Origin of the sequence: Flavobacterium sp. 22659, assembly GCF_052044235.1 — a bacterium.
Classification (GTDB): domain Bacteria; phylum Bacteroidota; class Bacteroidia; order Flavobacteriales; family Flavobacteriaceae; genus Flavobacterium; species Flavobacterium johnsoniae.
Map to the genome: position 1 here is coordinate 59459 of NZ_JBQEMU010000012.1, position 57671 is coordinate 117129.

The 57671-nt window shown below is 35.5% G+C and carries 42 protein-coding genes (2 of these 42 running past the window's edge); 36 read left to right on the forward strand and 6 right to left on the reverse strand.

The annotated features are described in order from the left end of the window. Window positions 1-1947, forward strand: partial view of a catalase gene (locus tag ACTJIW_RS13450; RefSeq protein WP_440716730.1) — the 3' portion only. The gene continues 195 nt to the left of window position 1, outside the view; 1947 of the gene's 2142 nt are visible here — the last part of the coding sequence; its start codon lies beyond the left edge, outside the window; it ends in the stop codon at window positions 1945-1947. Between the two features lie 17 nt (window positions 1948-1964). Beyond that, window positions 1965-2534: a YciE/YciF ferroxidase family protein gene (locus ACTJIW_RS13455; protein ID WP_440716731.1), complete on the forward strand. Its 570-nt coding sequence runs from the start codon at window positions 1965-1967 to the stop codon at window positions 2532-2534. A 286-nt stretch (window positions 2535-2820) separates the two neighbouring features. Here the strand turns inward: ACTJIW_RS13455 and ACTJIW_RS13460 are convergent, their stop codons facing one another. The 3 genes from ACTJIW_RS13460 to ACTJIW_RS13470 all read right to left on the reverse strand — a co-directional run bounded on the left by ACTJIW_RS13460 (window position 2821) and on the right by ACTJIW_RS13470 (window position 7468). Beyond that, entirely contained in the window at window positions 2821-4395 is a 1575-nt protein-coding gene (locus ACTJIW_RS13460) for an arylsulfatase (protein ID WP_440716732.1), read from the reverse strand. A 43-nt stretch (window positions 4396-4438) separates the two neighbouring features. Continuing rightward, window positions 4439-6811 (reverse strand): sulfatase-like hydrolase/transferase, encoded by a 2373-nt coding sequence (locus tag ACTJIW_RS13465; protein WP_440716733.1) that lies wholly within the window; start codon window positions 6809-6811, stop codon window positions 4439-4441. A 93-nt stretch (window positions 6812-6904) separates the two neighbouring features. After that, the gene (locus tag ACTJIW_RS13470) at window positions 6905-7468 is read right to left on the reverse strand and encodes a hypothetical protein (protein WP_440716734.1); all 564 of its coding nucleotides are present in this window, start codon (window positions 7466-7468) and stop codon (window positions 6905-6907) included. Between the two features lie 181 nt (window positions 7469-7649). On the opposite strand from ACTJIW_RS13470, the gene ACTJIW_RS13475 reads away from it, so the two are divergent. From ACTJIW_RS13475 to ACTJIW_RS13485, 3 genes are all read left to right on the forward strand, one after another. Beyond that, window positions 7650-8057, forward strand: a complete 408-nt coding sequence (locus ACTJIW_RS13475) for an XRE family transcriptional regulator (protein ID WP_440716735.1) — start codon at window positions 7650-7652, stop codon at window positions 8055-8057. A gap of 168 nt (window positions 8058-8225) precedes the next feature. Continuing rightward, window positions 8226-9353 carry an IS3 family transposase gene (locus ACTJIW_RS13480; protein WP_440716736.1) on the forward strand — a complete coding sequence of 376 codons (1128 nt, stop codon included), beginning with the start codon at window positions 8226-8228 and terminating at the stop codon, window positions 9351-9353. Window positions 9354-9363: 10 nt separating this feature from the next. Then, window positions 9364-10521, forward strand: coding sequence for an IS3 family transposase (locus ACTJIW_RS13485; protein ID WP_440716737.1), 1158 nt, complete (start codon window positions 9364-9366; stop codon window positions 10519-10521). An 81-nt stretch (window positions 10522-10602) separates the two neighbouring features. On the opposite strand, the gene ACTJIW_RS13490 is transcribed toward ACTJIW_RS13485, so the two are convergent. Further along, complete coding sequence (locus ACTJIW_RS13490) at window positions 10603-10995, reverse strand: hypothetical protein (RefSeq protein ID WP_440716738.1); 393 nt, start codon at window positions 10993-10995, stop codon at window positions 10603-10605. 54 nt (window positions 10996-11049) lie between these two features. Then, window positions 11050-12474, reverse strand: coding sequence for an amino acid permease (locus ACTJIW_RS13495; RefSeq protein WP_433810865.1), 1425 nt, complete (start codon window positions 12472-12474; stop codon window positions 11050-11052). A gap of 370 nt (window positions 12475-12844) precedes the next feature. On the opposite strand from ACTJIW_RS13495, the gene ACTJIW_RS13500 reads away from it, so the two are divergent. The 21 genes from ACTJIW_RS13500 (at window position 12845) to ACTJIW_RS13600 (ending at window position 42033) form a co-directional block, all read left to right on the forward strand. Then, a complete protein-coding gene (locus ACTJIW_RS13500; protein WP_121361374.1) occupies window positions 12845-13447 on the forward strand; it encodes a DUF4255 domain-containing protein in 603 nt (200 codons plus the stop codon). Beyond that, on the forward strand, window positions 13444-14280 hold the full coding sequence (locus ACTJIW_RS13505) for a hypothetical protein (RefSeq protein WP_440716739.1): 837 nt from the start codon (window positions 13444-13446) through the stop codon (window positions 14278-14280). Before ACTJIW_RS13500 ends, ACTJIW_RS13505 begins: the two co-directional genes overlap by 4 nt. Window positions 14281-14301: 21 nt before the next feature. Then, window positions 14302-16404, forward strand: coding sequence for a phage tail sheath C-terminal domain-containing protein (locus ACTJIW_RS13510; protein WP_440716740.1), 2103 nt, complete (start codon window positions 14302-14304; stop codon window positions 16402-16404). A 27-nt stretch (window positions 16405-16431) separates the two neighbouring features. Continuing rightward, a complete protein-coding gene (locus ACTJIW_RS13515; RefSeq protein WP_007806487.1) occupies window positions 16432-16860 on the forward strand; it encodes a phage tail protein in 429 nt (142 codons plus the stop codon). Window positions 16861-16862: 2 nt separating this feature from the next. Next, on the forward strand, window positions 16863-17309 hold the full coding sequence (locus tag ACTJIW_RS13520) for a phage tail protein (protein ID WP_012025138.1): 447 nt from the start codon (window positions 16863-16865) through the stop codon (window positions 17307-17309). Window positions 17310-17316: 7 nt separating this feature from the next. Next, window positions 17317-17481 (forward strand): DUF5908 family protein, encoded by a 165-nt coding sequence (locus tag ACTJIW_RS13525; RefSeq protein WP_440716741.1) that lies wholly within the window; start codon window positions 17317-17319, stop codon window positions 17479-17481. A gap of 1 nt (window position 17482) precedes the next feature. Next, complete coding sequence (locus tag ACTJIW_RS13530) at window positions 17483-18172, forward strand: CIS tube protein (protein ID WP_012025140.1); 690 nt, start codon at window positions 17483-17485, stop codon at window positions 18170-18172. Then, on the forward strand, window positions 18173-19918 hold the full coding sequence (gene vgrG / locus ACTJIW_RS13535) for a type VI secretion system tip protein VgrG (protein ID WP_440716742.1): 1746 nt from the start codon (window positions 18173-18175) through the stop codon (window positions 19916-19918). It abuts the gene before it with no gap. Between the two features lie 204 nt (window positions 19919-20122). After that, window positions 20123-20413 (forward strand): PAAR domain-containing protein, encoded by a 291-nt coding sequence (locus ACTJIW_RS13540; RefSeq protein WP_012025142.1) that lies wholly within the window; start codon window positions 20123-20125, stop codon window positions 20411-20413. 2 nt (window positions 20414-20415) lie between these two features. After that, a complete protein-coding gene (locus ACTJIW_RS13545; RefSeq protein ID WP_440716743.1) occupies window positions 20416-20826 on the forward strand; it encodes a GPW/gp25 family protein in 411 nt (136 codons plus the stop codon). 12 nt (window positions 20827-20838) lie between these two features. Next, window positions 20839-24213, forward strand: a complete 3375-nt coding sequence (locus ACTJIW_RS13550) for a baseplate J/gp47 family protein (RefSeq protein WP_440716744.1) — start codon at window positions 20839-20841, stop codon at window positions 24211-24213. Then, window positions 24201-26903, forward strand: a complete 2703-nt coding sequence (locus ACTJIW_RS13555) for a hypothetical protein (protein ID WP_440716745.1) — start codon at window positions 24201-24203, stop codon at window positions 26901-26903. Before ACTJIW_RS13550 ends, ACTJIW_RS13555 begins: the two co-directional genes overlap by 13 nt. Window positions 26904-26914: 11 nt before the next feature. Further along, entirely contained in the window at window positions 26915-30340 is a 3426-nt protein-coding gene (locus ACTJIW_RS13560) for a hypothetical protein (RefSeq protein ID WP_440716746.1), read from the forward strand. Continuing rightward, entirely contained in the window at window positions 30333-32081 is a 1749-nt protein-coding gene (locus ACTJIW_RS13565; protein WP_440716747.1) for a contractile injection system tape measure protein, read from the forward strand. The genes ACTJIW_RS13560 and ACTJIW_RS13565 overlap by 8 nt, the downstream gene beginning before the upstream one ends. Before the next feature lie 11 nt (window positions 32082-32092). Then, a complete protein-coding gene (locus tag ACTJIW_RS13570; protein WP_440716748.1) occupies window positions 32093-32671 on the forward strand; it encodes a hypothetical protein in 579 nt (192 codons plus the stop codon). Further along, on the forward strand, window positions 32668-33495 hold the full coding sequence (locus ACTJIW_RS13575) for a DUF6734 family protein (RefSeq protein WP_121361383.1): 828 nt from the start codon (window positions 32668-32670) through the stop codon (window positions 33493-33495). The genes ACTJIW_RS13570 and ACTJIW_RS13575 overlap by 4 nt, the downstream gene beginning before the upstream one ends. Before the next feature lie 20 nt (window positions 33496-33515). Then, window positions 33516-34376: a DUF6734 family protein gene (locus tag ACTJIW_RS13580; protein ID WP_440716749.1), complete on the forward strand. Its 861-nt coding sequence runs from the start codon at window positions 33516-33518 to the stop codon at window positions 34374-34376. 41 nt (window positions 34377-34417) lie between these two features. Next, a complete protein-coding gene (locus ACTJIW_RS13585; RefSeq protein WP_440716750.1) occupies window positions 34418-35635 on the forward strand; it encodes an eCIS core domain-containing protein in 1218 nt (405 codons plus the stop codon). A gap of 37 nt (window positions 35636-35672) precedes the next feature. Then, window positions 35673-39812, forward strand: a complete 4140-nt coding sequence (locus ACTJIW_RS13590) for an eCIS core domain-containing protein (protein WP_440716751.1) — start codon at window positions 35673-35675, stop codon at window positions 39810-39812. Window positions 39813-39905: 93 nt separating this feature from the next. Next, the gene (locus ACTJIW_RS13595) at window positions 39906-40724 is read left to right on the forward strand and encodes a peptidoglycan-binding protein (protein WP_440716752.1); all 819 of its coding nucleotides are present in this window, start codon (window positions 39906-39908) and stop codon (window positions 40722-40724) included. 4 nt (window positions 40725-40728) lie between these two features. Continuing rightward, window positions 40729-42033 (forward strand): ATP-binding protein, encoded by a 1305-nt coding sequence (locus tag ACTJIW_RS13600; protein ID WP_440716753.1) that lies wholly within the window; start codon window positions 40729-40731, stop codon window positions 42031-42033. Window positions 42034-42145: 112 nt separating this feature from the next. Here the strand turns inward: ACTJIW_RS13600 and ACTJIW_RS13605 are convergent, their stop codons facing one another. Next, a complete protein-coding gene (locus ACTJIW_RS13605; RefSeq protein ID WP_440716754.1) occupies window positions 42146-43258 on the reverse strand; it encodes a taurine catabolism dioxygenase TauD in 1113 nt (370 codons plus the stop codon). 272 nt (window positions 43259-43530) lie between these two features. On the opposite strand from ACTJIW_RS13605, the gene ACTJIW_RS13610 reads away from it, so the two are divergent. From ACTJIW_RS13610 to ACTJIW_RS13655, 10 genes are all read left to right on the forward strand, one after another. Beyond that, entirely contained in the window at window positions 43531-44163 is a 633-nt protein-coding gene (locus ACTJIW_RS13610; RefSeq protein WP_440716755.1) for a nitroreductase family protein, read from the forward strand. A 23-nt stretch (window positions 44164-44186) separates the two neighbouring features. Continuing rightward, window positions 44187-45704, forward strand: coding sequence for a pyridoxal phosphate-dependent decarboxylase family protein (locus ACTJIW_RS13615; protein WP_440716756.1), 1518 nt, complete (start codon window positions 44187-44189; stop codon window positions 45702-45704). Further along, entirely contained in the window at window positions 45685-48141 is a 2457-nt protein-coding gene (locus ACTJIW_RS13620) for a GNAT family N-acetyltransferase (protein ID WP_440716757.1), read from the forward strand. The genes ACTJIW_RS13615 and ACTJIW_RS13620 overlap by 20 nt, the downstream gene beginning before the upstream one ends. A gap of 1 nt (window position 48142) precedes the next feature. Beyond that, window positions 48143-49465 carry a lysine N(6)-hydroxylase/L-ornithine N(5)-oxygenase family protein gene (locus tag ACTJIW_RS13625; RefSeq protein ID WP_440716758.1) on the forward strand — a complete coding sequence of 441 codons (1323 nt, stop codon included), beginning with the start codon at window positions 48143-48145 and terminating at the stop codon, window positions 49463-49465. A gap of 11 nt (window positions 49466-49476) precedes the next feature. After that, a complete protein-coding gene (locus tag ACTJIW_RS13630; protein ID WP_440716759.1) occupies window positions 49477-51324 on the forward strand; it encodes an IucA/IucC family protein in 1848 nt (615 codons plus the stop codon). Continuing rightward, window positions 51321-52727 carry an MATE family efflux transporter gene (locus tag ACTJIW_RS13635; RefSeq protein ID WP_440716760.1) on the forward strand — a complete coding sequence of 469 codons (1407 nt, stop codon included), beginning with the start codon at window positions 51321-51323 and terminating at the stop codon, window positions 52725-52727. The genes ACTJIW_RS13630 and ACTJIW_RS13635 overlap by 4 nt, the downstream gene beginning before the upstream one ends. Before the next feature lie 229 nt (window positions 52728-52956). Further along, window positions 52957-53199, forward strand: a complete 243-nt coding sequence (locus ACTJIW_RS13640; RefSeq protein ID WP_012025162.1) for an acyl carrier protein — start codon at window positions 52957-52959, stop codon at window positions 53197-53199. A gap of 16 nt (window positions 53200-53215) precedes the next feature. Then, the gene (locus tag ACTJIW_RS13645) at window positions 53216-54631 is read left to right on the forward strand and encodes an AMP-binding protein (protein ID WP_440716761.1); all 1416 of its coding nucleotides are present in this window, start codon (window positions 53216-53218) and stop codon (window positions 54629-54631) included. 53 nt (window positions 54632-54684) lie between these two features. Further along, window positions 54685-55776, forward strand: a complete 1092-nt coding sequence (locus ACTJIW_RS13650) for a heparan-alpha-glucosaminide N-acetyltransferase domain-containing protein (RefSeq protein WP_440716762.1) — start codon at window positions 54685-54687, stop codon at window positions 55774-55776. Between the two features lie 107 nt (window positions 55777-55883). Next, window positions 55884-57671, forward strand: partial view of a TonB-dependent receptor domain-containing protein gene (locus ACTJIW_RS13655; protein ID WP_440716763.1) — the 5' portion only. 579 nt of this gene lie beyond the right edge of the window; only the first 1788 of its 2367 coding nucleotides appear in the window; its start codon is at window positions 55884-55886; its stop codon lies off the right edge, out of view.

Consider the following 57671-nt stretch of genomic DNA (forward strand, 5'->3'; position numbering starts at 1 on the left):
ATTCCTGAAAGAATCGTACACGCGAGGGGATCTGGTGCACATGGCTTCTTTGAAGTCACTAATCCAATACCGGAACTGACCAAAGCAGGTTTTCTTCAGGAAAAAGGACTTAAAACGCCTGTTTTTACAAGATTCTCTACAGTTGCAGGATCTCGTGGTTCTACAGATCTGGCACGTGATGTGCGCGGATTTTCGGTTAAATTTTACACGCAGGAAGGCATTTATGATCTTGTTGGAAATAATGTGCCTGTATTCTTTATTCAGGATGCATCAAAATTTCCAGACCTTATTCATGCGGTAAAACCAGAACCACACAACGAAATTCCGCAGGCCGCTTCTGCACATGATACTTTCTGGGATTTTATATCACTAATGCCAGAATCCATGCACATGATAATGTGGGCGATGTCTGACCGTGCTATTCCAAGAAGCTACCGTATGATGGAAGGTTTTGGAGTGCATACTTTTAGATTAATCAACGAAGCCGGCGAATCTGTGTTTGTAAAATTTCACTGGAAACCTAAATTAGGAACTCATGCAGTTGCCTGGGATGAAGCACAGAAAATTTCAGGAAAAAATCCCGACTTTCACAGACAGGATCTTTGGGAAGCAATCGAAGCAGGAAACTTTCCGGAATGGGACTTAGGTGTTCAGATCATTCCATCAGAAGACGAAAATAAATATGAATTTGATCTGCTGGATCCTACCAAACTGGTACCGGAAGAACTGGTGCCTGTAACAATTATAGGAAGAATGGTTTTGAACAAAAACCCCGACAACTTTTTTGCAGAAACAGAACAAATTGCTTTTCATCCCGGACATGTAGTGCCTGGAATCGATTTTACAAATGATCCTTTATTACAAGGACGTCTGTTTTCGTATACAGATACACAGCTTTCAAGATTAGGAAGTCCTAATTTTCATGAAATCCCTATTAACCGCAGCGTAGCGCCTGTACATAATAATCAACGTGACGGACATATGCGTCAGGAAATTAATACCGGACGTGTCAGTTATCATCCTAATTCTCTTGGAGGAGGCTGTCCGTATCAGGCAAAAATTGCAGAAGGAGGATTTGCCAGTTTTAATGAACGCATCGATGCGCATAAAATAAGAGAAAGAAGTGAAAGTTTTAATGATCACTTCGGACAGGCAAAATTATTCTTCAACAGTCAGACCCCCGCAGAAAAAAGCCATATTGTTAAAGCACTTCGTTTTGAACTCGGAAAAGTCGAAACCACAGCTATAAGACTGAGAATGCTTGGACTTTTATCACAAGTGGACCAAGAACTGGCCGAAAAAGTAGCCATTGGACTTGGGGCAACGGTTCCTCCTGTTTTAGAAAAACCGCTGAATCATGGTGTATCTCCTGAAAATGAAAACGGAAAACAGGAATCAACCACAGTGGAGCAGTCTGTAAAATCATCTGATGCATTAAGCATGCTGAAAAACCCAGTTAATTCGCCAACGATTGCATCAAGAAAAGTCGCTATTATTTGTGCCGACGGAGTTTCTGAAGCTGCAGTATCTAACATGAAAAAAGCATTGCTTCAGGAAGATGCAAAAGGCTGTATTGTGGCACCGCATCTAGGAGCTGTAATTTCGGATACTGATGGGGAAATCCATGCAGATTTCAGCTTTCTTACTGCATCATCTGTATTGTTTGATGCTGTTTATATACCAGATGGAGTTGGCTTGACTGTTCTGGCAGAAAGCGATGAAGTAAATGAATTTTTAAGTGATGCTTACAAACACTGCAAAGTAATTGGAGCCGATGGAAGAGCTGTTTCTATATTAAGTGCCGCAAATTTCGCATCTAAAATCACAAATGATGATGAGGGGCTTATTGTTACTAAAGAAGCTGCAAGTGAAAAATTTGCGAAAGATTTTATACAAGCAATGGGAAAACATAGATTTTGGGAACGCGAACCAAATCTGTACAATTAAAACTAAATTAAAGAACTATGAAAAATTCAGAAAAACCAAATAATACAAAACCTGCAGACAAAACTCCTAACGATGGAATTGTACAGCCTGCAGCCGATGCTGCCACAGAATTAAAAGCTTTATTTGTTGACAGCCTTAAAGATATCTATTGGGCAGAAAATGCTCTGGTTGGCGCGCTGCCAAAAATGCAGAACAATGCTACAGATGCAGCTCTTGCTTCTGCTATCAAAGAACATCATGCCGTAACACAAAATCAGGTAAAAAGACTTGAAAAAGTTTTTGAACTGCTTGGTGAAAAAGCAGAAGGAAAAAAATGCGAAGCAATGGCAGGATTACTTAAAGAAGGTGACAGTATTCTGGAAGAAACACAGCCAGGAGCAGTTCGTGATGCAGGAATTATTGCGGCTTCACAAAAAATCGAGCATTATGAAATTGCAACCTATGGAACGCTTGTAGCATTTGCAAAAACGCTGGGAGAAAACGATGCTGCAAAATTGCTCACTCAAACACTTGCTGAAGAAAAAGAAGCAGACTGTTTACTAAATGATGTCGCATTAAACACCGTAAATATTGTAGCTGCAGAATAACAGCTGTAGTATTAAATAAAAAAATCTGCACTTGCTGCAGATTTTTTTGTTTATCGTTAATATGGAGGTGCTGTAGTATTAAAAACGATTATTGATTAATCCACTTTTTACTAAATTATCGATAAACGGAATTGAAAAAAATACACCTTATCAAACTTGTTACAAGTTATAATTTGCAACATATTTATAACTAAAAGAGATAGCCATTAAAAATAAAAACAGAAAACTGCCCTGTATAAAAAAGGAGTTTTCTGTTTTCATACTTACTAAATAATTTTATAAATCATTACTCAGCACCCGGTTTTTTCAAACCAATATCTTTCATTGGATATTTTTGATAAGTAGCTAAGTGAGCTGCAATAAGTCCCATTACACCAGGAATTCCCCACTCAAAATAACGATGTCCCTGACTCAATTGTTCTTTTGGGTCAGCATAAATATTGTACACCCACGGACTCATCCCAATACTTTGAATAGTCGACTGGTCCAGGTTTCTTCTTGTCGCCGAAGTATTAAAAACATTCATGTGTACTTTGTATTCCTGCCAGCGGATAGCCATAAATTTGGTTTCTGAATACATAAAAACGGCATTTCGATTTGACACTCCTTTGTCTGACAAGAAAAACGATAACTGGTCTACTCCATCAATATAATTACTTGAAGGAATTTTATCTAAAACTCCTGCTGCCGAAAGAGAAGTATTAAACATATCGCAAATATCAAATAAACCATCGCTTATACGTCCCGGAGCAATCATGCCTTTCCAGTAAGCAATTCCCGGAACTCTAACTCCACCTTCCCAAGTTGTGCCTTTTCCTCCTCTAAATGGTGTATAACCGCCATCTGGCCAAACATCTTCATTTGGACCGTTGTCAGAAGTAAGAAATACTAAGGTATTGTCGTCAATTTTTAAGTCTTGCAAAAGTTTCATTAATCTTCCCACAATGTCATCAACTTCAACAATAGCGTCTTTATACGGAATTGCTGCAGGGCTTTTTCCTTTATAACCTTCAGATACATAGTTATCGTTATGTACTTTAGAAAAAGAATGAATTAAATAGAACGGCTTATTTTCTTTTACCGAACGTTTGATGAAATCTTCGCTGTATTTTGCAAAAACCTGATCGACTTTAGAAAGTTCTTCAATATTTGATATTGGCTGCACAACCTTGTTTTCTCCTCCCTTTACACCAGTTAAGATATTTTGGTCTACCATTTTTTTCACTGCAGCCAATCGATCTGGTTTATTAATTAAATCAGGATAAATCCATTCATTAACAAGCTGTGCATATTCTGACTGAACAGAACCAAATCCCAGCCATTCATCATAACCAACTTCGTTTGGCAGACTTCCTTTGCTTTCGCCCAAATGCCATTTACCCGAAATAGCCGATTTATAACCGTTTTGAGAAAGTATTTTAGCCGTTGTATTTTCTGAAGCCCACGGATTTACTTTCGGATTTTCACCTGTAAGTGTTGGTCTTGTCAGCCCTGATCTTGCCGGAATTCTTCCCGTCATAATTGCCGCACGGCTTGGTGTACAAGTTGGCTGTGCATAGGTTGAAGTAAGCTGTAAACCTTCATGAGCCAGTTTATCCATGTTTGGTGTTGGTGCGCCAATCGCGACGCCTCCGCCATAAACACCAATATCTCCGTAACCCATATCATCAATAAGAATAATCAAGATATTCGGTTTCTTCTTTAATTTGCTCAATTTATCCTTCATCTCTTTATCCTGATCTGGATGCGGAATTGCAGGCTCTAAATAGTCTTTTACTTTAACCGTTGGGTTAAAATAGTTTTGCTGTGCGCTCATTTCAGCAACTAAAGCTAAAGCTAATAAAACAATGTACTTTCTCATAATTCTTTGATTTATGCTAAAATTTTTAATTCACAATTCACAATTATTTCAAGTCAATCTCGACCTTATCAATAATTCCCGTAAACTTAAATGGTGCTTTATATGATTTTGCAACTGGCGATCCTGAATCTTCACCAATTCCGAAAGTATCAATTCCGAAACGCGCTGCGACAGTTTTATCAATTCGGCCTTCACCGACTAATTTATCATTGATATACAGTTTTCCGGTTCCGCCTTTTCCTGTTCCGCCGCCATCGTAAGCAAAATCAAATCGTACGGTGCTTTTTCCAACCGGAAGTGCTTCTTTAGAAGTAATGACGTAACGGGCATCATCAAAATAATTGTAATGATAAACCAGTTTTCCGTTCTGAACATACAAAGCAAATCCCGCAGAACTTCCGCCAGAAGCCACAATAATACCGCTGTCTGATTTAGATTTCAGCTCAATTTCGGCTGTAATGCTGTGCGATTTATTTTTGGTATTTGGAGAAGCTGTTTCTGCCAGTCTGGTTGCGCCTGCGTAGAACGCAAAGTGTTTGCGTTTAGGATCTGACGGCGTAGGTTTTGGCGAAATTAATCTTCCTGTACCTCTGTCATCCAGCGGATAAACATTGTATTTCTTAGCTTCTTCATCAAAAATTGCTTTCAATTCTTTCAGCTTTTCGGGATATTTTTTAGCCAAATCAACCGATTCGCTGTAATCTTCATCAATATTATAAAGTTCCCATTTGTCTTTATCCCAATTTCCGGGTGCAAAATCCTGTCTCCACGGAAAAGTATGCTGTGTTGCCGCTACCCATCCATTATCATATATAGCCCGGTTACTGAAAATTTCAAAATATTGTCTCGTTCTAACAGGTTTAGCGTTTTTATCTGCAAAAGTCGACAAGAACGAAACCCCGTCCATAGGTTTCTGTTCAACACCATCAACGCTTTTTGGCGATGGTAAATGAGAAGCATCTAAAATCGTAGGAAGCACATCTATCAAATGCACAAACTGACTGCGCATACCGCCTTTATCTTTAATTACTTTTGGCCAGCTTACTACCATTGGATTTCGGCTTCCGCCAAAGTGAGACGCTACTTGTTTTACCCATTGAAAAGGAGCATTTCCTGCCCAAGCCCAGCCCACAGGATAATGTGGCTCGGTATTAGGGCCTCCAATTTCGTCAAGATGTTTTAAGTTGTCTGCCAAAGGAGTTGAAATACCGCTTAATGCTTTTATTTCATTAACTGTTCCTTCCATTCCTCCTTCAGAACTTGCACCGTTATCTCCCACAATATAAAATATCAACGTATTATCGGCATCCGGAAGTTTGCTTATTGCCTCTAAAAGACGTCCTGTTTCATGATCAGCAAACGAAAGATATCCTGCATAGTTTTCCATCAAACGCGCAAACAGTTTTTTCTGATCTGCCGAAAGTTTATCCCATGGTGTAACCCAGTCTGGTCTTGGAGTTAGTTTAGTTCCGGGCGGAATAATTCCCATTTTCAGTTGACGTTCATAGGTTTCCTGTCTCACAACATCCCAGCCTTTATCAAACTGTCCTTTAAATTTATCTCTCCATTCTTTTGGTGCATGATGCGGTGCGTGCGCAGCTCCGGGAGCAAAATACAGCATAACCGGTTTTTGAGGCGCAACCGATTTACTGTATTCCAGCCAGTTAATGGCTCTATCTGTCATATCAGTCATGAAATGATAACCTTGTTCCGGAGATTTGTCTGGCTCTACCGCTTTTGTATTTTCAAAAAGAACCGGATAATACTGATGTGTTTCTCCAGCATTAAATCCATAAAAGTAATCAAACCCTAAACCCGTAGGCCAGCGGTCAAAAGGACCAGTAACAGAAGTTTCCCAATCTGGTGTATTGTGATTTTTTCCAAACCAGCTTGTACTGTATCCGTTTCCTTTTAAAATTCTTCCAGAAGTTGCCGTCGTTTTTGGAATCATACAATTGTAACTCGGATATCCTGTTGCCCATTCGGCTAAGAAACCAGAACCTGCATTATGATGATTTCTTCCTGTCAATAATGCCGCTCGCGAAGGCCCGCAGATTGCAGTAGTATGAAATCGATTGTATTTTAAACCGTTTGCTGCCAGTTTATCTAATTCTGGTGTAGGAACTGGCCCTCCAAATGTACTTACCTGCCCAAAACCAACATCGTCTAAAAGAATAATAATTACGTTTGGCGCTCCCTGCGGAGGCGTAACGAGTTTTGGCCATTCTTCTTTTGAATCTTTGTACGTTTCTCCAATTTTTCCACCAAATGGAGGTTCTGGAATTGGCAGTATGGTTCGGTCTAGTTCTCCAGAATCTGTTTTTTCTGTAACAGAATCTGTTTTTTGAGATTGATTGCAGCTGAAAAGAAATACAGCTAAAATTAACAGCAGTTTTGGACTAATAAAAGACTTCATATTTCTAGTTTTAGTGATACCCACTAATTTACAAACCTGCGTATTACAAAACTTTTTAATGATGTTGCAGATTATAACTTGCAACAAAGTTTTTTAAGTCCTAAATTCTAAATCAATCTCAACCGTTTTTTTGATTTTTTCAACTCCTCTTTCTCGTATTAATTCTGCTGCATCGAGCATTTTGATAAAATGAATATAAGGTGTCGCCATGTCTGATTCTGGATCTCCGGCAAAAGGAGACAATGAATGTTCCAGAATTTGACTTAGAAAAAATTCAAACTTTTCGAGTGTAATTTCATCAAATGCTTTTTTAAATACTATAAAAGGATTCTCGAATTCTTCTTTTGTGAGAGATGAAAGATGAAAAACCTTTTCGCTGCGCAGGGATTCTTTTAGTTTCCATTTTTTGCTTTTGCCTTGCAGACAATAACAAACTTTAGAAAAAAAGTTTAAAGCCGTATAAAAAACAAAAGCATCAGAAGGATTGTTCTCTTTATAGATATTTTTTTTATAACTCAAAATTACGGCTTCACTTAAATTTTGTTTGTAATAATCCAGATGTGCAAAATCAAAAAAAACATCAATTGCCTTAAAAGCATTTCCTGTTACATATCCTGCCCAAGAGCAGGCTTTTAATAGTATTTTATCCTTTTTCATAGTCAGAACATTTAAAATTTACCGGCAAAGTAATGTGCTTTTAAAAGGATAACTTATTCGAAATACAGATATAATATTCTTACAAAAAAATCTCTTTTTGAAATAATTTTTTATCTTTGAAACTCATGATTTTTAGCCAAATGGCTTTATCTTTGAATCTTCAGAAAAATCAATATTCGTTATGGAACAGAAAATACATCAGGGAAGAAACGTCAAACGTTTTAGAGAAATGCTTAACATCAAGCAGGAAGCTTTGGCTTATGATCTGGGTGAAGACTGGAACCAAAAGAAAATTTCGATGCTGGAGCAAAAAGATGTAATCGAAGAAAACCTCTTGAAACAAATCTCAGCTGTATTAAAAATTCCTGTTGAAGCTTTTCAGAATTTTGATGAAGAACAAGCGATTAATATTATTTCTAATACTTTTGGAGAACACGCTTTCGCTAATTCATTTAATTACGGAACAATTAATATTCATCCAATTGAAAAATTGATTCAACTTCATGATGAAAAAATTGCTTTGTATGAAAGAATGTTGAAAGAGAAAGAGGAAATGATGGTGAGATTGGAGAAATTGATTGGGAAGTAACTATTTTCAATAAATAATAATATAACAAAGTTACCACTTTAATTTCTCTACATAACCTAGATTTTTAATAAAAGATAATGACATGCTAAGTAGATCATTATCTTTTATTATTTTATATATCTACTTCAATATTTCTTAAATTCACTTATGCAACCTAAAATTTAGGAAATGGAGAAGAATAAAATCTACGATCGTGATTTCAAAGTAAATGCAGTCAAATTAGCACTTGAAAAAAATCGTTTTAAAGCAGCAAAAGAACTTGGTATTGCGACTACCAACATCTATAGATGGGAAGCTGAACTTCAAAAATATGAAGCGGAAAGTTTTTGTGGGGTAGGACAATTTAGAAACCCCGAACAAAAACGGCTTGCTATACTTAAAATCACACTCACAAAAAGGCTACAAAAAGTGGAACGTCAAGTTGAAATTTTTAAGAGTGCAAGGAAATATATTTTGCAAGGAAAACCAATGATTTTTTATTTTATTGAAAACAATTTAGATAAATATTCAGTTTGTGGTATGTGTGAAGTTTTAGGTATAAGAGAAACGGCATATTATCGATGGAGAGATAAAATACTTTCTCCAAGACAACTTCAAACAAATTTAATAGACAAAGAAATTATTTCTATATTTTATGAAAATAAAGAGAGATATGGTAATTATAGGATTTCCGCAGAATTGCAAAGCCGTGGTTTTAAATTAAAACCTTGTACAGTTAATGGCTATATGAAAAAACTAGGTCTTGTCAGTAAACTAAATAGTAGTCATAAAAGTAAATCTGCTTCGCCTTTTATTCAACATAACCCGTGCATTTTTCCTAATTTACTAAATAGACAATTCAAAACTGATAAACCCTCTAAGGTTTGGGTATCGGGTATTACAAGTATCGAAATAGAAAGTAGGCTTATTTTTCTAACAATTATTATGGATTTATTTGACAGAAAAATTATTGGATATTGTCTAAGTGATCGATTAACAATAGAAGAAACCATAATACCAGCCTGGGAAATGGCAGTTCTAAATCGTAAACCTAAGAAAGGATTAATATTTCATTCTGATAGATCACCTCAATACGCTAATAAGTTGTTTAGTCGTAAATTGCACTCATATAAACATATTAAACAAAGTATGAGCAGGAAAGAGAATCATTTAGATAATATTGTGCCCAAAAAATTTTTTATCGCCCTTAAATCTAAACTAGCTACTTTAAATCAACTTCCTGTAAAAAAAATGGAAGAAAAAATACCTGTATATCTTGAACAAACATCAAAAGTTTTTAAGCACAAATTAATATAAACTTACTGTTATGAAAAACTACGATCGTACGTTCAAATTGAATGCAGTCAAATTAAGCTATAAGAGAGGTAAGGGACAAATTGCGAGTATTGAAAGGGAGTTAGGAATAACTGCAAGTTGTTTGTATCGATGGCGACAAGACTATGAAAAATTTGGAGCAGGAAGTTTTTGCGGAACAGGCTACTTAAAATTAACTCCTGAACAAAGTACAATTGCAAACCTAGAAAAGAAAGTTAAAAACTCAGAACTTACACTTGAAATTTTAAAAAGAGGCAATAAACATGTTGCACAAGGAAAAATAATGACTAAAGAGTTTATTGAGAATAACAAACATAAATTTTCAATCTTAAAAATGTGTGATGCACTAGGAGTTTCTAGAACCACTTATTATAGAAGAAAAAAACAAGAACTTTCGAATACTGAAATTCGAATAAATATATTGAAAGATGAAATCATATCAATATTTTATGAATTTAAACAAATATGTGGTTGTACAAAAATTGCTAAAGAACTTGAAAAAAGAGGATTTAAAATTACAGACTCACATGTAGCATCTTACATGAGAGCTCTTGGGCTTCATAGAAAAGCTAAAAGAAAGTACAAAGCAACTACAGATTCAATTCATAATCACTATGTGTCTCCAAATGTTTTAAATAGAGAGTTTAAAGTTACTAACCCTTCCCAAGTTTGGGTTTCGGACATTACATATATACAAACTATGCGAGGCTTTCTATATCTCACTATAATTATGGATTTATTTGATAGAAAAATCATAGGCTGGAGTTTAAGTGATACTATGAGTACTAAAAAAACTACTCTGTCAGCGTGGGAAATGGCAGTCAGGAACAGGAAACTCAGTTCAGATTTAATATTTCATTCTGATAGGGGTACTCAATATGCTAATAAGCTTTTCACTAAAAAACTGGATTCTTATAAGTGTATACGTCGTAGCATGAATCGTAGACAAAATCACAATGACAATGCTGTTTCCGAAAGTTTTTTCAAATCTTTAAAAATGGAATTAATTAATGGAAATAAACTTCTGCCGAGAAAACAGATGAGAGAGGAATTAAAAGAATACATTGAAAATTGGTATAATAAAAAAAGAAGGCATTCATATTTAGACTATAAAACAATCGAAGAATTTGATAAATTACATTTTATATAATTATATACTGTATCATCTCGGAAATCGTTTATGAGCATGTATAAAATCTATATTATTTATGATACAACGGTTTTAACAAAACTACTTTTCAAACTCATTAATAATTCTATCTAATTCCTCTTTATTTTTTGTATCTCCGTTAATACTATCCATTTCTCTTTTTAATTTAAACCAAGCAGGATCAGTTGCTCTTTTGGTGTAATTCCAAATAAGTTCCATGTCGTTCATGTATTTGTACTTAATGTAGATATCTCCGCTTTTTATAATATACTTTTGTCCTGAACGATCTAAAACATATCTTATATTATTATAATAATTTTGAGAAACTTCATTAGGATTTGCAATTCTAAACAATTGATTGTGAAATAAGTTTGAAAAAAAAACAGGACGATGTAAAACTTCATTTGGAACTACTGGACGAAGTTTTACATATCTATTTTGCCAATAATAATTGACTGAAAATAAAAGAGTCAAAATTATTAAGGCTATATATATCTTTTTTTCATTTCTCATCTTAATTCAAATTATCTATTCCTTCTTTTTAAAAACCTTATAAAAAACAAAAAGAATCAACAGCCAAATAGGAATTAATTCTACAGATATCTTCATATTCGTCATCCACATGATGGATAAAATTCCCAATAAAAATATGAAACAGATATAGTTGCTTACCGGATAAAATATAGAAGCAAATTTTGTTTTTGTGTTTTCCTTGTCTTTCGCACGTCTAAACTGCAAGTGCGTATACGAAATCATAACCCAGTTAATAACCAAGCATGACACTACTAAAGACATTAAAATACTAAAAGCTTCTTCTGGAATTACTTTATTTATTAAAATACAAACAGCGGCAAAACAGGATGAAACTAAAATAGCATTAACCGGCACTGATTGTTTGTTCAGTTTCTTTAAAAACTTAGGCGCACTGCCCTGATCTGCCAAACCAAATAACATTCTGGAGTTGCTGTACACACTGCTGTTGTATACAGATAAAGCGGCAGTTAATACAATTAAGTTAAGGACATTTGCGATAAGGCTTGTAAAAAATATTTTATTTCCAAAAAGCTCAAATTCCATTCCGTTTAAGTTTTGAAAAACCATTACAAACGGACTGCTGTCTGTTGTAATTTGTCTCCACGGCGACAAAGCAAATAAAATGACCAATGCGCCAACATAAAATATAAGAATTCTATAAATAACCTGATTGGTTGCTTTAGGAATGTTTTTTTCTGGATTTTCTGCTTCGGCAGCAGTAATTCCAATAAGTTCTAAACCGCCAAAAGAAAACATAATCAAAGCCATCGCCGACAATAATCCCTGAAAATCTCCTGCTGCCGTTTTTTCAAAAACACCTTTTGGAAAAAAACCTCCATCGTTATACAAATTATGAATACTGGCGTGTTCTCCTCCTGTACCGCTTATTAATAAATATGTACCAAAAAGAATCATGGCAATAATGGCGGCAACTTTTATAATAGAGAACCAAAATTCTGTTTCTCCGTACACTTTTACAGAAGCAAAATTTAAAGCATTAATAACCAGAAAGAAAAACAAACTGGATGCCCAAAGCGGAATTTCGGGCCACCAAAACTGTACATAAACACCAATGGCTGTAAGTTCGGCCATACTAACGAGAATATACAAAATCCAATAATTCCAACCCGATGCAAAACCCGCAAAAGAACCGCAGTATTTATAGGCAAAATAACTGAAACTTCCAGATACAGGTTCTTCGACAACCATTTCGCCAAGCTGTCTCATAATAAAGAAAGCGATAATTCCGGCAATAGCATATCCTAAAATAACCGAAGGTCCTGCCAATACGGCCGCCGGACCAATGCCCAGGAAAAGACCTGTTCCTATAGATCCGCCTAAGGCAATTAACTGAATGTGTCGGTTAGTCAGCCCGCGTTTAAGCTGATTTTCTTCTACGGCATCATGATTTTTTTTCACAGATTAGATTTTAAGGTATTTAAATGTATTCAAAAAATGTATAAACAGCGAAGATAAGTTAAAAAAGGAATCGTACAAACTTCTTTCTGTCTCATCTGTCAGAATCAAATATAAATATTTTAAGCTTTAAAAAACCAAACTCCCGGCTTGCTGCACGCTGATTTTAAAAGGATGGAAAAACAAAACACAACTTACTAAAAACCAATATGTTAAATAAATCAAAAAAGGGGAATTTTCCCCTTTTCTGGTACCTCTGCATTTATCTAATTTAGTCAAATCTTAAAAGCACAGTCAGAAGCCCCATTCTAATTACAATCTGCGCCATGAATCATTACTATTTCATTTAATACTTATACAATTTTATCAAAAGATGATTTTTGAAGTAATACAAATAATTGCAGAACAGGTAAATAACTATCTCGAAGAAATTGGGTTAGAGAAAACTGTTGTACCAGAAAATATCGCTTTTTTAGAATCGCAAAGTAATGATATAGACGATCCTTTAAAAGATGGCGTAGCACTTACATTAATCAATATTCACGAAGAAGCTGCTTTAAAAAACTTTCCAAATCATACGGTTGAAAATACAAAAACAATATACAGAAACAGCATCATCAATTTAAACCTGTATTTGCTGTTTAGCGCTAACAGAGATAAGTATATCAATTCTCTTAATGATATTTCAAAAATCATAGAATTTTTTCAGGGGAAAAAACTTTTTACACAAGCCAATACCATTTATAACCGAAATAGCAGCGCAATGAGCAATGTAGACAATTTTAGATTTACGGTTGAGCTCTACACTCCCACTTTTGAGGAACTAAATTATATCTGGGGAACATTGGGCGGCAAACAGCTTCCATCGGCTTTATATAAAGTAAGTCTGATACAAATTGAACGCAATATTGTACAGGCTGAAGGACAGCTTATTGGCGAATTTACTGGTATAACTAAAAAGAAAGATCAACAATGAGTTTTGCTGCCACATACGGATTGTTGTTTGAAGTAACGTTTCTTCATAATTATTTTCTCAATAACGGAGAAGAAACTTTTGCCAGTATGACAAATGCTGATAAACAAAAAATGCTCCAGCAGTTTACTACAGATGCATTTCTGGTACTAACACCCACTTTAGAAACCAATATTGTACTCAAAAACTATAAAATGACATTCAAAAAAACCAAAACAGGTTTTAGAATATATACTAAAGTAAAAGATGAATTTGAACCATTTATAAAAATCCCTGCAAATCTGAACCTTACGTTTTTAATTAAAATTAATGATTATCAATTTGAAAATTATACTAATCTTGATTTTGCTCTTACTCAGGCATATCATTTCAGTAATGTAAAACCATTAACTGAACCCGTTTCGTTTGAATATATTCCAAAAATAAGTGACAACAAACTTATTTCAAATGCATATTTAGTATCTGAAGAAACTACTGCTCATTTAGTTTCAGCACTGGAACCGTCAGAACAGCAAAATGTATTTGGCATTATTTCACTAACCGCAAAGGGCGACAACAGCTCCAGAAACATTGTAAATAATTTGGGCAAAATGCTAAGCCCGAATTTTAAAATTCATTTTGATAATCGGAAAACGCTTTGGAAATACATTAACCGTAAAGCAGGAACCGAAATTAAAACCAACGCCGCAAAACCATTAACACGTTCCGGTTTTGTAGAAATTGACCCGCTTACCGATTTTACGCCTGCACAGCCGGCAGAAAGCCAGTATCCAAATCCATCTGTAAAATCAATAACAAAAATCAATAGTGATTACTATTCGGAAATATTTATTTAATAATTAAAAAACAAATCAATTATGGCAACAACTTACAAAACGCCTGGAGTATATGTTGAGGAAATCGTAAAGTTTCCCCCTTCTGTTGCTCAGGTAGAGACAGCGATTCCCTGTTTTATCGGCTATACAGAAAAAGCCACGAACAAGATTAATGGAGATTTGAAATTAACACCAACAAGAATAACATCTCTTTTAGAATACGAACGCTTTTTTGGCTTTGCAAAACCAGAAACAACAATTAGTGTTACCATTAATGATGTTTCAGGCGATAATGGCGACACAAGATCTATTGTTGTCGATCAGCCCACTGCAAAACAGCCTTTTTTAATGTATTATTCTTTGCAGCTGTTCTTTGCAAATGGCGGCGGTCCCTGCTACATTATTTCGGTTGGGCGTTATGGAAATGATTTAGATGATACAGACACTCCGGTTGCAGCAATCAACAACAGCGCTGCATTAAACGACGGATTAGCAGAATTAGAAAAGGTAGACGAACCAACGCTGATTGTATTTCCAGACGCAACACAAGTAAGCGGCATAACAATAACTGATTTCTACGGATTATACAACAGTGCCTTAATGCAGTGCCAGAATCTTCAGGACAGATTTACTTTAATTGATACTTTAAGTTACGATGAATCAAGCCCGACAGATCCTAATATAGATGATTTGAGAAATAAAATCAGTTCTGAAAAAGACACTATTAAATACGGAGCTGTTTATTATCCTCATCTGGAAACCATTCTGGATTATGCTTTTGACAGCAGTAAAATTATTTTAAAACATTACTCTTACACAGCAAAAGCTTATGATCAAATTGCAGCAGGATTAGTTCCTATCGAAAATGCAACTACAGGAATTGACGCGACTGTAGCAAAATTGGTAGACGTTACTGCTGTTGCTCCATTTAATATTTCTGGTCAAATAAGCGATTTGTTTTTACAGATGTACAGTAATGACGCTACGGGTTTTGATCTTGGCGGAACTTTCGTAAGCGATCCTGCTAAAAAAACGGCTTTCATGACCAAACTGAATGATCTGCTTACTTCTCTAGAAAGTTTATCTCTTTTAAGAAACTCACTGAACGACGAAGCAAATGCTGCAATCAGCACAATATCTGATGAAGATGCGGTTATTGCAAATAACATTACAGGTGCTTTGACTGCATTTAATGCAAACTTTTCTGGTTCAAATAAAATTGACTCTGTATATAAAAACCTGAAAACATTAAAGAAAAAAATACAGGACGAGAATGCAGCAGCAAAACTGCTTAAAATTATATCAACTGATACTGTAAGTTTTGATAAAGAATTAAAAAAATTGGTTGACTACACTGATTTAAACACTCAAAACGATATTACGTTAATTGCAAATAATCTTTCTGGCATTAAAGCAAATCTGCTTACGTTATTAGATGCAATTAAATCTGTAAGCGGAAAAGATGTCAATAACGGAGAATTAAACGGAAGAAAATTAAGCACTTTAGAAAGTATCGACAATGCGACTTTTAATAAGATACTTACTGAAATTTACAATCTGCCAATTACACTTCCGCCAAGCTCTGCTATTGCAGGAGTTTATGCCAGAGTTGACAGAGACAGAGGCGTATGGAAAGCACCTGCAAATGTAAGTTTGAACTATGTAATACAACCAACCGTAAAAATAACAAATACCATTCAGGACAACTTAAATGTTGATACTGTGGCAGGTAAATCAATTAATGCTATCAGAACATTTACCGGCAAGGGAACCTTGGTTTGGGGGTCAAGAACCTTAGCCGGTAATGATAGTGAATGGCGTTATGTACCCGTTCGCCGCTTCTTTAATATGGCCGAAGAATCGATTAAAAAAGCAACAGAACAGTTTGTTTTTGAACCAAACGATGCCAATACCTGGATAAGAGTAAGAGCTATGATTGAGAATTTCTTAATTCTTCAATGGAGAGCCGGAGCTTTGGCAGGAGCCAAACCAGAACAAGCTTTTTATGTACGAATTGGATTGGGACAAACCATGTCTGCTATGGATATTTTAGACGGTAAAATGATAATCGAAATTGGTTTGGCAGTAGTTCGTCCGGCTGAGTTCATTATTCTTCGTTTCTCTCACAAAATGCAGGAATCTTAATTAAATCATCATTAAAAAATATAGATCATGAGTTATCCGTTACCAAAGTTTCATTTCTCAGTTGACTGGGGAGGAACAAAAATAGGTTTTACAGAAGTTTCCGGATTAGATGTAGAAACCGAAGTTATTGAGTACCGTCAGGGTGCAAGTCCGGAATACAGCAAAATCAAAATGCCGGGCATGCAGAAGTACTCTAACATTACCATGAAAAGAGGCACTTTTAAAAGCGATAATGAATATTATGCATGGTGGAATACCGTTAAACTAAACACCATCGAAAGAAGGGATATTACCATCAAACTGCTTAACGAGGAACACGAACCCGTGATTACCTGGAAAGTAAAAAATGCATGGCCTACAAAAGTACAGTCAACTGATTTAAAAGCCGATGGAAACGAAGTAGCCATCGAGTCAATTGAATTGGTTCACGAAGGTTTATCTATTCAAAATGATTAGTCATGGCTAACTATTATCCACCCGTAGGTTTTCATTTTCTGGTTGAATTTGATCAGCTGGGCACAAAAGAAAAAGACCATCAATTTCAATCCGTATCAGGGCTCTCCGTAGATCTTGAAACGGAAGAAATTGTCGAGGGTGGAGAAAACAGATTCAAACACAAACTTCCTGTAAAAACCAAATATCCCAATTTGGTTTTAAAAAGAGGAATTCTTATTGATTCTGACGTAATTGAATGGTGCCGGAAAGCATTAGAAAATTTCGAGTTTAAGCCCGTCGATTTAACTGTAAAACTCTTAAATCAGGATCACGAACCTTTAATGCACTGGAAAGTGGTACATGCTTATCCCGTAAAATGGGCTGTTGAAGATTTTAGTGCTCTGGAAAGCAAAATTGTTGTTGAAAGCTTTGAGCTTGCTTATAATTATTTCACCCTTCATAAAAAATAATTTTATCATGCCAATTGAAATCAAAGAGCTTCACATTAAAATAAACGTGAACGAAAGCTCAAATTCGGGTGCAAAACCAGCTGCTTCACCTTCATCAAACAATGAAAAAGATACTGTGGCTGAGTGTGTCGAGCAAGTAATGAAAATTATTGAACGCAAAAAAGAACGCTGATATGACAACTGGTGAATTAAAAAAACTGAAGATTATTGCGTACAGCGATCCGCAATTCAACAATCCTGTTTCGGATATTGAAGAGTTTGTTACTTTGATGAATCCCGAAAAATATACGTTTCATTACAAGATTGAGCAAGATACAACTCAGGCCGCCGGAACGAGCAGTCCTGCACCAAGGTTTACTGCAATTGCTCCCGAAGAACTAGAATTGGATTTTGTTTTTGACCGAACAGGCGTTATTGCCGGAAAGGAAAGTACAGAAAATGGTGTTATTGAAGACATTGAGCATTTTAGAAAAGTAATTTTAGAATACAATGGCACAGAACATAAGCCAAACTATTTAAAAATCGCCTGGGGAAGTCTGCTTTTCAAAGGATCTCTCACAGAAATGACCATTGAGTATAAACTTTTCAGACCAGATGGCACGCCCATTAGAGCCATTGCAAAAGGAAAATTCAAAGGTGTTGTTGAAGATGAATTAAGAGCAAAACAGCAAAACAATCAATCTCCAGATTTAACGCATACCAGAATTGTAAAAGCGGGCGATACGCTTCCTTTAATGTCTTTTAAAATCTATGGCGATTCAAAATATTATCTCGAAGTAGCAAAAGCCAATAAGCTTATCAATTTCAGAAAATTAAAAATCGGCCAGAAAATATTTTTTCCTCCACTGCAAAAACAACAATAGATGAACAATAGCGGCGTCATACAAACCAGTAAAAGTGCAGATTTAGTTACGCACAAACTGCTCATTGAAGGAAATGAACTATCTGGTGTTTATCAGGTTATGAGCATTGTTGTTCATAATGAGGTGAACAGAATCCCTATGGCGCAGATTGTTTTAACCGATGGAGATGCATCTGCACAAGATTTTAAATTGAGCAATGAAGATTTACTCATTCCGGGGAAAAAAATAGAAATAAAAGCGGGCTATCACAGTGATGAAGAAACGATTTACAAAGGAATTGTGGTAAAACATTCTATAAAAATAAAAGACAATTCTTCCCTGTTAATTGTAGAATGCAAAGACGAAGCGGTAAAACTGACTATTGGCAGAAAAAGCAAATATTTTTATGATGTAAAAGACAGTGACGCTTTTGAAGACATTATAGGCACTTATGGATTGCAAAAAGACGTAGAAAGCACTAATTATAGCCACAAAGAGTTAGTGCAGTACAATACTTCTGATTGGGATTTTATTGTGTCTCGTGCGCAGGCAAACGGAAAATTATGTTTTGTTGAAAATGGCAAAATTTCGATTAAAAAACCAGATTTAACTTCTGAACCAGTCGAAACGGTTGCTTTTGGTTCGAGTATGCTTGATTTTGATGCCGAAATCGATGCCAGAAATCAGTTTGCTAAAGTTTCATCTTACAGCTGGAATGCATCCAATCAGGAATTATTAGAAATTGAAGCCAAAGATCCAAGCGTAAGTCTAAACGGAAATTTATCTCCTTCGGATTTATCTGATATCGTAAAGCTTGAAAATTTAGAATTGCGCCACGGCGGTCATGTTACCGATACCGAATTGCAAGATTGGGCCGATGCAAAATTATTATTCCAACAGCTTTCAAAAGTTCGCGGAAGAGTAAAATTTCAAGGCATTCCCGCTGTAAAACCCAATACCATTATCACGCTTGAAGGCGTTGGAGACCGCTTTAACGGCAAAGCATACATTACGGGCGTTTTCCATGAAATTGCAAACGGAAACTGGACAGTAAATGTGCAGTTTGGATTGAATCCCGAATGGTTTTCTGAAACGTATGATCTCAATACGCCATCGGCTTCAGGAATAATTCCATCCATAAAAGGACTGCATATTGGTATTGTAACCCAACTTCAGGACGATCCCGATGGTGAAGACAGAATTTTGGTCAAAATCCCAATTATCAATAATGATGAACAGGGCATTTGGTGCAGAATAGCTGCCTTAGATGCGGGTGACAACAGAGGTACTTTTTTCAGGCCGGAAATTGAAGACGAAGTAATTATTGGTTTCATCAACGAAGATCCAAATGATGCTATTGTATTGGGAATGCTCCACAGCAGTGCAAAACCCGCTCCTCTAAAAGCAGCCGACGATAATCATCAAAAAGGGATTTTTACAAGAAGCGAAATGAAAGTACTCTTTGACGATGATAAAAAATCGATAGCCATTGAAACTCCGGCAGGCAAAAAAATAACACTCGACGAAGACAAAGGTTCAATAGTTATTGAAGACGAAAATTCGAACATCATTACAATTGACAGTGCAGGAATAAAAATGGAAAGTGCGGGCGATATTTCAATAAAAGCAACAGGCGATGTAAAAATTGAAGGCATGAATGTAAATCTAAAAGCAACTGCCCAATTTAAAGCCGAAGGCAATGCCGGCGCAGAAATGTCATCGGCAGCAGTGGCGATTGTAAAAGGCAGTATTGTACAGATAAATTAAATTATTTCTATTCCTTTTAATTTAAAAAATCTTTTTAACACATAGAAACATAGTTTTTTATGTCAAAAAAAGAAAGTAAAAGAACCCAGTTTCCACACATGGATGCACTATGTGCATTTAAATTAGTGAAACGCCTTTTTTAAAGTTGCGGAGAACTATGTTTCTATGTGTTAAACAATTACAGCTAACTTAATAATTATAATTATGGGATTACCGGCCGCAAGAATTAACGATATGCATGTCTGCCCAATGGTAACAGCAACTGTTCCTCATGTTGGCGGACCAATTTTACCGCCGGGTTCGCCTACAGTTTTAATAGGCGGTCAGCCTGCAGCCTGTTTGGGAGATATGATTGTTTGTACAGGTCCGCCGGATAGTATCATTGCGGGTTCTAGTACAGTGCTGATTGGAGGAAAACCAGCTGCCAGAATGGGAGATTCAACCGCACATGGCGGCACAATTGTAATGGGATGCCCAACGGTTTTAATAGGTTAATCATGGAAAATAAAGAAGCTTTTTTAGGTACAGGATGGAGTTTTCCGCCAGAGTTCAAAAAGAACAACAAAGCGGTCGTAATGACATCTGACGAGGCAGATATTAAAAGCAGTCTGGAGATATTGCTTTCTACCAAAATCGGTGAACGTATTATGCTGCCCAGATATGGCTGTAATATGGATGAACTGCTTTTTGAAACATTAGACAGAACACTCAAAACCTATGTTTCTGAACTTATAAAAACAGCGATTTTATATTACGAACCAAGAATTGATGTTGAAAAAATCGACATCTCACAAAGTGATGACTTAGAAGGAGAATTATTAGTCATAATCGATTACAGAATAAGAAGTACAAACTCAAGAAGCAATCTTGTTTATCCCTTTTACAAAGGAGAAGGCACTAATATTTAAAGTTTATAAGCAATGAGTACCAACAGCCAAATAGACAATGTTATTTTTAAAAGAAATGGAGTCAACCAAGAAGAACGCTTTAGTGACGCACTAGAGCCGGGCAACTTAAAACTTCATGATTTTACTATTGAAGACTGGCTGTTATTTGCATATAATTTTGCCAAAGAAGTCAACTTTTTCGAGACCGATAATGATAAAACGCCAGAAGGCAATTGGCAGGAATTTTTCAGCTATTTTGGGTTTTCAAAAGAGAATCTTCCGGATGGCATCCCAAAAAGAACCGAAAAGGAATATGCTGTTTTAAAAGAAAGCATTACCAAAACATTATCGACAGCCAATATTAATCAGGACCTTACTCCTCACCTAACCTTGTTTGTGTGCTTTTTGAAATTATTGGAATTATCCCAAAACAAACTTAATCTCATCACAAAAAAGCATTTAGATTTTTTCTACAAAGACATACTTCAAATTGAAAAACTGCCTGCAAAAGCAGACAAAGTCAATATTATTTTTGAACTGGCAAAAAAAATTGCCGAAGAAAAAATTGCCGCTAACACAGAACTTGACGCAGGAAAAGATCCCGACGGTAAAAAATTAATATACAAAACCACAGAAGAATTTATTGCCAACAAAGCCAATATAGCCTACTTAAAAAGTGTATATAATGACGTAGATCGAGGCGAAATAAAATACAGCGAAATTGCCAATTCTCTTGACGGAAAAGGTGAACCTTTAAAAGAAGATGCTCCCTATTGGTTGCCTTTTGGCTACACTACAGAGGAAAAGAAATACCCGGAATTAAGCGATGCCAAGTTAGGTTTTGCAATAGCTTCAGAATTATTTAATCTAAAAGAAGGCGACAGAAGTATTGACATTACCATAACTTTTGATGGAGATTTAAGTTTTCATCATCCATTCAACACAGCTGATCTTTTGGAAAACATCAGCATTTTGTATAGTGGAAAAAAAGGATGGATTGGAAATTTTAAACTCAGCACAGCGATTGCTTTTAAAAATGTAAATCAATCTTCAAACATTGGCGGTAATCAATTAAGATTAGTTTTTCAGATCTCAAAAGACAATCCGGCAATTGTGAACTACGATCAGAAAGTTTTAGGCGAATTTTTCTCGACAGAACTGCCTGTAATTCGGTTTTTAATCAATACGCAAGATCAAAAAGGACATACTCTTTTTAGAGCTTTAGTTACAAAAACAATAACCGGCATTACGGCAAAAGTTGAAGTTAAAGATGTAAAATCTCTAGTATTAGAAAGTGATACCGGACTGCTTAATGCAGCAAAACCCTTTTTTCCTTTTACAACCCAGCCTGAAAAAAACAGTTCGTTTATAATAAATTATCCTGAAATTTTTTCTAAAAAATGGACAGACGCAGAAATTAACATAAAGTGGAAAAACACGCCGCTGTCTTTTGAAAAGCATTATGCTGCCTACAAAAAAAGTTTTCTTGAAACTATCAGCAAAGACATTTTCAATACAGCGATATTCACCCAAGTAACCAGTAATGCGAGAATGAATATCAACCAGCCTGAAGATGGAATTGCCAAAAGAACCGCTCCAAAATCAGAACCTGCAATCGCAGCTAACGCTTCAAAAACACTAAACACAGCTGACCCGATTGTTACAGACGGCTATTTTAAAGCAACATTATCTGTTTTAAACAAAGAAGTTTGGGACGAACAAGATAAAGCGGTCAAATTGTTTGTAGATGATGATAAGGATCAGGTATTTGAAACTAAAATAAATGTAAAAGGCTCTTATGAGCTTGGCAAAAGCGGTCCTATCCGATTGACCTTAAATCAATCATTTTTACATTCGTTATTTCCGAAGATCTATACTTTGGCCATACTAAATGTGGCGGAAGATCCGTCAACTCCAATTCCAAATGAACCTTATACACCCGTTGCAGAAAGCATAAGCCTGAATTATTCTGCTGAAGAAACTATTGATTTTAAGGTTTCTGCCTACGAATCTAACCGAATAAAATTGTTTCATGAAGCTCCTTTTGGCCAGCGCGAAGAACATTCTTATTTGAAACAGCAAGCCATCAATAAAGAAATTTTAGAAGCTGCACCAATTACCAATTGCCTTGTTCCGGATTATTGTGATGGCGGCGAATTTTATATTGGACTTCAGGATGCCGAAACATTACAGCAAATTTCACTATTATTTCAAATATTAGAAGGAAGCGAAAACACCAAAGTGCCCACTTTTACAGGAAAACAAAAAGTTGAATGGTACATATTATGCGATAATTACTGGAAAAACCTGGATAAGGATATTTTAGCAAATGGCATCGATAACTTTTTAAAATCAGGTATCGTAAAATTTGGCATTCCAAAACAGGCAACAAATGACAATACGCTGTTTCCGGCTAATACCATTTGGGTAAAAGCAAAAATGCACAAAAAATACGATGCAGTGTGCAAAGTTATCGATGTAAAAACTCAGGTTGTTACCGCCCAGTTTTTTGACAACAACAATAATTTAGCACATTTAGACAGCACATTACCTGCCAAAACAATATCGAAATTAATTACCAGAGTACCGCAGATTAAAAGTGTTGAACAGCCTTTTAATTCGTTTGACGGAAAACCATTAGAGTCAGATCCCTCCTATTATCTGCGTGTAAGCGAGCGCTTGCGCCACAAAAACAGAGCAATAACACTTTGGGATTACGAACATCTTATTTTACAGGAATTTCCAAATGTTTTTAGAGTAAAATGCCTTAACCATACTTTTATTTCGGGTACAGAAACCTCGTTTTTATCTCCGGGAAAAGTTACGCTGGTTGTAATTCCGGACATTGTAGATAAAAATGTATTCGATATTTATGAACCAAGAGTAAGCACCGCTGCGCTGAACAGCATTGAGAATTTTATTAATTCTAAAAACTCCATGCAAGTATCTGCAAAAGTAATTAACCCCGATTATGAAAAAGTGATCATAAAACTGAATGTAAAGTTTTATCCGCAGTACGATGAGAATTTTTATAAAAAACAGCTCAACGAAGATCTTATAAAATTTTTATCGCCCTGGGCATTTGATACGTCTAAGCAAATCATATTTGGAGTCGAACTGCAGCGCAGTATTGTTATCGAATACATTGAAAATTTATATTATGTAGATTTCTTATCCACGCTTGAAATGGCAATCTATATAGATAAAAAAACAGATAAGGAACATCCAAAAATACTAGACGATACAGCAAACAATGATGCCAATGCAGCTCTTTTAGATTTTCAAACTACACTGTCACCATCAAGTCCAAAAAACATTTTAGTTTCTGTTAAAAACCATATTATCAGTACCAAAATAGACACTTGCAAAAAAATAACTCAAGAAGAACCTGAAAAATGCCGCTACTAGACCAACATATCACCATTCCTAAAAAATCAGCATCAGAGGACGATTTGGATTTCTTTTATCTAAGAAAAAAAGGAATCGAATATATCGAGTCTTTTGGCAGTAAATTCTGGACTGATTTTAACGAGCACGATCCAGGAATTACGATGCTGGAAATGCTTTGCTACACCATTTCTGATCTTGGCATGAGACTCAATCTTCCGATAGAAAATATATTAGCATCTGATGACAGCGATAAAGGCATTCCAAAACAGTTTTTTAAAGCCTCAGAAGTATTGTCATCAAGTCCTGTTACACAAAATGATTACCGAAAACTATTTATAGACATAAAAGGCGTTCGAAACTGCTGGCTTGCCAAACATGAAAAAACAGTGTATGTAGACTGCAAAAAAAATCAGCTTTCTTATGACATTAAGGATTATCAAAATCTGCCGGAAAACTTAAGAAAATCTTTTGATATCAACGGTTTATACGATCTTTATGTAGATTTTGAAAGCTCAAAACCTTCAGAAATAGAAGCCGTTAAAGAAAAAATAAGAAAGCAGTATCATGCAAACAGAAATCTTTGTGAAGATCTTGTCGATATTAAAAAAGTAGTAGACTACCCTATAAAAATATGTGCCGATATCGAAGTTGATACAGAAGCCGATGAAGAACTTGTTCATGCCAATGTGATTAATGCTCTCGAAAGCTACTTATCAACAACCGTCAATTTTTATTCTCTAAAACAAATGATTGACAAAGGATATTCAACTTTGGAAATCTTCGACGGTCCAAGTTTAGAGAACGGTTTTATTGATACAAAAGAACTCCTTACAGCCGATTTGAGAAACGAAGTGCGTCTCTCAGATATTATGAGAATAATAATGTCTGTGCCGGATGTAATTTTAATTAAGGATATTTCTTTGGGAAATTGCGGCGGTGATGATTTGGAAAACAAATGGCTTATCTGCCTTGCTCCTTACCAAAAACCCGTTATTTGTGTTAAAAGTGTTTTCAATTATAACAAAGGATTATTGCCTTTGAATATCAATCAGGCTCAGGTAAAAATTTATTTAGATGCCATAAAAGCCGAAAAAGACAAAGCTACAACCAACGCCAGTCAGGATAAAGAATTAGATGTGCCAAATGGCGAATATCTTAACACCGATTTTTATACCACCATACAAAATGATTTTCCTGAAACTTATGGTATTGGCGAAGTTGGACTTCCTTCCAGAGCATCTGTTGAACGCAAATCGAAAGCAAAACAATTAAAAGGATATCTTTTATTTTTTGATCAGATATTAGGAAGTTATTTTAAACAACTGGGACAGATAAGCGAATTACTTTCAGTAAGCGGCAATTTAACCCGAACCCTTTTTACGCAAGTCGTAAAAGACATTGAAGGAGCTGATGACATTGTAAACGAATATGAAAATTACACCGATGACAGCATTACAGAACTGCTTTTTGACCAGCAGGACAATAATATTGAACGAAGAAATAAAATTTTAGACCATCTTTTGTCCCGTTTTGCCGAAAATTTCTCAGAGTACGTATTTGTCAATAAAACAATTTACGGCAATACTACAGATCAGGTAGTACTGCGTGACAAAGAAAACTTTTTGAAAGATTATAAAGTCGTAAGCAAAGAGCGCGGCAATGCTTTTGATTATTACAAACAGCCCACTGCCAATTTATGGAATACCAATAATGTTTCGGGAGCAGAAAAAAGGATTTCAAGACTCATTGGTATTCGAAATTACAACCGCAGGAATCTTTCTAATTCGTTTGTCGAAATGTACAATTTTATTGATTCAGATAATCAATCAGTTTATAGATGGCGTATTTTGGATACTCATAATGAAATTGTACTTTCTTCAACAGCGGAATATTTTGATACTTCTGCTGCAAATAAAGAGCTTTATTTTGCTGTATTACAGATTATTCAGACTCGCGAATACAAAATAAAAGAAGCTTTTAAAAACGGCACAGTACAAGATTTATCTATTATCGATAATATTTTAATACAGCAGTCAGATGCCGGAAAATATTCTTATGACATTATAAATCCGGCAATTAATGACAAGAAAAATCCAGACCGCATTATTGCCCGCAGATATGAATACTATACTAATCTGGCGGATTTAGAAAAATCAATTCTGGACTTAATTCAGTTCATGAAAGAAGATTTTACCGAAGAAGGAATGTTTTTGGTAGAGCACATGATGCTCCGCCCGGATGTAAACCAGACAACCGTAAATCCAGATACCTTCATGCCAGTCTGCGCCGATGAGTGCGGTGATTGCGAACCAATAGATCCCTACTCCTATCGCGTGAGCGTGGTACTTCCGGGATATACATTGCGATTTGCCAACACCGATTTTAGAAATTATATAGAAAAAATAATTAAAGAAGAATTACCAGCTCACGTTCTGGCAAAAATATGCTGGATTGGCTACAGGGAAAAAGATGTAAAAGACCCCGCAGAAAACCAGCTTATTCAATTTGAAAAAACCTACAAAGACTACTTATTCGCCAAAACAAATTTGAATCAGGAACAGCCGGAACCGCAATTAATCAGCTTTATAAAAGCATTAACCAGTCTGGATAATGTTTACCCAACAGGACGACTATTTGACTGCAGTGATGAAAACGAGCGATTGTCAGATAAAATTATACTAGGAAAAACAAATTTAGGATCACTATAAAAACTATTGCCATGTCAGCAAAACTTTCAACAATAACAACACAATACCGAAGATTTACAAAAAATCAGGTACTTACAGAAGGAAACCTTAATGAGGTTGTAGATTTTTTTGACGACCAGGACCGCCTGTCCCGCATTTACCTGAGCGGCGTTGGTATAGTTTGCGGACTTTATCCCGCTTATAATGAGTCTCAAAAAACAATTACAATAACACAGGGAACTGGTATAACTACTGATGGTGATCTTTTTAAATTATATCAGGCCGATGTATTAGGAAACAAAAAAATCGATTTTGATTCCAAAACCTATACGCACTGCAAAATCTATGATAATACAAAAGCGTCTTATAGACCCTTTTTTTATGATGGATCAAACAAACAACTGCTTCTTTTTGAACTCTTGACAGAAGAACAGCAAAAAAAAGAAAAAGACCCTTATTTTGCTTTAGCAGAATTTAACACAAATACAAAATTTGAGTTTAAAGAAGCCGTAGTTCTTTTGTATCTGGAGTCGTATGAAAAAGAATCTGACCTTTGCGTGAGTCTTTCTTGTGACAACCAAGGATTGGAAATTGTGGGCAATTATAAAGTTTTAATTGTCAGTAAAGCCGTTGCCGCACAAATAATGAGTCATGACAGCATGATTGGCAAAACCAATTATGTCAATTTGTATCATACATTACCAGACATAAAATCAAACAGAATTGTACTAAAAAAAGAAGATTTTGCTCATCTTGAGGCAATAAAACAAAATTTTACCAAAGGGATTTTCAAAAACAATGTTGTAAAGAACTTGCAGGATGGTTACAATAAACTGCTGACAGGTTTAAATATGCCTCTGGTTCTGGATGCTGTTCAAAAAAAGATAACTGAGCTGTTTAACTTTGAAGGAGACCCTGTACTTCCTCCCGATTTTCAATATCGATATGATCTGCTTAACGATCTTGTTGATACTTATAATGAAACCAAAGCACTTTTACTCGACATAAACGATAGTTATTGTTCTCCGGATATTAATGCTTTTCCAAAGCACTTAATGCTGGGCGAATTAATAAAAACTCAGCCTTGTTTTGAATTTCGTCATGATTTTTACAAATCGCCTCTGCTTACAGGAGAAAATCTTACTGCCTGCAATGACTGCCTTGCAGATGATAAAAATTCAGAAGAAAAAGACGTAAAAGATGAAATACAAATATGTTATGGCGAAAACACAGCCAGACAAAGAATGTACAGTCTTATTTTGCGAACTGCTGAATTATTAGAAAACTACAATCCAGTATATGATTTTATAAAAATTACACCTTCTCTGCAAATGGGCAAATTGGGCAAAAAAGCCATTCCGTTTTACAACAATGTAAACGATTCGCTTATTAAGGCCTGGGATTTTGATAAAACCATTTTAGGGTTACAAAGAAACAATGTTAGTTACCACGATGATTTATTAAATACTAAAAAACCGCTCGAAATACATCTTGACAGTGACTTTTATAGAATTGAAGGTCATCAGGGACGCAACTACAAAGAAGCACTAAAAGCGATTCAGCAGATTAGATTAGATAACGGTCTCGGATTCAACATAATGATTCTGGCTGTAAATGCTAATGAACTGGATAAAACCATTCAAAATTTCACCCAGTATTACCTCAACAAAAACCACGGTTACGAGCATAAAGCAGGCGTAGTTCCCGGCGGCACTTTCATTATGATTTATCTGGAAGAAAAAGTACCGTATTATTACTATTATAACACCCGAAGACCTTCTTTAACGGGAGACTTTGAAAAATTTGCCGAAGGCATCCCAATTTTAAATCCAATTGTTGCCGATTTTTCACTGCCGTATCTATGCTGCGATGAAAACAATATTGGACTTACTTTACCTGTAGATAAAATTTGTTTTGACAGCAAAACACCTCCTCTGCCGTTTAAAGTATCTCCAGCTGGAGGATTTGTAAAAGCCAATGTTAGACCAGATCAAAACGGAGGAATAGCTGTAAATGAATTGGGAGTACTTGTTTTTGATCCAAATTTAGTCAGCAAAGAGTTAATTGGTCAAACGATAACCTTTACCGTTAATAATTTTGATACTGACTGTAAGATAACCATTTTCGAAAAACCAAAATTCGATTTTATCGCAGTTCCTTTAAAACCTTCAGGAATCAGCGAAACCGAAGTTACTTTTACCGTAACAGGAGACAATCTTGCGGGTAATAAATTTACCTGGAATTTTGGAGACAAAACCGATCTTGTTACAGACGACAAGACTGAAATAAAACACATTTACAAGTATAATGGTGAATCACAAAAGAAATTCACATTTGATGTTACGCTGAATGCCGATAATGGCAACTGCGGTTTTCAGGTTACTCATCCTGTGAGTTTTGAAATTGAAGATCCAAAAGTACTTATAGATGGTAAATTAACAAACAGAATATCTTTTTGCAGAAACGAAAAACCGGTTGTACTTACTCTTGAACCAAATATAAAAGGGGCTGTTATTTCCGGCGATGGTGTTACAATAACAAAAGGAGGAATAGTTCGGTTTAATCCAGCCGACGTGCCTCCTGGTGCAGCAAGCGTAACCATTCTTATAGACGGAAAACCATCTAATCTTATAATTACACTTTTAGACCTTCCTACTGCAAGTTTTACTTTCAATATAGATGCTGCAGGAATTCTAACCTTAATCAACAACTCGGTAAATGCTGCAGCTTATACATGGGATATCAATAAGGAAATAATAAAAACAGATAAAAAAGATCCAATAACAAGACCAATTGCTTTATTTAATGAATCTTCCATTTCTGTTTTACTAACTGCCGAAGGCAAATGCGGCTCCGTAAACGATGGTCCAAGGCTAATTGAGATTAAAAAACCAGTTGAAGTAAATGCATGTCTTGAAAGTGCAGGACAATTTGTTAAAAGTTCAATTGAAACCATTTCTAATTTAAAAGAAATTTCTGCTTTAAATAAGTTCAGCAGACAAACTAACAGCTTCATTACTGAAACCGAAAACAGATATGTACAAGTTCAAAATGACCTTGAAAGCTACATCAGCGGTACCTTAAATGATAAATTACCTGAATTATTTACACAGGAATATTTCAATTTTATATCAACAGTTACTGCCTCTGCTGTAAGAGCGCAGAACGCTGAGCAGATTACTGCGGTACAAAAACTTATATCGCTGAATACTTCCTTGTTTTATACTATTTTGAGATGTCAGGATGCAAAAACGCTTAAAGCATTTGAAGAACAACTTACGCGAACATCATCTCTATTTACCAATTTATTTAAAAGTTTTCTAGAAATAAAATTCAACACAGATACAGACGGATCATTGAAAAAGTTCTTGTCCGGCATGGCAAAAGTATTTGCAAAAATTGATTTTATCCTGTCAAACTTAAACATACAAATAGAAAACCTTACCGCTGGTGCTTAGTTCTAATAAACATATTATCAATAAAGTTTTCCTTGAGATAAATACCAATTCTAAAGAAAAAGGATATTATCTCAAGGACAATATTGATGTGTTTTTACAAAAGGAAATATTCTCGATTTTAGAAAATTACTTTAACGAGCTGGATTCAAAAAATCCTTCACACAGCATACAATTAGACAAACTCAACCTTGATATTGCCATAAATCAAAATTTAGATTTTAAAGATTTCAAAGAACAAATTCTTAAAAAAATCAGCAGACAAGTCGAAGAAGTTTTCGAAAAAGAAGAAAAAAATATTGAAGGTTACAAACGCATCAACCCGCAGGAAAAAGAAATAGAAGGCTTTTTTCACTTTCTGGAAACAGGTACAAATCCTTGGTGGATAACTTTAAATAATGATTTTAAAATAATTGAGGATAAAACATTTAACGAAATCCTGAATAATAAAAACTTCTCTTTTAAGTGGGCAAATACAATGCAGAAACCAATTGCAAGATCAAGGTTCATTAAACAATTTAGTGACAGCCAAATTGTAACCATTATTAAAAAAGGAATTGTACTTAAAAAAAATAATGCCGAGAATAGTGCCAAAATAATCAGGATTGAAGCGATAAAAAAACAGATTGAAACCAGTATTTCAAAAAATCAATTGATTCCGAATCAAAGATTTTTAATGTGGGAAATAGTTGTTTTAAATCTTTTGGAAACAAACCATGCAATTGTAAAACAAAAGCTTTCCAGATTAATTCAAAGTGTATTTGAATTTCATAAAAAAGACAGCTTTTTAGAATACAAAGCGCTTTTTCTAAGAGAAATTGAAAATCAGATAGAGAACCAAAACGAATTGGAATTACTGGCTGATCTTGATGCTGCTGTTTTGATTATCGAAAAAAAACTAGACAAAGTCATTTTAAAAGAAAAAGAAACGGAAATAGAGACTTCACTAAAAAAACAAACGTCAATAAAACCTGAGACTGAAACTAAAAATAAAAGAGCGGCAGTAAATGAAAATGAAACAGAAATAAAAAGTATTCAGGAAAACAATGAAAAAACAACAACCGATCCTGATTTGATTTTATTGAAAGATAAAGAGACAGCCGTTGACAGCGGTAATAAGAATATCGAATCCTTATCAAATCACTCAAAAGAAAAAACACCAAATAAACACGAAGAAGTAATTGCTAAAAAAGATTCTTCTTTTGAAAAAGAAAAAGGCAGAAACGAAGAAATAGCAGACAATGCTATTAGCGAATTATATGTTGACAATGCGGGTTTAGTATTAATTCATCCCTTTTTGAAATCTCTTTTTGAGAATTGTAAACTGCTCAATAAAGACAATACTATCAATAATCCTGAAACTGCTGCTCACCTATTGCATTATACAGCCACAGGAAAAGAACAGGATTATGAAAATGCTATGGTCTTCGAAAAGTTTTTATGCAATATTCCAACAGCCGAACCTATTGAAAGAAACATTGTACTCTCAGAACAAATGAAAAAAGAAGCTGCAGCAATGCTGGAAGCCGTTTTGAGTAATTGGGATGTAATGAAAACATCATCGGCAGAATTGCTTCAAAACGAATTTTTACAGCGTCCCGGAAAACTGAACAGCAATGGAGACGAAAGCCCTGTAATAACTATGGAACGAAAAACACAAGATGTTTTATTAGACAAATTAAGCTGGAATTTGAGCATCATAAAATTGGCTTGGAAAAAACGAATCATATATGTTAACTGGTAAAAATTGAAAACATGAATATTGAAAACACCTCTTTTTTAGAATACGATAAAAAAAACATTCGCAGCTTTCAGCAAATGGCGTTAGAATTTTTATTCAATAATGTAAACATGTCAAAAGTAGTCTTTTGCGGAGGTGTTGCTGACTATCTCAATCTTCGCGAATATTATGACATTACCATTAATGATATAGATCTGATTTTTGAAAACGAACGGGATTTACAGCCCATGATCAACAAATTAGAAACAAAAAGATACCTCTCTAAATACTATAAAACAAAAAATGGTGAAGCGTTAGTGCATATTTTCAGAGTTGGAGAAAATTCAATTAATATAGACAGTTTTCCAAGGGATTTTTCCAATTCAACCTATATACAATCGCCTTTGCTGGGTAAAATGGTCTGGCATACCTCATTTGAAGAAAGTAAAAAAAATCATAATACCGAAATACATCTCAACACCTCAGAAATTAAGGGTGTCGATTATCAATGGAGACGATTGTACAAACACAGCCGAAAAGCTTCTTTGTACAACAATGTGACTTTTCTGGAAGAGAAAAACTTAATTCATACAATTAAAAAAAATATTTTATGAAGGAAGAGCCTAGAATAATTTACAGCTTAGATGCATTTCCTATCAGCAACAATCGATGGAACGAAGGCAATAAATTTAAAGAAACGATTTATTCGACAGCTCTAAGCATACTATACAGCCACTTATGGTATAAGGATATTGAACTTTATGCTGATGAAACAGCGTATAAGTTTCTGTATATGCTTCCGTGCAGAGTGACTAAAATCAGCAGTAACGAAGATGCTGTCATTTGGATGAAATCGAAGATTGATGTTATGGAAAAACAAACAAAACCTTTTATTCACCTTGACAATGATGCCTTTATAAAGAAAAAAATAAATTTTGATTTTGATAAAGTGATTGTTGAACAGAATGATTACGAACTGTACGGCATGTATCAATATCGTCTGGATTTTTTTAATCAATACACTCAGGATTTAGACTACTGGAAACCAGATCTGGGATATGCATTTAATTGCGGCGTATTAGGTTTTAGAGACTTAGAACTTCGGGATGAGTTTTTAAAAGCCTACTATGCTTTAGAGGAAATTTTTATTAAAAATAATAATCCGGGAATAACAAGAATAGAACCCTGCATTGTTTTAGAACAATATAATCTGGCCGCATTGTTACATCATAAAAATATTAAACCAACATTACTGCTTTGGAAAAAAAACTTATTCGAAAACAGCCAGCTTGCAGACAGAATTGGTTACACACACATTGCAGGTCAAAAAAAATACAGGATAGACATTGTTCAGGAAATAGAAAACAGGCTTTTTAAACTGTTTCCGTATTGGTACAAAGAAGTAAAAAGTGCTTTAGAAAAAGAAGGCATCGCTTAAAAAACTATAAACAGCTATATATGAAACAACGACACAAGATGATTTACAGTCTTGATGTGCTTCCTATAATGAATAACAGATGGAATATGGGAGACAAACTAAAGGAAACCATCTATATGACGGCTCTAAGTATTTTATACAGCCATTTGTGGTATGATGAAATTGAACTTTATGTAGATGAAATAGGTTTTAAATTCCTGTATATGCTTCCTTGTGCTGTTACCAAAGTGCAAAATGACAATAAAATTGAGCTATGGATGAAATCTAAAATTAATGCTATGGAACTGCAGACAAAACCATTTGTTCATATAGACACGGACATATTTATCAGGAAAAAAATAGATTTTAGTTTTGATGATGTAATAGTAGAACGCAGGGAAGATACTTATGAAATGCATTACAGGAAACAGGTAGAATTGTTTACCAGATACACCAATAAATTACCTTATTGGAATACTAATTTAGGCTATTCTTATAACTGCGGCATATTTGGTTTTAACGATCTCAGGCTCCGCGATGAATTTATAAAAAGCTATTATGATTTGGAGAAGATTTACTTAGAAAACCAGCAAAGCTTTTCTACATTGAAACAAGAAGGTTATGAAACCTGCATTTTAATAGAACAATATACTCTTGCCTCACTCTTGAATTATAAAAACAATAATCCTACAATCCTATTGAAAGGAGAAAATATAAGAGAGCAGGGAAAATATGCAGATACTATTGGGTATTCTCATTTTTTTGGAATGAAAAAATATGACAAATATGTTGTTGACGAGATTGAACTTCGGCTCTCTAAAATATTTCCGTATTGGTACAGGCAAATAAAAAATGCATTAGAGAAAGAAGGTATTGTGGCGAGTAATGCACAGTTTGTTTAGTGAAACAAATTAGTAATCCAAAATGGTAAAAATGACTAATCATGAGAGAATTTGAACAAAAAAAAGCAGTTAATCACTCTCCTTCTACTTTTTTTGGACCAAAAGTTCAAAAAAAACTGACTACAGGCACTGTTGGAGATAAATACGAAACAGAAGCTGATAGTGTTGCCGATAAAGTAGTCAATAAACGTAATACGGGAGGTTTACTGCAATCTAAAAGTGAAAACGCTGTACAGCAAAAACCTATTTCAGAAACCATTTCAACGGTTCAAAAACAAGATTTAGCACAAGAAAAACCTCTGCAAAAAAAGGGCAAAGAAAAAGAAGAAGATAAAAAAGTGCAAAAGAAATCGGATAAGGAAGAAGATAAAAAGGTACAGAAAAAAGGAGAAAAAGAGGAAGACAAAAAGGTTCAAAAGAAATCCGATAAGGAAGAAGATAAAAAAGTACAGAAAAAGGGAGAAAAAGAAGAAGACAAGAAAGTGCAGAAAAAATGTACCGATTGCGAAAACGAAGACAAGAAGGCTCAGAAGAAAGAAGAAAAAAAAGACGAAAAACCAGTTCAGGCAAAGTTTAAGGAATCGAACTCAGTAAATGAAGGAGTCGAAAATACTCTCAACAGTTCAAAAGGCGGCGGCAATGCTATGGACAAAAACACAAAGCAGGAAATGGAATCTGGTTTTGGTGCCGATTTCAGCGATGTAAACATCCACACAGACAGCAAAGCTGTACAAATGAGCGAACAGCTGGGTGCACAGGCTTTTACACACGGCAGCGATGTTTATTTCAACAAAGGAAAATACAACCCCGACTCTAAAGAAGGTAAACATTTGCTTGCGCATGAACTTACACATACAATACAGCAAACAGGAAGTAAAGCCCAAAATAATGTTCAAAAAAAGGACATGCTTCAATTATCTACGCTGCCCTGGAACATAAGCCGATGGACAACTCAGGTAAGAGAGTCTAATAATTTTACCGTGAGTAATGGCGGAACAGTTACAGTAACATCAAATTTAGCTTGGGATGGTCCGCCAAGATGCAGGGATATTGCCAGTACAATAGAAGTAAATATATATAGAAAAAGATTTTTGATAGACAGCAAAGAGCATAGTGCCTCAATTTCATTATCCGGAGGAAGTACTTCGGTTTCTAATTTAACTGATGGCACTTATTATGTAGAAATTGTCTTAAGCGGATATAATGGCGATCCAACACATTGCAGTTTAGCAGGAAGAGTTGACATTGATGCAACCTGATAACGAAATGATTTTCTGTAAAATATAATAATCAAATATGCCAGTTTTAACCAAAAAAACAAATACGAATCCTTCGCACTCCTCGTCACATCATGACAAGGGGAAGGAATCTTTTTTTGGCATTCAGGCAAAATTGAATATAGGAAAATCTAACGATAAATTTGAAATTGAAGCTGATAGAGTTGCTGACCAGGTAGTTGCCAATAAACAAACTTCAAAAGCTGAATCTTTCTTTTCGCCGTCGCCCGTAATGCAAAAGAAATTGGCGCGTGATGTTCAAAAACAAGAAGAGCAAAATAAAGACGTACAGCAAAAAACCGCAGCCCAAACCATAACACCTGTTGTACAGTTAAAAGAGGATTTAATACAAAACAAACTCGATTCCAGAACAACAGAAAAACGAGAAACCAATCCGGTTTTTTCTGCCTCAAAAACGTTAATTCAGCATAAGCTCGAAGATAAAATCCTGAAAAAAGAGGAAACAATTCAGAATAAGACAGAAGTCAAAAAAACAGAAACTGCCTCAAAAAACATACTTTCACCCAAACCTTTAATTCAAAATAAAGGAGAAGAAGAAAATCTACAACAGAAAAAAGAAGAAGAAAAACAAGCCAAAGACGATGAAAAACAACTGCAAAAAAGCCCTTCCGGGGATGCCAGTCCTAGCGACAATTCTAATTTAGAATCCAAATTAAACAGCAGTAAAGGCGGAGGCTCTCCTCTGTCCGGAAAAGTAAAAACCGAAATGGAATCAGGCATCGGAGCTGATTTCAGCAATGTCCGTATTCACAATGATTCTAATGCTGTTCAAATGAACAAACAATTAGGTGCGCAGGCTTTTGCAACCGGAAACAATATTTATTTTAACGAAGGAAAATACAATCCCAATTCAAAAGACGGCAAGCATTTACTCGCCCACGAATTAACACATACTGTACAGCAGGGAGCGGCAATTAGAAAAAAACCGGAACCAGTCTCCCCTGCTCCCGAAATGATTCAGGGATCATTATTGTCCTTTGCGATTCCTGATTTCATAAAAGACAACGTCAGACATGTTCCCGGTTATACACTGCTTACAGTTGTAGCGGGTTATGATCCTTTGAATGATGTAAATGTCGAAAGAAATGCCGTCAATCTTATTGAAGGATTTATGGGATTGATTCCTTTTGGAACTGCCATATTTGATAAATTACAGGAATATGGTATTATTGATCGTGTTTTTGACTGGGTCAACAGCCGTTTGAGCGAACTGGGGCTAAGTATGGATGCATTACTCCAACTGGTTAAGGATGCTTGGGACGAATCTTCAATTTCAACTTTTATAGATGTTGTTAGAACCAAATTTAATGACTTGGTAAATCGCGTAACTACTTTCGCATCTTCGCTTGTCGATCAAATCATAACCTGGATAAAAGAAGCATTGATTGAAGTTGCAGAACCATTATTGGCCGAAAACAAAGCCTATTCACTTCTCAAAAAAATAATCAAATATGATCCGCTGCGCGATAAAGAAGTTACTGCCACAACTGTAGAAATATTAGAAGATTTCTTATTACTGATAGACAAGCAGACCGAGCTTGAGCAAATGCGCGAAAAAGGCACACTGCAAAAAACGGCAGACTGGCTTGATACGCAAGTTGGAACTTTCAATTCACTATTAGGTGAACTCCGCGGACTTATAACTACAGCCTGGAATGCTATTCAGCCTTCGAATCTTGCCAATATCAGCGATAACCTTTCGGCACTTGCTGTTCAGGCTGGAGGATTTTTACAAAGAGTTTGGGATTTTGCTTCGGGCGTAGCATTAAAAGTTTTAGAACTTGTTAAGGAATCACTATTAGGATGGCTTTCTGATCAGGCCAAAACGGTAAGAGGTTATTCGCTTGTTAAAGTAATCATCGGAAAAGATCCTTTTACACAAGAAGTCGTACCCCGCACTGTACCCAATATGATAAAAGGCTTTATGAGCCTCATGGATGGCGGTGAAGAACAATATGCACAAATGGTTGAATCTGGCGCAATAGCCAGAATTACAGGCGAAATTGAAGCCGCAGTAGCGACACTCAACATGACGCCTCAATCTATTATACAGCTCTTTACTGATATTTGGGATTCGATGACTATTGATGATCTCGTTCATCCGATAGATGCATTCATGAGAATCATTGAGAAATTTGGAGAACCTATAGGCCGACTAATTGCTTTTGTGGCAGAAATTGTTCGAATCGTAATTATGGCCATTCTCGAAATCATGAATTTCCCATTCGATCTAATCGGAAATATCATTACCAGAGCCTTAGAAGCGATTGATGATATTAAGAAAGACCCAATAGGTTTCTTAAAAAATATACTGCGAGCGCTTAAACAAGGATTTGTACAGTTCTTTGACAATATTGTTACGCATTTAATAAATGGTGTAACCGGCTGGTTAATGAGCGAGTTGAAAGATGCCAATATTCCGGTACTGACTGATTTCTCTTTAAAAGGTGTTATTACCTGGATTATGGAAGTGCTGAATATCTCGATGGAAAAAATCTGGGAAAAACTAGCCGCACATCCGCGCATTGGTCCGGCAAGAGTAGCCAGAATCCGCAGTATGATTAATACACTTGAAGGTATCTGGACATTCATTAAAGATGTTCAGGAACGGGGTATGGCCGCCATTTGGGACAAAATACAAGAACAGCTTAGTAATTTATGGAATACCGTTCTCGATGCCGTGAAAAACTTTGTCATGGAACGTATCGTGAATAGAATTACGGCCAGACTTTTAAGCATGTTAGACCCAACAGGAATCATGGCCGTGATAAACGGTGCTATGGCATTCTTTAATGCGATACAAAGTTTTATCAAATACCTGCGTGAAATGCTCGAAGTTGTCAACTCGTTTGTCAATGGTGTAGCCGATTTAGCCAGAGGCAATGTCGCCACAGCCGCAGATTATCTGGAAAGAACCATGGGACAAGCCATGCCTGTTGTGATAGGTTTCTTGGCAAATCAGGTTGGTTTAACTGGTATTGGGGCAAGAATTGGCGAAATGCTTATTGCTGTTCGTCAAATGGTTGATGAGGCACTGACTTGGTTAGTGAATAAAGCAGTTGATACTGGAATGGCATTGTTAGACAGAGTGATGGGAAGAAGCCAGCCTGAAACAGCACCTTCTGGTGCAATTGCGGGAGCTTTAGCTGAAATTAATAGTGAATCTGAAAAAGAAAAAGATGGAGGACAAATTACTCAGGAAGAAGCAGAGGCAATTAAAAATAAAGTCAATGCCGATCATACTAATGTTATTAATATTTCATCTGTTACCGATGGTGGAGAAAATTGGGATTTCACCTATGTTCAGAGGTCTGTTATACACATTTCTAAATCAGGAGTTGAAATAAATATTCAAGATTTGTTGTTGGATAAATCAAATGACACATATTATTTAGTTACTGCAATAAATTCAGCTACACAACAATTGACAATGAAGGTTTTAAATCACCCTGCTTCAACAATTGTTTATAATACCTCCACTGTAAATCAAGGTATTGAACAAGCAACTTGGGAAAAACTCGTTCCGGGAGGCAGCTCACCTGTGAGTGTTGGACAACATATTAAAGCACCTTATATAACAGGGTCTTTTGTAGCTGAAATAGTGGAACCAGAAGGAAAAGGTTTAGTTTCATATAGATTCCGTAGACAAAGTGCTAAATTCAGCACTGTGTTTAGCACTTTTGTCACAAAAATAAGTACTGGGGAAATAATCGTTATAAATGAAGATGTTGAATATTTGAGAAGACAAACACCTTCTCCAGAAATACAATCTTGGGCTCAATCCATATTACCATCTAATGCACCAGACCCTGCTTTTTCATCATTAACTGTTGATGGTACTGCGCATGCGGATCATATTATACCATTTACAGCAATTGTACAAATGTCTGATTTTAACTTTCTGACCACTGAACAAAAAATTGCTGTTTTAAACTTAATGGAAAACTTTGTCGCATTGAGCCCCAGAGCAAATTCATCAAAAGGTTCAAAATCTTATGCACAATGGACCCGTCACGCTGAATTGAATATTCCTGTTGATAGTTCATTTAGAAGAATGATGATGAGAAGAGAAACTCAGGCAAGGGCTGCACTTGTTGCTAAGATTAATGAATTTTTAAGATTAAATACACCATCATAAAAGTGTTAATGATTTACCACTTTTTATTATTGATGAAAGAATAAAACTGATAAAAGTTGTAGAGACTGCAGATAATAATTAAAACATAAAGTCATGCAAAAAACATTCTACCAAAAAGAACTGCTTATTAAAGCGGTACAACAAAAAAAAGGAGTTAATAATAACAAGAAAGACGTTGAAAAAATTCAGTCCTGGCTTAATTTATTTGCTATGCAGAATCCAAACTCCGGAACTGCAACCGATATTGATGGCGATTTTGGTCCCGCAACAGAAAAAGCAGTATTGAATTTTCAAAAAGCAAATGGTCTGCCTCAAACCGGAAATGTAGATCAAAATCTGTTTGATAAACTCGTGTCGCCTCTCAAAAAAGCTTTTGAAAGTCCGATATCCGGAAACAATCTGAGGGAATTAATTCTAAATACAGCACAAAATCATCTTAAAAATCATCCCTTTGAGCTTGTCATAAATAACCAAAGTAATACGGGACCATGGGTTCGAAGCTATATGGATGGAAATGAAGGAACAGAATGGTTTTGGTGTATGGGTTTTGTTCAGGCCATTATCGATCAGGCGGCATCTATTCAGGGAAAAAACTTTAAAACTCTAATGCCGTTAACTTACAGCTGTGATACTGTGGGTACAACTGGTCTACAAAAAAAGATACTGACCCGTTATCAAACTGCCAGAACCAATTCGACTTTGATAAAACCAGGAGATATATTTCTTCTTCAAAAAACACCAAACGACTGGATTCACACCGGAATTGTAACTGCTGTTCATGCTGATGCCATAGAGACTATTGAAGGCAACACCAATGCCGGCGGTTCTAATAATGGAAATGCTGTCATGAACAAAATCAGAAATTATAAACAATCAAAACTTGATTTTTTTTCAATCGAATCATTAGTATAGAAAAATGGAAAATGTATTTACCTATATCAAAAACCAATTCGTATTTCAGCTTGATACTCTTTTTCTGGTCGAAAATCCAATGGAAAAACCTGTTTTAAATCAAATCGATTCAAATGGTTTTATTGACGAATTTATTATCGAAAATAATCTAACCGAAATTGATATTCTGATTTTGGGACTCGCTCTTGTTCCTCACGTGAAGCCAGATTTTTTGAGTTCGATTATTGCCGAATATTTACCTAACGGCGGTGAATTACCCGAATTTGGCGGCATAAAAACAAAAAATCACCGAGGCATTTTACCAACAGGCGAAACGGCTCAGTTTTTAATTGCCGGAAATGATCTCGATAACCGAATTTTATTCTATAATTATTTACACAATCAGTCTTTTCTTTATCAAAAAGGAATCATCAAAATAGATTCTGTTCCTAATGGTGAACCTAAGCTAAGCGGACTGCTGATTTTAGAGGACGAATACATCGAAAAATTTATAACCGGAAAAATTCTGAAACCACAGCTAAGCAGTGTTTTCCCAGCACAATTAATCGAAACTCAATTAGACTGGAACGATTTAGTACTCAATTCCAACACTTTAAACCAAATTAAAGAAATCGAAACCTGGCTTAAATTCAACGAAATCCTATTTAACGATTGGAACATGAAAAGCAAAATAAAACCCGGTTTCAGAGTCATGTTTTACGGCGCACCGGGGACAGGAAAAACGCTTACGGCTTCTCTATTAGGAAAATACACAAAAAGAGACGTTTACAGAATTGATTTGTCGATGATAATTTCAAAATATATTGGCGAAACCGAAAAAAATCTGTCTTCCCTTTTTGATAAAGCGTCAGATAAAGACTGGATTCTGTTTTTTGATGAAGCCGATGCTATTTTTGGAAAAAGAACCAATGTCAGGGATGCCCACGATAAATATGCCAATCAGGAAGTTTCATATTTATTGCAGCGCATAGAAAATCATCCTGGATTAGTGATCTTAGCCTCTAATTTCAAAACAAATATTGATGCTGCTTTTACCCGAAGATTTCAATCTATAATTGAGTTTGAAGTACCTTCTTATGGCGAGCGTTTACAGCTTTGGCAAAATAATCTGCCTAAGGGAATTAAGATTGCTGAAGATGTAAATCTTAATGAACTTTCAAAAAAATACGATATTACCGGCGCTAATATTGTCAACATAATTCAATATGCCTGCCTGAGAACTTTAGAAGATAAAAATGAAAGCATCAACCTTAATCATTTACTTCAGGGAATTAAAAAAGAATATGCCAAAGAAGGAAAAATGATGTAAATTATTAAATTACAAAATACTGAATACAAACACTTTAAATTCATTTTTACTAATATAAAAAGAGATATCAAACTATATTTGATATCTCTTTTTTATTAATTGAGTACAGCCGTTAAGCCTGATTAAAAACTTTTCCTAAATGTTCTTCCATAACAAAATACGGATCATCAGTATGTGTCATTGATCTTATATGAATTAGACTGGTTTTGCTCATCATTCTTAACATTTGTCGTCTCTCACATGGCACAAGCTTACCATTCTCCTCTTTCTGCCCTGCTGTAAAAGCACTTCTTCCGTGAGCACACAAATGATTATTCACAAATATAACATCACCTGAATCTGGGATATAATCACTATTAATCAACTCTTTAGCCTCATTCCAAAATTCAGTTAAATTGTAAAGAGCTTCGGGAGTCTGTCCGGCATTTTCATTAAATATCTGCTCTGCCGCATCAAATCTAATAAAAGGCAGCTTTTTATTTCCATATAAAACAGAAGCCAGCGGACCATCATTAATTTCTTCCTGATAATTAGCATCTTTAGGACATTGATAAATTGGATCAAAAAGCTTTTCCATTATCTTATTCACCTTACCATGCGACCTTACTGAGTAAAGTGTAGAAGGAACTCTTTCTTCATTTCGCAGATATAGAAAACTTAAAAAATCAGCCTGATGTAAAAGAAAAGCATCTTCTGTATGAACATACAAATTTGTTTTTGATCCCGAACCTGTTTGTGTAGCTGCCATTTTCTCATCTGGAATAACAGCATGAAGAATTCCCCCGCCCTTTCTCTGTGCATAATATTGCACCGGTTTTGAAGGAACTGCACCATGCAGCAAGGAACAAATAAAACCGTATTTATTGAGTTTTGAGTAATCAGCGCTCTGCCAATTCGCGGGAGTTGGTCCCAGATGATCCTGATCTACTTCAAGAAGACCTCTAAAAATAATAGCCCCATACTGGTCAGCTGAAAAATCTGTTCCAAAACGGCTTAAAATTCTGGCTATTCTTTCTGGAAGAAGCTGAAAAGAATACAGATGAAGCGCTTCTATATAATCTGGGTTTTCATAGCTCTTAAATGCCTTTTCCAGCAGAGCGCCCACATTAGACAAAATGTTTCTTTCCTGAGGCGTAACCTCCACTATCAGCGGGCTTGTAGGAATTTGATAAGCATAGTTTTCTTTTACTGGTATCTCATCTTCAATTAATGATTGTGATTTCATTTTTTTAGTTTATTTAATAGTTGACAAAAATTGGGACAAATAATAAACACAAACCGTTAAAAATCAATCTATATACAAATAAAACATCATTCCATAACATTTTGGTAATGTAGAGAATTTCGTATAATTTTTTTCTGTTTTATTTTTTTTATAAAGATTAATCTCTACATTTGCTCCTACTGTTTTTATTCATTCTAAATAAAATCTACTTACAAATGTATTTATTTTTATAATTTAAAAAAGAATTTTCTTAAAAAATTTATTAAAAAAATATGAATATTAGCACTAAACCTAGTAAAATCAAGGCGTCGGATTTTACATATAGACAAAATATTTCAAAAATCATCCGCACACGGCGAAGTGTTTATGCGGATGAGTTTATAAAGCAGAACATACCCGATGAATTATTAAATGAAATTTTAATAAATGCGACCTATGCGCCTACCCATAAAATGACTGAACCATGGAGGTTTATTGTTTTTAAGGATAGTTATTTAGAGCAGCTGGGATCTTTTCTGGCAGATTATTACAGGGATTTTTATTTTGAAAAGTTTTCTGCTGATGAAGCTCAGGAAAAGTACAATCTGCTAAAAGAATATCCGCTTAATTCAGCTTGTGTTATTGGCGTTGTAATGGTTCGCAATACTAAAATTAACCTGCCCGAATGGGAAGAAGTTGCCGCCGTTTCATCTGCCGTTCAAAACATTGCCCTCTCCTGCACTGCTCATGATATTGGGAGCTACTGGAGTACATCTGCAGGTGCAGTTGATTACGTAAAGCAATTTGATCTGGCCAAAAATGAACAGTCTCTCGGTTTAATTTATGTCGGTTATTATCCAGAAGATCTTGAGCCATCCAGAAAAAAACGAACCCCGATTTCTAACAAAGTAACTTATTTTAAATAACCTCAATTCTAAAACTTATCATTATGCAAAACCTATTAGACAATGCCCCGGATGTCTTTGTTAAAAGCGCCGCTGACGATTTTTATCAGGATATTTTTCATGAAAATTCCGGAACAGAATATGCCAATGCCATAGAATTAGTTCAAAAACGTGTAGCAGGTTTTCTTGAAAATACTAAAATCCCGTTCAGCGGTATTAAACCTGATGAAATACGAAATAAAGTAGAAGCTGTAAACTTAGACAAACCTGTTCAGGATTATGAAACCCTTTGGGACGAGATCGATGAAATTTATGTAAATCATGCCACTGCTTACCATTTACCAGAATATATAGCACACTTAAACTGCCCTGTTGTAATTCCTGCTTTAGCTGCAGATGTACTGATAAGTGCTATTAATTCATCTCAGGATACCTATGACCAAAGCGCAGGCGGAACATTTATAGAAAGAAAATTGATTGCCTGGACTGGCGAACAAATTGGATATAATGCAGATTGTGATGGTATTTTTACAGGCGGCGGATCACAAAGTAACCTTATGGGACTGCTTTTGGCCAGAGATTATTTTGCTTTAAAATACCTCAACTGGAATATCAAATTAAATGGATGTCCGCCGGATTCAAGTAAATTCAGAATTTTTGTTTCAGAGAAATCTCATTTCAGCAATCAAAAAAATGCTTCTATTCTAGGCCTTGGCGAGCAGTCTATTGTTCAGGTTGTAACAGACAGCCGTTACAGAATGGATGCTGAAAAATTAAAGCAGGCCATTCTTGAAGAAAAAGAAAAAGGCAACATTCCTATTGCTATTGTGGCTACAGCCGGAACAACCGATTTCGGTAATATCGATCCATTATCTGAAATTTCAGTTTTGGCAAAAGAACATGAATTATGGATGCATGTTGACGCGGCTTACGGCTGCGGCTTATTGCTGACAGATACATACAAACATCTGTTAAACGGCATTGAACAAGCTGATTCTGTTACAATTGATTATCATAAATCTTTCTTTCAGCCTATTTGCAGCAGTGCTTTTATGGTGAGAAACAAACAGCATCTTCATATCATAAAACATCATGCCGATTATTTAAATCCTAAAGAACAGGATTACGATGAACTTCCGGCACAAATTAACAAATCTCTGGTACAAAGCACTCGTCGTTTTGATGCTTTAAAACTATGGTGTACACTGCGTTATATGGGCAGAACTAAACTGGGTCAATACACCGATACCATTATTGAAACGACCAAACAAACAGCTGAAATACTGGAAAACGACAAAGACTTTGAACTCTTAACAGATTCTGATTTAAGTGTTTTGGTTTTTAGATACAAACTAGACGGCTGGCCTGGAGATACTTGTAAAATGAATTTACACATCAAAAAGAAAATGTTTTTTAATGGCGAAGTCTTAGTGGCAAGCACAAAAGTAAACGGCATTTTTTATCTCAAGTTTACCATTTTGAACCCATTAACGACAATCGCACACATCAATAATATCCTTTCAATTATAAAAAAACACGGAAATGACTACATCTTCTCCTAAAGAGATTGCTCAAGAAGCAGTCGATATTACGTTTACCATTTTACTTAACTGCTGCGTTCGCGAACTAGGCAACAGCAGTTTTTATGAAGGGGTTCCTAAATACGATCCTGTACTAAAATCATATATGTCTAAGTACAATCATGAACTTCATTTAAAACTGGATTTTCCTGTTGATAATGTTGAAGTATATGCACCAATACGTTACAGATCTGAAACCTTCAGACATTTGTATCATTTTCCGGTAATGGAACGCGATCTTACTACTGAAACCATCAAAGAAATAGATTCAGAACGTCTTTTAGAATTAATTACAAATCATGTAAGACAACAGTATCCGCTGGCAGATTCTAAAAATGTCAAAAAAAGGATGAAGCTCAGTACAGAAAAAATAGCACAGTTTTTAGAGCATTTTCAAACTTCAGGACAGGAATTTAATAAAACTGAAATGACCTTTATAGAGGCCGAACAATTATTCCCGGCAGGACATTTACTTCATCCGCTTACAAAAGGACGTGAAGGTTTTACGGAAGCAGAAGTTTTAAAATATGCACCAGAAACCGGCGGACAGTTTCATCTGTATTATTTTTTAGTGCATCCAAATCTCGTTGCCGAAAAATCCGTAGACAATATTCTGCCTTCTGATTTTGCAAAAGCTGCAGTAATTGAAGGAAGTAATGGAGATAAAAAAGTACACGATTTACTGGAAAAATATCCAGACTGGAAAGTACTTCCCGTTCATCCGTGGGAAGCGTCTTATTTTAAATCACAAACTACATTTGATACACTTGTAAAAGAAAATCTGCTTATCGATTTAGGCGAATTTGGAAAAGAATTTACAGCAACCTCATCAGTAAGAACGGTATATAATAATGAAAGCGATTATATGTATAAATTTTCTCTCCATGTAAAAATTACCGGAGCAGAACGCATCAATCATTATCATGAACTTTACAGAGGTTATGAGGTATCCCGTCTAATGCAGACAGCCTGGGGAGATAATGTAAAGAAATCCTATCCAGATATCGAATTGATCTGCGATCCGGGCTTTATATCTGTATCGTATAACGGAAATGTACTGGATAGTTTTTCTACCAGTGTGCGATACAATCCGTTTAAAATCAATATAAACGAAAAAGAAAAGAATGTCTGTTTATTGGCTTCATTATGCCAGGACAGTATATTGGGAGAACCTTCGAGAATGCAGAATGTGATTCAAAAAGCTTCTCAGCAAACCGGATTATCTCTGGAAAAAACCAGTGAACTTTGGTTCAAAAAATACATCGACATTATTGTGGGCGGTGTAGTAAAAATGTTCAATGAACAGGGAATGTTCTGCGAATGGCATCAGCAAAACACACTTGTACAATTGGATGCGTCGTTCATGCCTGAAAAACTATTTTTCCGTGATAATCAAAGTTTCTTGTTCCGAAAATCTTTTGAAGAGCAGTTAAATGAAATTGTACCAGGTTTATCTGAAAATGGAAAAATGTTTATTCCAGACGATCGTTTGTATAATTTATTGCTTCATTATTTCTGGGTTGGCAATATACTCGCAGTTGTAAATACATTTGGCACCAGCCAGCTTGCAGATGAAAAAAATCTCTTAACTATTTTATACGATACTTTAGAGGCTTTACAAAAAGAAGACGAAAGCGGTCTTGTTACGTTTATTCTCGAAAGCAGACATTGGAAAGTAAAAGGCAATTTACTTACGGCACTTAATGATATTGACTGCGGCGGTAATCCGGCTGGCGTTACACGTATCAACTTCCCTAATATTTTACACAAACGCTTTTTTTCAGAACAATTGATAAATCCAAAAGGAAAAGAATTGGTCTACAACCGCTATTTTCCTAAAGAAGATGTAACGATTAGTTTACGTCCTCTTGATTTAGAAAATGATCTCGAAATGCTGCATGAATGGTTTCATCGCGATCATGCCAAAGCGAACTGGAAAATGGACTGGCCTCTGCGTGAACTTGAAACGTATTACAGAACCCTTCTTCCGAGTGACGGTTTGTACAGCTACATAGGAATGGCCAACGGCGAACCGACTTTTAATATTGAAGTTTACTGGCCGACCCGTGATGTACTGGGCGATTATTATGATGTTCTCCCTACTGATTATGGAACGCATCAATTTATTGCGCCGACAGATCCTAAGCAAAAATTTGTCTCACCATCAACACAATGCATGATTGATTATGTCTTTGCACAATCTGAAGTAGGCAGAATGGTTGGTGAAGGTTCTGTTGATTCCAGAGCTTCGATGATGAACAAAGCTTTTCATGGCTTTAAAATCGATAAGGTTATCGAAATGCCGCATAAAACCTCAAATCTTAATTTCTGCTATCGAGAATGGTATTGGGAAAAATTTCCGCAGAATAAAGACATTATCATAAACTCAGAAGCAGAACATAATCTTATAAACCAATAATATGGAAGATCGTAAAGTATATTCATTAATAGGCATTGGCATTGGACCTTTTAATTTGGGTTTAGCCGCTTTGTTAGAACCGGTTGATGACGTTTCATCACTTTTTTTTGACCAAAGAGAGCAATTCAATTGGCATCCGGGTCTGCTTTTTGACCATGTAACACTTCAAACTCCATTTTTATGTGACTGTGTTTCTATGGCAGATCCTACAAGTAAATTCAGTTTTTTAAATTTCCTTAAAAAGACAGATCGTTTGTATAAATTTTTCATCCGTGAAAACTTTTTCGTCCTGCGCAAAGAGTATAATTTATACTGTCAATGGGTAATTAAACAGCTGCAAAACTGCCGTTTTTCATCGAGCGTAAGAGAAATTTATTATAAAGACGGGCTTTATGAGCTGCATGTTTTTCATAAAGATCAGGATCAGACCAAAATATACTATGCCGAAAAATTAGTATTGGGAACTGGAACTGTGCCTATACTTCCTGATTTTGTTGATTTAAATGAAATGGAAAAAGTCTGTCATACGTCAAGCTATCTTTTTAGAAAAGAAGAAATATTAGAGCAGGATACCGTTACTGTTATTGGTTCCGGACAAAGTGCTGCCGAAGTTTTCTTTGATCTGCTTCAAAACAGACCTAAAAACTTAAAACTAAATTGGTATTCCCGTCCTGATCGCTTTTTTGCTATGGAATATTCCAAGCTTATTTTAGAACATACATCGCCGGATTATATCGACTATTTTCATCAAATGTCGGCTTCAGATCGCAAAGTCATGCTGGATCGTCAGAAATCACAATTTAAAGGAGTCAACTTTGATTTGCTGAATGAGATTTATGATTATATGTATGCGCTTAGTGTAGACAACGATGATATTGGTGTAAAGATCAGACCTAATATTCAATTGGATGATATAACGGCTGGAATTCACAATAACTACGAACTGCATCTGGAACAGGTTGAACAGCACAAAAAGTTTACAGACCAAGCTGACTATGTAATTTTAGGTACAGGATATCATTATCAGGAACCTCAATTTCTTAAAGATATACAGCATAGAATCAGCAGGACTTCGACAGGCAGTTATGATGTAAAAAGAAATTACTCCATAGATACCAACGGCAGCGAAATTTTTGTACAAAACGCAGAAATTCATACGCACAGCTACATTTCATCTGATTTAGGTATGGGCGCTTACCGCAATTCCTATATCATTAATGAAGTAGCAAAACGTGAAGTATATAAACTCGAAAAGAGAATTGCTTTTCAGGATTTTGACCTTTCGGGCATTGCGGCAGAAAAGGCAGTTGAAATTAGTATTTAATAGCATTTAAAATGAATATAGAAACAATACCACACTTAGAAGTTTTTACCGCTCAGGTTTGGGAAAAGGTAAATCTTAATCTGCTGGCTAAGAGTTTAGCCGAATTAATGCATGAAGATGTTGCCAAACCTGAAATTACGGGCAGTAAAGGTGATCTTACACATTTTAAATTGACAACCGATCTTGCAGATGTTTATTATACTTTTTCAGCTTATCCAAGACTTTTAGAATATTGGCATATTGAAAAAGAAAGTATCCAAAGATGGGAAAACGGAACAGCCTCGCCTGCTAAAGATGTTCTTTGTTTTTTTATGGAATTGCAAAAAACCTTTGGCATTGATTCCTTTACATTGGCAAAATATACAGAAGAACTTCTCAATACATTATATGCTGATGCACATTTATATACCAGAGAAAAATTGAGTTCTGCCGAACTTACACAAGCCGATTATCAGACAATTGAGCATCAAATGGAAGGTCATCCGTGGGTTATTGCGAATAAAGGACGTGTAGGTTTTAACAACAGCGAATATCACCGTTATGCTCCCGAAGCCAATAAAAATACGGATTTATACTGGCTGGCCTCTCATAAAAAAAGAGCTTCATTTAATTCTTTGGAAACGATCAATTTTAATGATTTTTATTCTGATGAATTGGGTGTTGAAGTTTATAACAAATTTCAGGAAAAGCTCCGCAATATGGGACTTGTGGTTGAAGATTACGTTTTTATTCCCGTGCATCCCTGGCAGTTAAACAATAAAATTTTACTGCAGTTTCATCAAGATTTCGCGAACCAATATTTAGTGATTTTGGGTAAAAGTGACGATGTATATTCGCCTCAGCAAAGTATTCGAACCTTCTTCAATCTAAGTCATCCTTCTAAACATTATGTAAAAACGGCAATCTCTATTTTGAGTACAGGAAACATCCGCGGACTCTCTCCAAAACAAATGGATATTGCGCCAAGAGTTACAAAGTGGGTAAAAGAAATGCTCGATAAAGATCCTTATTTTGAGGAAAAAGAAGTTGTGCTTTTAGGCGAAGTAGCTACAGTTTCGTATCGTCATCCGCAGTACAATTCCATAACCGACAGTCCGTATCATTATCGCGAAATGCTGGGCGCATTATGGAGAGAAAGTGCCGAGAAATATCGCAAACCTGAAGAAAACCTAATGACAATGGCGTCTTTATTATATATCGATGACAATGACGTGCCTTTTCTGCAGGAACTTATAAACGTTTCCGGACTTAGTACTCAAAACTGGCTGGAACAATATCTGGAAGCCTACTTAAAACCTTTGCTCCATATTTATTATCAGCATTCTTTATGTGTAACACCGCATGGCGAGAATATTATTCTGGTCATGAAAAATGGAGTACCGCAGCGTATTATTATAAAAGATTTTGTTGATGATATTGTTTTAACAGAAGAAGCCAAAGCAAAATTACCAGATGAACTTAAAGACGGTCTTATTCAATCTTCTAATAAAGAGAATACGCCTTTGTTTATTTTGATCGGTGTTTTTGATGCCTTTTTTAGATATCTGTCTGATATTCTGCATACGCATATGGATTATGACGAACATCTTTTTTGGAAAACCGTTATAGGATCAATCGAAGAATACAAACAGGATAATCCGCATTTAACAGACCGCTTTGAAAAGTACAATCTTTTTGAACCGGAGTTTAAGCGATTTTACATTAACAGCTTGAAACTTCTTAATAACGGATATGCTGAACAAACTGGTTTTGCCGTGCCGAAAAAAGGAAGCAAACTGCCTAATCCGCTTTATGTAATCAGACAGTATGAAATGAACGAGTTTACAGAGATTGGCGAAACAATACAGCACCAATCATGAAAGTAGTAGTTTTAAGGCTTCAATCTTATACTGATTTGTTTTTTACTGCGGTATTAGGCCGAGAGAAAAAATTCACTTCAGGCAGTATTAATCGGGCAATTGTATTGCTTGCCGTTCCTATGGTTTTAGAACTTGTAATGGAATCTGTTTTTGTTTGTGCCAGTTTGTTTTTTGTAAGCAAACTTGGCGCAGCAGCTGTTTCTATTGTGGGTTCTACAGAATCTGTTATCAGCTTTTCGTATTCCGTTTCAATTGGTCTGAGCATTGCGGCTTCAACTTTAATTGCAAGGCGCGTTGGCGAGCAGAATTTTAAGGATGCAAACATTACAGCCGGGCAGGTAATAAACATAAGCATTATCTGCGGTATTTTAATAAGTATCATATGTTTTATATGGAGTAATGAAATACTTGGGCTCGTAGGACTTTCTCCTGCAGTTATAGAACAAGGCAGTTTGTATGCAAAAGTAATGTTTGCGAGCTGTGGTTTTATTATAATCCGTATTGCGTTAAACGGTATTCTTCGCGGTGCCGGTTCTGCCTCTATGGCAATGCGAACGCTATGGCTTTCGAATGCATTAAATATTCTCTTGTGTCCTCTCCTTATTTTTGGATGGGGACCAGTACCCGCATTTGGACTATTAGGCGTTGGTATCGCTACCGCTGTGGCACGTTTTATAGGAGTTTGTTATCAGGCATTTCATTTGGTTAAAGGAACAACCATTATTCAAATTGGAAAAGAGCAGCTGGCGCTTCATCATGAAACTTTTAAAAAAGTAATCAGACTTACTTTTGGAGGTATGCTCCAGTATCTGATTCCTGCATCGAGCTGGCTGTTTATGATCAAAATCGTTTCTCATTTTGGAGGCAATGCTCTTGCAGGCTATATAATAGCACAGCGTGTTGCTTCAATAGTTACTACGCCGGCTTGGGGAATAGGAAATGCAGCGGGAATTTTAACTGGACAAAATTTAGGAGCCCAACAACCCGAAAGAGCCGAAAAATCGGTCTGGAGAGCAGGCATGATTAACATGTGCTTTTTGATTACAGTAGCAATTGGATGGATTTTTATGGCAGATCCTGTTGTCAGAATCTTTTCTGATGTGCCCGAAGTGATCGATAACAGCACAACCTACATTCACATTATTTCCATCGCCTATGTATTATTAGGATATACAATGGTTATTTCAAGAGCGCTTAATGCCGCCGGAAAAGTTATGATTGTCACCCTGCTTTACATTCTCATGTTTTACGTGATACAAATACCGCTTTCTTATGTCTTTGGAGTAGCATTGGGTTTTGGCCCAAAAGGCATTTTTGCAGCTATTTTAATTTCAGAACTGGTATTGGCTTTTGGCTGTATTACCATATTTAGAAGTGGTAAATGGAAATTAACTAAAGTTTAAAATTAAATAGTTAAATTTTTAACACATAGAGACATAGTTTTTTTGACTTGAGAAAAGGCGTTTCACTTTTACTTAAATCATCCCGATAGCTATCGGGACTATGTTTGAGAAACTGGTTTCTTTCAATTATCTTTTTTATAAAACAAAAATCTATGTTTCTATGTGTTTAAAATAATTAAACCCAACACATTAAAAACAAATAACATAAACAAATTAAAATAACATCATTATGAGTACAACACAAGAATTACATCAAGTTTTTGCAACCGCATTTGAAATACCTGTAGAATCAATTACACCAGATTTAGAATATCAGGGTATTGTCGAATGGGATTCTATGAGTCATTTACTTTTAGTTGAAGAATTGGAGCGTTTTTATAATGTTTCAATTTCTATGGAAGATATTCTCGAAATGGGAAACATTGATAAAATAAAAGCAATATTGAAGAAAAACGGCGTAGAAATCCAATAATTCAAAAGAAAAAAGTATGGGACTTTATGATTTAATTAAAAAAAATAAAAAATTAAATTTTATAGATGCAAACACCAAGGATGTCAAAACGTTTAACGATATACACGAATCTTTGGATATTGAAGATCTTCGTGCAGTGGTTTTCATTTACAATGACAATCAGCTGCCTGCAATCGAAGCGTTTTTAAATTTCTATCAAAAAAAGTACACAGTGGCTCTGCTTAATGCAGGGCTGCATCCTGAATTTAAACAAAACCTGGAGAACGAATACAAACCAGCTTATATCTTCGATGCGTCTAGAACGATTGTTGAAGATTACGATTCAAAACAGGCATCGAAAGACATTTCAGTTTTTAAACGAAAAGAAATTCGTCTCTACCCTATCCATGGCGATGTTAAACTTTTAATGAGTACATCGGGAACCACAGGGTCTCCAAAATTTGTAAAAATTTCAGATGACAATCTGGTACAGAATGCTTTATCTATCATGGAGTACATGCCAATAACGGAACACGATGTTGTTCCGTTAAATGTACCTATTAATTTTGTGTATGGCTTTTCGATTTTTACTACAAACTGCATAAAAGCGAAAACAATTGTCTGCACGGAAAGAGATGTGCTTCAAAAAGAATTCTGGTCAGATCTTACTGAATATGGCTACTCGACCTTAAGCGGCGTTCCTTATTTTTATGAGCTGCTGCATCGTTTTGGTTTCTTTAAAAAAGATACGCCTTCTGTACGTTATTTCACCCATACGGGAGGAATGCTGAACCAAGAACTGACAAACGTGATTTCAAATTATACTCATATTTACGATAAACAGTTTTTTGCACAATACGGACAAACTGAAGCCAGCGGCAGAATGGCTTATTTACCGCCAAAAGATTTTCAGACTAAAGGAACATCAATAGGATTTCCCGTCAAAAATGGAAAATTTGAAATTGATGAAAACACAGGAGAACTTATTTATTACGGTCCTAATGTTTCCGGAGGTTATGCCAATAACATTTTCGATCTTCAGCATTATGACCAGACAGATAAACTTTATACCGGCGATCTGGCAGAAAAAGATGAATTGGGCTACTATCATATTAAAGGACGTATTAAACGTATTATGAAACTATTTGGAGTTCGTTTAAATCTTGATGAAGTTGAGGTTTTGCTTAAAAATCAACTGGGAGGCCAGACTTTTATCTGTATAAGTGTTCAGGACAAATATCTTGGCGTTATACATCAGGATGCTTCTTTACTCCGCGAAACCATAACACAGGTAATTAAAGAAAAACTAGGATTGCATGCCAGCTCAATAAAAAACTATTATTTCGATCAAGTGCCGCTTACTGTTAACGGCAAAGTCGATTATCCTGCTATAAACAAATACATCAACGAAAACGAAAATGTAGCTACAGCTGCAAAAACAGTTGTCGGGTAATTTAAATATGTAACTAACAATTAGGCTAAAACCTAAAATAAAAAAACAAAACCATGGAACAGCAAAGCAAAAGAATTCCGGCACTGGATTTAATAAAAGGAATGAGTGTTATAGGAATGATAATTATACATACCCTGCTGACATTTGCAGATGTCAAATCTCAGTCGGAAACCATTATTGGCAGTTTTATTGTTTTTCTGGGCAGAGGAACTTCTATTTTTCTAATCTGTATGGGAATAACATTTATGACTTCTCGTCATCAAAGCCTTACTAGTTCTCTAAAACGCGGCGGACTGCTTTTAGCGGCGGCTCTTTTTATGAATTTCTTAAAATTCATTTTTCCGGTAATTTTTGGTTTTGCACCAGATAATTTTATACAACGATACGGATGGCACGGACCAATTGAACAGCAGTATTTGTATTTAATGTTATTGGGCGACATACTGCAATTAGCAGGAATGTCTTTGCTGTTCATTGGTTTTATTCGAAAATATGTTACCAATAAATACGGAATCTTAGCCATAGGTCTATCAATCGCATTAGTTTCCAGAGAAGTCAGCGGCATCAATTTAAATTATCCCGTAATTAATTATGTATTAGATCTTCTTTTCAGTAATGATTTTCCGGCATACGTTTATTTTCCTGTTTTTCCATGGATGTCTTTTATTATCATAGGAATGTTTTTTGGCAAATGGTATCAGGAACTTGATTATAACAGACCGCAATTGTTTAAGAGTATGCTGTATATCGGTATTTTGTTTACTTTATCAGGCGCTCCTCTAGTTTTTATTTATGGAGATTACAATTACAATGGTTTTTACCATATGGGTCCGGGCGGTGTACTTTATTTCGCAGGATGGACATTAATCTTTTTATGGATTATTTATAAAATATCAGTAAATATTAGAGAAAATAAGTTTGTTAGACTTTTAAAATACTGCAGCAAGAACCTCACTTCTATGTATATGACACAATGGATATTAATTTCCTGGGGCAAAGGCATCTTTGGTTTTAGAGAAAATGGAATAACAACGGTACTGGCACTTATAGTAATGTATATCGCCTTAACTTTTTCTGTTCAGATACTTTTGGATTTATTGAAAAAAAAGAGCCAGAAATCAAAGCCTGTAGAAGCTTTAAACTAAAAATCAGGATATTTTTCTGCGATTAGGATATTATTAATAGATAATTTCATACTTTTGAATTTTTATTTATTCTAAATAAGGATAGTTAACAATTCTAAGTATATTTCATGAATCTCAAAATAGTATTGCTCTTTTTATTTTCGTCGACATTTTTAATCGCACAAAACAGAATCTCTGGTAAAGTAAATGACGAACACGGAAACCCGTTAAGCGGCGTTAACATTCAGCTTTTAGGAACACAAATAAATGCTGCAACAAATGCAGACGGGTTTTATCAGATAGAGAATCTGGCAAAAGGCAGTTATACTATTGAAATAAGTTTAGATGGATATGTTTCGAAGAAACAGACTATTGCTTTAGAAAATTCTCTAAATACTACAGTTGCCATAACTTTAGAAAAAGCGCATACATCAAAAGAAGCAGAGAAATTAAATGACGTAGTGGTAAAAGGTGTGTCTGAAAAAAGAAAAAAAGAAGAAACAGCAGAAGCCGTTTCTGTAATAGAAATGAAGGAAGCTAAATTTAAAACGGCAGATTTAGGCGAAGTGCTTGCCCAGACACAGGGTATTAATGTTAGGCGTACCGGAGGTTTAGGCTCAAGAACCAATTTTTCGATGAATGGACTCACAGGAAATCAAATCCGATTTTTCCTGGAGGGAATTCCTTTGGAATATCACGGTTATACTTTCGGGATTTCAACAGTTCCGGTTAATTTAGTAGATCGTGTTGAGGTTTACAAAGGTGTCGTTCCTATCGAATTTGGAGCAGACGCGCTTGGAGGTGCTGTCAATTTAATTACGCCAAAAATAAAATCTGGTTTCAGCGGTTCATTCTCAGCTCAGGCAGGATCATTTGGAACTTACAGAACTTCATTGATACTTAGTGACTACAATAAAAAGACTGGATTTTTTATAAAAGGAAACGGATTTTACGACGCTTCCAAAAACAATTATAAAGTAGATGTTGATGTTCCGGATGATGCCGGCAAGATCAAAAAAGTAACGGTTCCTAGATTTCATGATGCCTACAAAGGCTACGGATTGCAGCTGGTAACTGGTGTAAAAGACAGAATCTGGGCAAAAGAATTAAGTATAGAAGGATTTTATACTGATTACACAAAAGAAATTCAGCACAATCAATTAATGGTTGGCGTTCCTTACGGAGAAGTTATGACGTACCGAAAATCGGCTGGAACTGTCCTAACCTATCGCAATGACTTTAGTGAAAATTTTAATTTAGACTTTATTTCGGGATACAATTACAGAGAACGCCAGTTTAAAGATGTATCTGATTATGTTTACAATTGGTACGGTGAACGTATCGAAGGTTCGGCAGGAAATATCAAAGGAGAAATTTCAGAATCTACAGGTCCAAGTGATACTTACACTTGGAATAATGATGTTTTTTCACGCCTGAAAGCTTCATGGAAAATCAATGAGCAGTATGCAGTGAGTTTTACTTCAGCACCTACCTACTCCAAACAAACCGGAGATGACAGACTTATTGACGGCTATGATCCTGCCGCTGCGGTAAGAGATTTGTTTACATGGGTTAATGGTGCCGATTTTAAAATAAATCCCTTTAATGAAAAATTAGAAAATCTTTTCTTTGTTAAAAATTATTGGCAGAAAATCAATTCTGAGGAAAAAATACCTTCTAATAATTCAGTAATAAAAGAAGACCGAAGCGTAAACTATTTTGGTTTTGGGGATGGATTCCGTTTTAAATTCAATGAACAATTTGCAGCGAGATTAACGTACGAATATGCTACCCGCCTGCCGCAGACAGATGAATTGTTTGGAGACGGTCAATTTATACAAGGTAATCTAAACTTAAAACCGGAACGCAGTCACAACATTAATTTTGAACTTTTCTTCAAGTCAAAAGAAAATTAT

Bases quoted from the DNA above. Each gene is read 5' to 3' on its own strand.
- ACTJIW_RS13600 (WP_440716753.1), top strand. From the start codon at position 40,729: ATGGAAAATGTATTTACCTATATCAAAAACCAATTCGTATTTCAGCTT.
- ACTJIW_RS13640 (WP_012025162.1), top strand. From the start codon at position 52,957: ATGAGTACAACACAAGAATTACATCAAGTTTTTGCAACCGCATTTGAA.
- ACTJIW_RS13460 (WP_440716732.1), bottom strand. From the start codon at position 4,395: ATGAGAAAGTACATTGTTTTATTAGCTTTAGCTTTAGTTGCTGAAATG.
- ACTJIW_RS13595 (WP_440716752.1), top strand. From the start codon at position 39,906: ATGCAAAAAACATTCTACCAAAAAGAACTGCTTATTAAAGCGGTACAA.
- ACTJIW_RS13570 (WP_440716748.1), top strand. From the start codon at position 32,093: ATGAATATTGAAAACACCTCTTTTTTAGAATACGATAAAAAAAACATT.
- ACTJIW_RS13615 (WP_440716756.1), top strand. From the start codon at position 44,187: ATGCAAAACCTATTAGACAATGCCCCGGATGTCTTTGTTAAAAGCGCC.
- ACTJIW_RS13545 (WP_440716743.1), top strand. From the start codon at position 20,416: ATGGAAAATAAAGAAGCTTTTTTAGGTACAGGATGGAGTTTTCCGCCA.
- ACTJIW_RS13505 (WP_440716739.1), top strand. From the start codon at position 13,444: ATGAGTTTTGCTGCCACATACGGATTGTTGTTTGAAGTAACGTTTCTT.
- ACTJIW_RS13560 (WP_440716746.1), top strand. From the start codon at position 26,915: ATGTCAGCAAAACTTTCAACAATAACAACACAATACCGAAGATTTACA.
- vgrG (WP_440716742.1), top strand. From the start codon at position 18,173: ATGAACAATAGCGGCGTCATACAAACCAGTAAAAGTGCAGATTTAGTT.
- ACTJIW_RS13610 (WP_440716755.1), top strand. From the start codon at position 43,531: ATGAATATTAGCACTAAACCTAGTAAAATCAAGGCGTCGGATTTTACA.
- ACTJIW_RS13480 (WP_440716736.1), top strand. From the start codon at position 8,226: ATGGAGAAGAATAAAATCTACGATCGTGATTTCAAAGTAAATGCAGTC.
- ACTJIW_RS13515 (WP_007806487.1), top strand. From the start codon at position 16,432: ATGAGTTATCCGTTACCAAAGTTTCATTTCTCAGTTGACTGGGGAGGA.
- ACTJIW_RS13520 (WP_012025138.1), top strand. From the start codon at position 16,863: ATGGCTAACTATTATCCACCCGTAGGTTTTCATTTTCTGGTTGAATTT.
- ACTJIW_RS13525 (WP_440716741.1), top strand. From the start codon at position 17,317: ATGCCAATTGAAATCAAAGAGCTTCACATTAAAATAAACGTGAACGAA.
- ACTJIW_RS13455 (WP_440716731.1), top strand. From the start codon at position 1,965: ATGAAAAATTCAGAAAAACCAAATAATACAAAACCTGCAGACAAAACT.
- ACTJIW_RS13485 (WP_440716737.1), top strand. From the start codon at position 9,364: ATGAAAAACTACGATCGTACGTTCAAATTGAATGCAGTCAAATTAAGC.
- ACTJIW_RS13620 (WP_440716757.1), top strand. From the start codon at position 45,685: ATGACTACATCTTCTCCTAAAGAGATTGCTCAAGAAGCAGTCGATATT.
- ACTJIW_RS13465 (WP_440716733.1), bottom strand. From the start codon at position 6,811: ATGAAGTCTTTTATTAGTCCAAAACTGCTGTTAATTTTAGCTGTATTT.
- ACTJIW_RS13650 (WP_440716762.1), top strand. From the start codon at position 54,685: ATGGAACAGCAAAGCAAAAGAATTCCGGCACTGGATTTAATAAAAGGA.
- ACTJIW_RS13585 (WP_440716750.1), top strand. From the start codon at position 34,418: ATGAGAGAATTTGAACAAAAAAAAGCAGTTAATCACTCTCCTTCTACT.
- ACTJIW_RS13630 (WP_440716759.1), top strand. From the start codon at position 49,477: ATGAATATAGAAACAATACCACACTTAGAAGTTTTTACCGCTCAGGTT.
- ACTJIW_RS13470 (WP_440716734.1), bottom strand. From the start codon at position 7,468: ATGAAAAAGGATAAAATACTATTAAAAGCCTGCTCTTGGGCAGGATAT.
- ACTJIW_RS13500 (WP_121361374.1), top strand. From the start codon at position 12,845: ATGATTTTTGAAGTAATACAAATAATTGCAGAACAGGTAAATAACTAT.
- ACTJIW_RS13540 (WP_012025142.1), top strand. From the start codon at position 20,123: ATGGGATTACCGGCCGCAAGAATTAACGATATGCATGTCTGCCCAATG.
- ACTJIW_RS13475 (WP_440716735.1), top strand. From the start codon at position 7,650: ATGGAACAGAAAATACATCAGGGAAGAAACGTCAAACGTTTTAGAGAA.
- ACTJIW_RS13555 (WP_440716745.1), top strand. From the start codon at position 24,201: ATGCCGCTACTAGACCAACATATCACCATTCCTAAAAAATCAGCATCA.
- ACTJIW_RS13625 (WP_440716758.1), top strand. From the start codon at position 48,143: ATGGAAGATCGTAAAGTATATTCATTAATAGGCATTGGCATTGGACCT.
- ACTJIW_RS13530 (WP_012025140.1), top strand. From the start codon at position 17,483: ATGACAACTGGTGAATTAAAAAAACTGAAGATTATTGCGTACAGCGAT.
- ACTJIW_RS13580 (WP_440716749.1), top strand. From the start codon at position 33,516: ATGAAACAACGACACAAGATGATTTACAGTCTTGATGTGCTTCCTATA.
- ACTJIW_RS13550 (WP_440716744.1), top strand. From the start codon at position 20,839: ATGAGTACCAACAGCCAAATAGACAATGTTATTTTTAAAAGAAATGGA.
- ACTJIW_RS13590 (WP_440716751.1), top strand. From the start codon at position 35,673: ATGCCAGTTTTAACCAAAAAAACAAATACGAATCCTTCGCACTCCTCG.
- ACTJIW_RS13575 (WP_121361383.1), top strand. From the start codon at position 32,668: ATGAAGGAAGAGCCTAGAATAATTTACAGCTTAGATGCATTTCCTATC.
- ACTJIW_RS13510 (WP_440716740.1), top strand. From the start codon at position 14,302: ATGGCAACAACTTACAAAACGCCTGGAGTATATGTTGAGGAAATCGTA.
- ACTJIW_RS13645 (WP_440716761.1), top strand. From the start codon at position 53,216: ATGGGACTTTATGATTTAATTAAAAAAAATAAAAAATTAAATTTTATA.
- ACTJIW_RS13605 (WP_440716754.1), bottom strand. From the start codon at position 43,258: ATGAAATCACAATCATTAATTGAAGATGAGATACCAGTAAAAGAAAAC.
- ACTJIW_RS13635 (WP_440716760.1), top strand. From the start codon at position 51,321: ATGAAAGTAGTAGTTTTAAGGCTTCAATCTTATACTGATTTGTTTTTT.